The organism is Ruegeria sp. AB6, from assembly GCF_056542685.1.
Window position 1 is genome coordinate 1 of sequence record NZ_JBQGAD010000002.1, and the last position, 57,671, is coordinate 57,671.

Here is a 57,671-nt window from a genome sequence, read left to right on the forward strand (position 1 = left end):
AACGACCTCTGAGGGCCCACCCTCGGCACCCGTAGCACCCGAAACCACTGGGGCATAAACGGGGGCATTTCTCGGAGGGTTCAAGCCCAAGCGCCTGCTGTCGTTCCATGTTCTGATGAACTGGCTGGGGTGGTAGGATTCGAACCTACGATACACGGTACCAAAAACCGCTGCCTTACCACTTGGCTACACCCCAACGGTGAGGCGCTATCTACGATTGTTGTTTGGGGGGTTCAAGCCCTTTCCCGCAAAAATATGAACGCAGTCAGAAAAAAGTTTGCCAAGATATGTAACCGTTGGAAACATAGCTTTGAGTTGCTTTTCCGTGCTGGTCATTTCGCGTTTTACCAAGAAAACGCCGGCGGCGCAGGTTGCTTGTTTCAAGTAGATGTCGTCGGTACGATTCTGCGGTAAGTTTCCCAGGGGGTATTGGCGCGCCGGGATCACGAAGACTGGCACTCGGCCAGGCCAGTGAAATTGCAAAAGGACAGACCGGACATGAAGTTTCTACGCACGCCGGACGAGCGGTTCCAATCTTTGGAAGGTTACGATTTCGAACCGCATTATTCGATGGTCGATGATACCGAAGGCGGAGAACTTCGGGTCCACCATGTGGACGAAGGTCCAGCGGACGCCAACCCTGTTCTGATGATGCATGGCGAACCAAGCTGGTCTTTCCTCTATCGTCACATGATCAAAGGCTTTGTCGCGCGCGGACATCGGGCGGTTGCGCCGGATTTGGTCGGGTTTGGTCGGTCTGACAAACCGACCGAGCGCTCGGATTACACCTATGCTCGCCACGTGTCGTGGATGGGGGACTGGCTGCGCGGGGTGGATCTGACGAATATCACTCTGGTCTGTCAGGATTGGGGCGGGTTGATCGGATTGCGCCTTTGGGCCGAGATGCCGGACCGCTTTGCCCGTATCGTGGTTGCCAACACGGCCCTGCCTACCGGCGATCAGCCGATGGGAGAGGCATTCGAAAACTGGCGTAAATTCAGCCAGGAGGTTCCCGTGTTCCCGGCGGGGGGGATCTTGAAAGGCGGTACGCAAAAGCCGATGTCAGACGACACGATTGCCGCCTATGACGCGCCATTCCCGGACGAAAGCTATAAGGCCGGGGCGCGGCAGTTCCCGATGTTGGTGCCAGCATCGCAGGACGATCCTGAGGCTGAGCCAAACAGAAAAGCCTGGGCTCTTATCCGCACTTTGCAGACCCCGGTGTTGACGGCTTTTGGGGCGGATGACAAGGTCATGGCTGGGATAGATACGGTGTTTCAGCGGCTCTGTCCGGGGGCCAAGGGGCAGCCCCACACAATCCTGCCGGACGCCGGTCATTTTCTGCAGGAAGATGTCGGGGCGGAACTGGTCGATCTGACCTGCGATTTCATCGCCCGAACGTCCTGACGCTATTCCCGAACTTCTTCGGGGTCGACGCCCCAGAGGTTGGATTTCAGCGTCCAGCCACGGTGCCCTCCGGCCGAGACATGGCACCAGTCCAATGTGCAGCTGCCCAGGCGCGCAACTACGCCGGATTCGAATTGCGCGCTGATCTGAGCGCTGGAACTGGGGTTGGCATAGACCGGCAACATATCCGTTTCGATCAGAACGGTGCGCACACCGGATAACAGGGCGTAGTGCACCCAGCCTCCAGCGCCGTCACGGTCCTGAACCCTGCGCCAGTTGCCATATTCGGCGGTGATTTGCAACGGCATGCCGCGCCGCTTGAACACCCAGTCGATTCGATGAGTCAGGGAGGGCCCGCGCCGCACATTGCCCTCGGCCGCCTTCATCGAGACATAGCGTGGCAGCGGCAGATTCGTGACCGGACCGCGCTTGTCCTGCGCGCTGGCGGCCAGACCTCCGGTCGAGATCAGAAAAACGCTCAACACCGACGCTAAACGGCGCTTTAGGGGTAGAAAACCTCTCACGGACTGCCTGCTCTTGTGCCTGTTGATCTTGTTGCGAAAAAAGCTTGGTTCAATGCCATGGGGTTCTTGTGCCCCGCCTTTTCCTGCGCCACGATGACATGGCGCGCGCAGGTTTGCAAAGCAGTGGGAGTGCACAGGTGCCAAGAGAACGTCTGAGTGTTGTCGTAACGCGACGGTTGCCCGAGGCGGTGGAAACGCGGTTGAGCGAATTGTTCGATGTAAAGCTGCGCGACGACGACGCCCCAATGACGCGGGATGAGCTGGTCGCAGCGGTCAAAACGGCGGATGTGCTGGTTCCCACCGTTACCGATACGATTGATGGCGGGGTGCTGGGGCAGGCGGGTGAAAACCTGCGGCTGATCGCGAACTATGGCGCTGGCGTCGATAATATTGATGTGGCCACCGCGCGTCAGCGGGGCATCCTTGTCTCCAACACGCCCGGTGTGCTGACCGATGACACGGCGGATATGACGATGGCGCTGATCCTCGCCGTGACCCGTCGTATCCCCGAAGGCCTGACAACCATGCAAAAGGGCGAGTGGGAAGGCTGGGCTCCGACCGCCTTACTGGGTGGCCGGATCGGCGGACGTCGGCTGGGTATTCTTGGCATGGGCCGGATCGGTCAGGCCGTGGCGCGTCGCGCCAGCGCTTTTGGAATGCAGGTGCATTATCACAATCGCCGCAGGCTGCGCGCTGAGACGGAACAGGCGCTTGAGGCGACCTATTGGGAAAGCCTGGACCAGATGGTTGCGCGTATGGACGTGATTTCGATCAACTGTCCGTCCACGCCCTCGACTTTTCACCTGATGAACGCGCGGCGGCTGAAGTTGATGAAACCCTCGGCCGTGATCGTGAATACCTCGCGGGGCGAGGTGATAGACGAAAACGCGCTGACCCGGCAGATCCGCGCTGGTGAGATCGCAGGGGCAGGTCTGGACGTCTACGAACACGGCACCGACGTGAACCCGCGATTGCGACAGTTGCCCAACGTGGTTCTGTTGCCCCATATGGGGTCCGCCACGCTGGAGGGTCGGATCGAGATGGGCGAAAAAGTTATCATTAATATCAAGACATTCGAAGATGGGCACCGCCCACCGGATCAGGTGGTTCCTGCAATGCTTTAATCGGCACGGCCGACTGGCCGGGTATCAATTTTTCAGGAGGATACTATGAAACGACGTCTGATTTCCGGCTTGTTCCTGTCGGCTTTGGCCTTTGCGTCACCGGTTTTCGCGCAGGAGGCTGCCGACGCGGTTTCGCCCGAAGGCGGGTCCGTAGGCCAGGTTCAAGGCCTGACCGCCGAGGTCATTGCCGCGCTTGAGGCGAAGATGGAGGGCAAGCCGGTCACTGCGCAGAACTGGATGGTTGCAGCGGCCAACCCGTTGGCGGTTGAGGCCGGGGCCAAGGTGCTGCGGGCAGGGGGGTCGGCTGCGGATGCGATGGTCGCGGTTCAGGTGGTGCTAGGCTTGGTCGAGCCGCAATCCTCTGGTCTGGGCGGTGGCGCGTTTCTGGTCTGGTATGATGCCGCGACTGGCAAGATGACCACGCTGGACGGGCGCGAGACAGCCCCGCTTGAGGCCACTCACCGGCTGTTCCACGACGAAAATGGCGAACCCCTGAAATTCTTCGATGCTGTAGTCGGGGGACTGTCCGTTGGAACACCGGGAACGCCAGCCCTGTTAGAAGAGGCGCATCGCCGCTGGGGTCGAAGCCCGTGGCCCAGCCTGTTTGCGGATGGGATTGCGCTGGCCGAGGACGGATTTCTGGTTTCTCCACGACTGGCGGGGCTGGTCGAAAAGGACGCCGAACGGTTGTCACGCTTCCCTGTGACGGCGGAATATTTCCTGCCTGATGGCAAGCCGTTAGAGCAGGGTCAGCGCCTGATGAACCCCGACTATGCGGAAACACTGCGCACTTTGGCCAGCGAAGGCGCGGCAGGGTTCTACGGTGGCGAGATCGCAGCGGGGATCGTCAGCACGGTGCGTGGGGCGGAAGGAAACCCCGGTGTGCTATCGGGCATTGACCTGGCCCTGTATCAGGTGATCGAGCGCGAGCCGGTCTGTGCCGCCTATCGTGTCTACGAGATCTGCGGCATGGGGCCGCCCTCTTCGGGCGCGCTGACAGTTGGGCAGATTTTGGGCATGCTGGATGGTTATGATCTGGCGGCCATGGGACCGGAAGATGTTCAAAGCTGGCGGCTGATCGGCGATGCCTCGCGCTTGGCTTTTGCCGACCGGGGGCGGTACATGGCTGATCACGACTTTGTCCCGATGCCGACCAACGGGCTTGTTGACCCGTCTTATCTGTCCGAGCGTGGCGGTCTGTTGAATGAGAGCGAAGCCTTGATCGACGTGGCGCCGGGCAACCCGGCCTTCGATCATGCATCAAACTGGGCGGATGATGAATCTCTGGAATTGCCGTCGACCTCGCATATCTCGATTGTCGATCAATATGGCAACGTCCTGTCCATGACGACCACGATCGAGAACGGCTTTGGCTCTCGATTGATGTCCAACGGGTTTCTGCTGAACAACGAATTGACCGATTTCTCATTCAAGACGCATCGCGATGGCGTACCAATTGCCAACCGGTTGGAACCCGGCAAGCGCCCGCGTTCGTCGATGAGCCCGACAATCGTGATGCAGGACGGCGCGCCTGTTCTGGCTATTGGCTCTCCGGGCGGCAGCCGGATCATTGGCTATGTGGCCAAGTCGATCATCGCGTGGGCGGATTGGGATATGGACGTGCAGCAGGCCCTGTCCCTGCCTCATCTGGTCAACCGGTTCGGGACTTATGATGTTGAGCTGGGAACAGCGGCCGAAGGGTATGCAGATCAGTTGACTGCGCTTGGGTATGAGGTCAATCCACGGGATCTGACCTCGGGGCTGCACGCGATTGAGATCGGGGATGTCCTGATCGGCGGCGCAGATCCACGTCGCGAAGGAATTGCGCTGGGCGAATAGCCCGGCGATCAGGGGGGAGGAACAGTATGGTGCAGGCAGTCGCTTTGCCTCGGAACGAGGCTGGGATCGAAACGGTCATAGGCGTTCTAAAGCAGAAATTCGGCGACCGCCTGCAAACCGGCCAGGCCATTCGGGAACAGCATGGGCACACGACGACCTGGATTGAAAACCAGTCCCCGGATGCTGTGGTGTTTCCTCAGTCCACTGCAGAAGTGTCCGAGATTGTCAAAACCTGCGCCACGCATAAAGTGCCGGTTATCGCTTTTGGCACCGGCACCTCGCTCGAGGGGCATGTCAATGCGCCGGCCGGAGGTATCTCGGTCGACCTGACCCAGATGAGCAAGGTTCTGACCGTGAATGCCAGTGATCTGGACTGTGTCGTGCAGCCCGGCGTCACGCGTGAAGATCTGAACAAGCATCTTCGCGATCAGGGGTTGTTCTTCCCCATCGACCCCGGCGCCAATGCCTCATTGGGGGGGATGGCGTCAACGCGGGCTTCAGGGACGAATGCAGTGCGCTATGGCACGATGAAGGACAATGTCCTCAGCCTCGAGGCGGTGATGCCGGACGGGCAGATCATTCGCACCGGGCAACGTGCCAAGAAATCCTCGGCCGGATATGACCTGACGCGGTTGCTGATTGGTGCCGAGGGAACGCTGGGGATCATCACGGAAATCACCCTACGCCTGCAAGGCATCCCCGAGGCGATTTCCTCGGCGCGCTGTTCCTTTCCAACTGTGGATGCGGCCTGTCAGGCGGTGATGATGACCATCCAATACGGTGTTCCAGTGGCCCGGATCGAGTTGCTGGACGAAATGTCGGTTAAGGCGGCCAATGCCTATTCCAATCTGACATTGCCGGAAACGCCTCTGCTGTTGCTCGAATTCCATGGCTCGGAAAACGGCGCGGTCGAGCATGCGGACACCTTCGGTCAGATTGCCGAAGAATTCGGTGGTACCGATTTTGCGGCCACTTCAACCACCGAGGAGCGCAGTAAGCTGTGGCAGGCGCGGCACGACATCTATTGGGCTTGTCTGCAGCTGCGTCCGGGTGCACGCGGAATTTCAACCGATGTTTGCGTGCCCATTTCGCGTTTGGCCGAATGTGTCACCGCCACACAAAACAAGGCAGAGGAACTTGGGTTGATCGCGCCTATGGTCGGCCATGTCGGGGACGGGAATTTCCATACCTTGTTGCTGATCGATATGGAAAACGCCGACGAGGTGGCCAATGCCGATCAGTTTGTCGGCTGGTTGAATGAATTGGCCATTTCGATGGACGGCACCTGCACCGGCGAGCATGGAATAGGGCAGGGCAAACGCCCCTATCTGATCAAGGAGCTGGGGGACGCAACCCGCTATATGGCGGCGATCAAGGTGGCGCTCGACCCGGACAATATCATGAACCCCGGCAAGATCCTGTAGCGGCTTTCACTGTCATTTGAGCGATTGCTGACGCCAAAAGTCGGTTTTGCACTTTTTTGCGTCGGCTGGACTTGGCGCTTAGGCCTCGGGCTTGGGCATAAACCTTGCAAATTAGACTCAATCCGGAGAACGGGCGAATGAAAACCCAAGTCAAAGCACTGGTCGTTGGCGGTGGTGCCGTCGGGACCTCGATTGCATACCACCTTGCCAAGGCAGGCTGGGACGATGTGATGCTGATCGAACGTGACGAGCTGACCTCGGGCTCCACTTGGCACGCGGCTGGCCTGCTGCCACTGTTCAACATGTCCTACGCGACAACCCACATCCACAAATACTCGGTCGATTTCTACAAGACACTTGAGGAAGAGACTGGCTTAAATGCTGGCTTTGCCGTGGTTGGCAACCTGCGCATGGCGCAGACGCAAGAGCGTATGGACGAATACATGCTCTATGCCTCGACCGCCGAGACCTGCGATGTGGCCTATGAGTGGCTGACGCCCGAGCAGATCAAGGAACGCTGGCCGCTGATCGAAACCGGCGATCTGAAGGGCGCGATCTATCACACCGAAGATGGCTATATTAACCCCGCAGACGTGACACAGGCGATGGCCAAAGGTGCCCGCCAGCGCGGCGTGGATATCGTGCGCAAGATGCAGGCCGATGCCTTCCACTGGAACGGCACCCACTGGGAAGTCACCTGCACCAAGATGGTCGAAAAAGGCGGCAACCTCGTGCCGTCGGATGAGCAGGTCGTCATCACTGCCGAGCATGTCGTGACCGCATCGGGCAACCATGCGCAGCGCACCGCCAAGATGCTGGGAATCAAGATGCCTGCCATCCCGGTCGAGCACACCTTTATCGTCATGGACAAAGACCCCGAGCTGGTCAAATGGCGCGAAGCAGGCAACCCGGAACACCCCGTCGTCCGTGACGCCGATAATGAATCCTACGCGCGTGAAGAACGTGGCGGCTGGATTCTGGGCATCTACGAACATGGCGCGCCAGCGCAGTTCGAATATGGTGTGCCGGACAGCTTCCGCGCGGACCTGTTCCCACTGGATATCGACCGGATTGCCGACCAGTACATGGCGATGGCCGAACGTGTGCCTTCTTGCGCCGAATCCGGTCTGAAAGACGATTTCAACGGCCCGATCTGCTATACGCCGGACGGCAACCCGCTGGTTGGTCCGGCTCCGGGCCTGCGCAACATGTGGCTGGCCGAGGGCTTCAGCTTTGGCATCACCGCTGCCGGTGGCACCGGCTACTATCTGGCGCAGATGATGGTCGATGGCGAAGCCGAGATCGACATGGCCTCGCTGGACCCCAAGCGGTACTCGTCCAACTGGATGACCACCGAATTTGCAGCGCGCAAGAATGAAGAGTGCTATGAGCACGTCTACATCCTGCACCACCCAGATGAAGAGCGTGAAGCCTGCCGTCCGCTGCGTACTGTTCCGGCCTATGACCGCCAGAAAGCGCGTGGCGCGCAATTCGGCTGGGTGAACGGTTGGGAACGTCCGAACTATTTCGGCCCCGTCGATGCTCCGGATAACTTCGACAAGGAAAGCCGCAGCTTCCGTCGCGGTGGCTGGTGGAAACACGCCGTGGAAGAAGCCAAAGCGATCCGCGAAGGCGTGGGCCTGATCGACGCGTCGGCCTTCACCAAGCATGTCGTCAAAGGCCCCGGTGCGACCCAGTTTCTGGATTGGTTCACCTGTAACAAGCTGCCCAAGGTCGGTCGCATCAACCTGACCTACGCGCTGACCTCGCATGGGACCACCCGCACTGAATACACCATCGTCCGCAATGGCGAGAACCACTACTACATCGTCTCCGCAGGTGCCTGGACCGAGTATGACGCGGACTATCTGCGAAAAGCGGCCGAGGACAAGATGGAGGAGTTTGGGTATATCGAGATACAGGATGTGACCACTCAGTGGGGTGTCTTCGCCATCGCCGGACCCAAGTCGCGTGATGTCCTGAAAGCGGTCATCAAAGACGCCGATCCGGAAACCGCACTGTCCAACAAGCGCTTCCCATGGCTGTCGGCCCGTCAGATCGAACTGGGCATGTGCCCCGTGAACGCCATCCGTGTGGCCTATACCGGTGAGCTGGGTTGGGAACTGCACCACCCGATCGAAATGCAGAACTATTTGTTCGATCTGTTGGAAAAGGCTGGTGAGAAACACGGTATGAAGCTGGTTGGTGCCCGCGCGCAGAACTGGCTGCGTCAGGAGAAATCCTATCGCGCCTTCGGCACCGAACTGGGCCGCGACGCGACCCCCCTCGAGGCCGATCTGCCGCGCTTTGTTGACCTGTCGAAAGACTTCTACGGCAAAACCAAGCTGGAAGAGACCGGTGTGCGCGTAAAGTGCTGCACACTGCTGATCGACGGACCAGACGATGCTGACCCGTGGGGTCGCGAAGCGCTCTATACGCCCGAAGGCGCGCGCGTGGGTCGCTTGACCTCGGGCGGGTATTCGGTGGCCTTCGAGAAATCGATCGGCATGGGCTATGTGCCCCCCGAGCTGGCAGTTGAAGGCACCAAGCTACAAGTCAAAATTCAGGACAAGCTGTGGGATGCGGTTGTGACTTGTGACAGCCCCTATGATCCTAAGAACGAAACGATCCGTAAAGACGGTTGATTCTGAGCTTAGCTGTAGGCGGGGCTCCAAAATGGGCCGCCTAAGGCGGCCCATGCCTCCGGCGGAGGTATTTTCAAACAGAAGAAGCGGGGGCTGGTGACATGATCCAGCCCCCCTGCTTTTGGCTAGGGGGGCCTTCTCCTGTTACGGCCAACGGCGCCTCCGCCTGTACCGCAAAATCACTATTGCTCATCAGAGTTAACGACCCGTTACTTCTTCTGTTCAAAAATACCTCCGCCGGAGGCAAACCTGCTTAAGCAGGTTTTCGTGGCGCATCTCTGGGGAGAAATATTACGTGGTTTCCGAAGATGGATTGGATAGGGCCGATTCTTGGCAGAGAACTTATTCTCATCAAGTGCCCGAGTTTTCCGCAATGAAAGCGATATTGTTTGCGGGCATCTCTGATATTTTGAGAATCGTTAGACCTCTGGCCTGCATATACGCGGCAATTTCGGAGTCATTCTTATAGCCGATCTCGGGGTCTTGTTGGACCAGGGCCTGGTGAAACCGTTGATCACCATCGCTGGTCAATTTGCCCGCGCGCATGAAAGGACCGTATAGGATAAATCGCCCTTTAGGCTCCAGCGCCTTTGAAACCTCAGCTAGAATCGTGCAGGTTTCAACCCAGCTGATAAGATGGGTCAGATTAATCAGGACGATAAGATCCTTGCCGCCAAAATCTCGATGCCATCCCTCCGCCGTGGCGTCCAGAGTGGCGGCGACTTTGATGTTCTCTTGCTCGATCGTGTATGTATTGATGCTGGCGCGGCGGTCGGGGTCGATCTCAGTCGGGTGCCAGGTCAGGCCGGGCAGGCGCTGGGCAAAGGCGCTCACATGCTGGCCTGTCCCGCTGGCAATTTCCAATGCGTTCCCGCTGTCAGGGGCCCATTGCGCCAGCAGATCGCAGAGCACATCTGCATTGCGGGTCGCAGCAGGCGCGACCATTCGGGCGCCCTCGACCTGAGTTGCAACGCTGGCGTTAGGAGGAAGGGTTCGTTTGCTCATTGTCGCAGCCTGTCGGGTTTAAGGGCGTTCACAATTTCCGCGTCCAGTTCGGGCGGTGCGCCGATTGCCAAGTCGGCAACTAATTTAGACGCGGCCGCCGCCGTTTGAAACCCGTAGCCACCCTGGCCAGCCGACCAGATAAAATTGGGTTCGATCGGGTCCGGTCCCAGAACCAGCGTCCCATCAGGCGCAAAACTGCGTAGCCCCGCCCAGTTTGTCTCGACCCGCGTGACGGCTTCGGTCACCATTTCTTCATAGCGCGCAAGCCCTTCCGCCAAGACCAAGTCGTCGGCATAAGCGTCTTGCGGTGGTACCGGGTCAGCCTCGGATGGCGAGACGATCAATTTCCCAGCATCGGGCTTTGCGTACCAGCTTTCCCCAGCACCCAGCAGCATTGGCCAATCTCGCAAATCATGACCGCCCGGCGCGGGAAGACGCGCCATCGATCGACGTAGTGGAGATATCCCGATCGGTTCGATCCCTGCCAATGCCGCGACCTGGTCCACCCACGGCCCGGCTGCGTTGACAATTACGCGAGCTTCAAAGCTGCCGCTGGCCTCGACAATCCAGTTTCGATCCCGGCGCAGCGCGGTGACGCGGGATTTCGTCAGAATGTCTCCGCCATTGCGTCGGATCGCTTGTGCAAAGCTCTGCATAAGACGGTCGGTATCGATGTCGAACGCGGCGTCGCTGATCGCTGCAAAGCGAACGGCGTCAGCGTTGAGGATTGGGATTCGATTCACAGCTTCGGCAATTGATATGGGATGCATGTTCAAGGATGCGGTATCATTGGACATTTGCAGGGCTTGATCTGCTCGACCCACCAGCATCAGGCCACGCGGTGTCAGAAAACCACCCTTGTCGGTCTTCAGAAAGCTGGCGCTGGCCCGGTTCAAGGCAACGACAGACTCTGGGCCGTAATTCTCTTCAAATAGTGCGGCTGAACGCCCCGACGCGTGATAGCCCAGGGCGTCTTCGGCCTCCAAAACCACAACCCGTCCATGGGCTGACAGGCGCGCGCCAGCGCTGAGCCCGGCGATACCGCCACCGATGACTAGGAAATCTATCATATCCCTCTCTTCGCAGAGTGCGGGGCGAAGTACACAAGGTTTGCTGTCGATCTACAAGCAGGGTTGAAATTGCACCTCAACCCATACAAAGAATGCCCCATTGATATAGGAGGATAGGGTGACTGGCGATAACTTACACCCGATGGCCACGGGACATATACCGTCCTACGTGACCCAGGCCGATGGCAGCGACTTTCTTTTAACGTTTATGTTCATTTTTACGGTTGGAGTGATCATTTTGATTGGGGTGGGATATTTCACCCTGCATTCGATCCCAGAAAAAATCGCACATGAATCCAACCACCCCCAGTTCCAACTGGTTGGTATTCTAGCGCTTCTTGCGCTGTTTACTCATAATGGTCTGTTTTGGATTGCTGCCATTCTGGTTGCCGGATTCCAGTTCCCTGACATTGGTGCCCCTTTGCGGGCCATCGCAGATGCGATCCGATCGTTGGGTCCGCAAGCGCAAGACCCAGCCACGCCTCCTCGGGCGGAACATCAGGAGCAATAAGGCATGCTTGAAACACTGATGTGTGCACTGATCACGGTGCTGCCTGATTTTCTGTTCCGTCGTTACGTGCAGGCAAACGGATAGGCCATGAAATTACGCTGTTCACCATGTGGTACGAGTTGCGCTGGGGGCTGACGACCTGTGCCATTCTGGCACTGACGGTGATCACGACGCTGTTTTACTTTCACCCGGCCAGCCGGACGGCAGCGTCCTATTTCCGCACCGTGACGATCCTGCCGCAACTGGGAGGGCGCGTGTCCGAGGTCTATGTGTCCAACAACCAGCAGGTGGTCGCAGGTCAGCCGATCTTCCGAATGGAGGATTTTACCCAAACGGCGATGGTCGAGGCTGCTCATGCGCAGATCGCGCAGGTTCAGGCCTCGTTGAAAGTGGCCGAGACAGACCTGGCCGAAGCAACCGCCGGGATTGCGGGTGCCAAAGCCTCATTGGATCAGGCGATTGAAGACCTTGAGCGCAACACCACGCTGCGCGACGAGGGATCCAGCGCCGTGCGTCTGGCCGAGATCGACCGGCTGGAAAACATCGTCGCCGAACGCGAAGCCAAGCTGGTAGCGGCCGAGGCGCAACGGGCTGCGGTTGTGCAACAGATCGAAGAGCTGATCCCGGCGCAGCTGGTCAGTGCAAATGCGCAACTGGACGCCGCCCTGACCGAGCTGGACAAGACAGTGGTTGCCGCGGGCGTGACGGGCCGGATCGAACAATTCGGCCTGCAAGTTGGCGATTTTGTCAGCCCTTTGCTGCGGCCTGCGGGAATTCTGGTGCCGTCGCATTCGGGTCATGACCGGTTTCAGGCGGCGTTCAACCAGATGGCGGCCCAGGTAATCAAGCCGGGCATGGTGGGCGAACTGGGCTGAATGACCAAGCCTTTTACGGTCATTCCTATGGTTGTGGTCGATGTGCAGGACGTGATCCCATCAGGGCAACTCCGCCCGTCGGATGAACTGCGCGATGTGCAGACCAATACAAATCCGGGGTCCATTCTGGTCTATATGGAGCCGTTGTATAAAGGGATGGCTGGCGACATTCCTCCGGGCAGCAACTGTTTGGCGAATGTCTATACCAGCAATCATGAACGGCTGGAACATGAGGATCTCGGCTTCTGGCACGCGGCGTTCTTGCACGTGGTTGATACAATTGGAGTGGTTCATGCGGCGGGCTTGCGCCTGCGGTTGATCCTGATGCCGGTGAATACGTTGGTGCTGAGCGGGCACTGATTTCAACTTGGTCTGGCCGGATGCACGTTATACGGCCAGACCGTTGCGGTGCAGCCCCGCAAAAACCTTGTCGTTACGGGCGTCGTCATAGGGCCGCCAGTCCCGCATCCGGTCGACATAGCCCTCGGACAGGCCTTCGCAGGCGGCCAGAGCCTCCTGCGCTTCATCCACGCGGTCCAAGGCGGCAAGGCAGATGGCGCGGCGATACAGCATGTTTGGATCGCGGGGGCGCACATTGACGGCACGATCTGCCCAGTCCAACGCTTCGATATTTTCACCCGCAACCAGATACATCCGGGCAATTGCCCAGAAATAGAACCCCCGGTCCGGTTCCCGCGGAGACAAGGCCAGAGCCTTGCGTATTTCCTCGGCTGCCTGTGGGCCGATACTGGCATCGGAAAGTTCGGACCGGTTGAAATAGGCCAGTTTCGCGCGTGTGAAAAAGGGATTCAGGCGGATCGCGTATTCCAATTCCTTCAGGCTTAACGCCTTCTCTCCTTGCCAGACATAGGCTGTCGACATCACATAATGCGCAAACGGAGATTTATTGGCCAGTTCCAACCCTTTTTGCGCAGCGGCCACTCCCTTGGCCAACACGTCCTTTGAACGCTCGGACGCACCAAACCCATATTCCTTGAGATAGGCCCATCCCAGCCCCGCCCAGGCATCACCATAGTCTTCATCCAGTGCCACAGCGGCCTGAAACTCAACCTGTGCCGCTTGCAAATCTTCCAGCCCAGGCTTTCTAAGTCCCGACATCCCCCGCAGGTACCTTTCCCACGCCCCCAGATGGTCGGGGCGTTTACGGCGAATGCGGTCGATCTCTCCCTCGACCAGCTCGGTGTCCAATGCGGTGACGACACGCAAGGTGATGTCGTCCTGAATCTCGAACACGTCTTCGAACGGCCGGTCGTATTTTTCGGACCAGAGGGCAAGACCAGTTGTTCCCTCGATATATTCCACCGTCACCCGCACCCGCTGGCCTGACCGGCGCAATGTTCCGGTCACAAGATACTGCGCCCCCAAGACCCGCGCAGCGTCCTCGACGCTCAGTTCCGGGTTCAGCGACAGGCTGGACGCGCCCGAGACAACCGGCACCCGGCCCATCTGTTGCAACCCCGAGATGATGTCTTCGGCCAACCCTTCGGCGAAAAAGGCATGTTCGGGATCGGGGGAGTGGTTCTGGAAAGGCAATACCGCAAGGGTCGGTGGACCTGTTCGGATCACGGGTCGGGACGGCGCGGGCGACGTCCCCGCAGCCTGCCAGCGAAACACGGTCAGAGGGCGCGAAATGTTTTTGAGCTGATGTTGGCCATCATGTGTCAGGTCTTTTGTTTTGCCCTGCGGCAGCGCATCGACGAATGCCTGCGAGGCGGCCAGCCCTCCGGCGTCGCAAAGGCCTTCCAATCGGGCGGCAATATTGACGCCGTCCCCCAGAATGTCCTGATCGTCAACGAACACATCCCCAAGATGAGCCCCAATGCGCAGCAGGATGCGCGCGTCTGGCGGCTGCTGCCGAGCCTGCGCTGCGGCCTCGGTCTGAATCCGCATCGCAGCGGTCAGCGCGGTGTCAGGCTCCGGGAATTCGGCCAGAAATCCGTCGCCCATCGTTTTGACCAATCGTCCCTGATTTTGTTCCAGCGCGGGCGAGATGATTGCGTTCCGCAGATGGCGTACAGCGCGCAGGGTTCCGACCTCATCGGTTTCAGTCAGATGGGCGTAGCCCAGCACATCCATGGCCAGAATGGCGGCACGTCGTTTGCCGTCCAGAAAATCGTCCATCGGCGGTCCCTCGCAAGCCGTGCCTTGGGCAATCTTACGCGGTTTGCGCCATGAATGCATGACAAGAAAAAAGCCCGCCAAACGAGGCGGGCTTTGTCTAATGCTATTTACGCGTGACTTATTGCGGGATCTCGCCGTCCAAGCCTTCGACGTAGAAGTTCATGCCTGCCAGCGTACCGTCATCAGCGGTTTCGCCATCCGCCAGCCAGTCGCTGCCGTCCTGCTTCTTCAGCGGGCCGGAGAAGGGGTGGTATTCGCCTGCGGCCATCGCGGCTTTCAAGGCCAGCGCCTCTTCCTTGACGTCGGCAGGTACGGCGTCGGAAATCTCACCGATCTCAACCATGCCTTCTTTGATGCCGTCCCAGGTGCTTACGGTCTCCCACGAGCCATCCATGACAGCCTGCGTGCGGGCGATATAGTAAGGTGCCCAGTTGTCGATGATCGACGAAACACGCGGGAAGGGGGCGTATTCGCTCATGTCCGAGGCTTGGCCAAAAGTGACAACATTACCTGCCTCTTGCGCGGCCGCCTGCGGCGCGGTCGAGTCGGTGTGTTGCAGGATCACGTCGGCACCCTGTTCGATCAGAACGGTGGCGGCATCAGCCTCTTTCGCCGGGTCGAACCAAGTGTAGGCCCAGACGATCTTGAATTCGACATCCGGGTTCACCTTCTTGGCGTGGATATAGGCCGAGTTGATGCCACGGATCACTTCGGGGATTGGGTAGGACCCGATATAGCCGATGATGTTCGACTTGGTCATTTTGCCCGCGATGTGACCCTGCACCGCGCGGCCCTCATAGAAACGTGCCGAATATGCCGAGACGTTAGGAGCGGTCTTATATCCGGTCGCGTGTTCGAACTTCACGTTCGGGAATTTCTTGGCCACGTTGATGGTGGGGTCCATGTAGCCGAACGAGGTGGTAAAGATCAGATCTGCGCCTTCCAGCGCCATCTGGGTCATCACACGTTCAGCATCCGGGCCTTCGGGGACGGATTCAACGAACACGGTCTCGACCTTGTCGCCAAAGTGCTTTTCGACCGCCTGACGGCCCTTGTCATGCTCATATGTCCAGCCGCCATCGCCGACGGGGCCGACATAGACAAAGCCGACCTTGGTCTTGTCTTCGGCCATGGCACCCGTGGCCAGACCCAGCGCCACGGCGGCGCTTGTCAGTAGAGTGGTGAATTTCATGTGTTACTCTCCAAGTTGGTTTTAGTTGGCCCCTAGTGCGAGGCATGGAAGGTTCGGCCCAATGCGGCAGGTGCGCTGCTCTTGTCGGCCGAAAGGATCACAAGCACAAGGATCGTGATGATGTAGGGCGACATTGCCAGATACTCGACCGGAATGGCAACGCCCGCTGCCTGCAAATTCAGCTGCAACACGGTGATACCGCCAAACAAATAGGCACCCAGCAAGGCGCGCCATGGCTTCCAACTGGCGAAGACCACCAGCGCAAGCGCAATCCAGCCGACACCGGCAGTCATGCCCTCGGTCCATTGCGGCACGCGGATCAGGCTGATGTAGGCTCCGCCCAGCCCGGCACAGGCCCCGCCGAACAGGATCGCCATAATGCGGATCTTGATGACTTTGTAGCCAAGCGCATGCGCCGCATCGTGGTTCTCGCCCACGGCGCGCAGAATTAGGCCGACGCGCGTGTATTTCAGCGTGGCCCAGACGGCGGCCGTGAGTGCGATGCCTATATAAAGGATCGGGTCATGCTGGAACAGGATCGGGCCGATCACCGGAATATCGCTGATCACCGGGATATGAATGTCGCCCATGCTGGGGGGCTTGATCCCCACATAGCTTTGTCCCAACAGGGCGCTGAAGCCCAGACCAAACAGCGTCAGAGCCAAGCCGCTGGCCACCTGATTGGCCAGTGCTACCTGCGTCAGCAGAACGAATAGCAGCGACAGCACCGCGCCGCCGATAGCGGATGCGATGAACCCCAGCCATGGTGAGCCGGTCTCGACCGAGATCGCAAAGCCGCTGATCGCGCCGACGATCATCATGCCCTCGACGCCAAGGTTCAGAACACCTGCTTTTTCAACGACCAGTTCTCCGATCGCGGCCAGCAGCAGGGGGGTTGCGGCCACCATTAGCGAGGCGACCAGAAGGACGGGATTGATTTCACCAAGGTCCATATCACGCTACCTCGCTACGGGCCGCACGGATGCGGAAGTTTGTCAGAAGATCAAAGGCCAGCAGGAAGAACAAAAGCATCCCCTGAAACACCTGGATGGCAGCGGCAGGCAAGCCCAGTTGGGATTGCGCGATTTCCCCACCGATATAGGTCAACGCCATCAGGAAGCCGGCCAGCAGAATGCCCACCGGATGCAGGCGGCCAAGGAAGGCCACGATGATGGCGGTAAAGCCATAGCCCACGTTAAAGTCGATGCTGACCTGACCCGCAGGGCCGGACACCTCGAACATACCTGCCAACCCGGCCAACATGCCCGACAGCCCCAGGCAGAACAGGATCAGCCGTGCCGGATTGACGCCTGCGAATTTGGCTGCACGCGGGGCCTCGCCCGTCAGACGGATATGGAAGCCCAGCATGTGCCGGTTCAACAGAACATAGGCAAAGATCACCGCAATCAGCGCCGTCACCACACCCCAATGCATCCCCGATCCAGCAATTAGCTCGGCATTGTGGGCGCTGTCATAGGACTGCAGGTTGCGCGAGCCGGGAAAGCCGAACCCTTCAGGGTTCTTCAACAATCCCAGCGAGACCGAGGCCAGCATCTGCTCGGCCACGTAGACCAGCATCAGCGACACAAGGATTTCATTGGTGCCAAAACGTACCTTCAGAAAGGCCGGGATCATCGCCCACAGCCAGCCCCCGAACGCGCCCGCTATCACCATGATTGGAAAGATGTAGAACGCCTCCAAAGGATAAAAGGCCAGCCCCGCACCGGCGCCAAAGATGGCCCCCATGATGTACTGCCCCTCGGCCCCAATGTTCCAGATCCCTGCGCGAAACCCCAGCGACAGGCCGATGGCGATCAACACCAAAGGCGCGCCCTTCACCAGCAATTGCGGGCGGTAGTAGAATGCGAACTCTCCGAACAGAGGCTCCCAGAATATGGTGCCGATGGCCTCGACCGGGTTCTTGCCCAGCAGGGCGAACAGCAAACCGCCAAACACCATCGTTGCCACCACCGCGACCAGAGGGGTCGCATATGACCACGCTTTCGAGGGCTGAGGCCGTTTCTCCAACACAATCATCTGCTCAAACCCCCAAGTCTTCTTCTCGTTCCAAATACGGCCGCCGGAGACGGTTCCACGGCTTACACATGCGCCACCTCCATGCCATGAGCACCGCCCATCATCAGGCCGATCTCATCGACCGTCAGACCGGTGGTTTCTCGCGGCGCACTCAGGCGGCCTTCGTTCAGTGCCGCAAAGCTGTCGGAGATCTCCATCAACTCGTCCAGATCCTGCGAGATGCAGATCACCGCTGTCCCCTTTGCTGCCAAATCCAGAATGGCCTGCCGGATGGAGGCTGCGGCGGCGGCATCCACGCCCCATGTGGGCTGGTTCACCACCAGCACATCGGGGTTTTGCAACACCTCGCGCCCAATTACGAATTTCTGCAGGTTCCCACCCGACAAAGACCGCGCCGCGTTCTCGGGGCCAGGCGTGCGGACGTCAAAGGCGCTGATGATTTTCTCGGCAAAGCTTTTGGTCTCGGCCCATTTCAGGAAGCCATTATTTTCCAACCCTTCGCGGACGGATCCTGTCAGCAAGGCGTTTTCCGTCAGGCTCATATCAGGCGCTGCGGCGTGGCCCAGCCGCTCCTCGGGCGCGGTCAGCACACCGAGCTTGCGCCGCGCGGTGGGGCCCAGCTTGCCAATCGGCTGGCCGTTGAACTTGATCGCATCGGCCGCAGTCGGGATTTCGCCCGACAGCACCCCCAGCAATTCATCCTGCCCGTTGCCCGCGACGCCGCCGATGCCCAGAACCTCGCCCTTGCGGACGGTCATGTGAACATTGCGCAGCGCGGTACCGAATTCCGACGGAGACGGTACCGACAGCCCGCTGACATCCAGAGCAACTTCGCCAAAATCCCGCCCTGACCGTTCCGGTGTTTGCAGGGTCGAACCCACCATCATCTCGGCCATGTCCCGCGCTGAGGTCTCAGAGGGAACACACTCGCCAACGTTCTTGCCCAGACGCAGGATTGTCGCGTGGTCGCACAGCGTGCGGATCTCTTCCAGCTTATGCGAGATATACAGGATCGAGGTACCCTCAGTGCGTAATTTGTTCAGTGTTTCAAACAAGATATCGACCTCTTGTGGGGTCAAAACCGATGTTGGCTCGTCCATGATCAGCAGTTTGGGGTCCTGCAGCAGGCAACGGATGATCTCGACCCGCTGGCGTTCGCCTGCGGACAGGTCGCCCACCGTGCGATACGGGTCCAGCGGCAGGCCATAGGTTTCGGACACTTCGCGGATACGTGCGGCCAGATCGCCCATGGGCGGCGGGTTCTCCATTCCCAACGCGATATTCTCGGCCACGTTCAACGCGTCAAACAACGAGAAATGCTGGAACACCATCGCGATCCCATCGGCGCGGGCCGCGCGCGGTTCGGGCGGGGCGAACGGCTGGCCGCGCAGCAGCATCGTGCCGCTATCGGGTTTCACCAGCCCATAGATCATTTTTACCAGTGTGGACTTGCCTGCGCCGTTTTCGCCCAGCAGGGCGTGTACTTCGCCTTCGCCGATATCGAAGGACACCTGATCATTGGCCACGACGCCAGGATAAGCCTTGGTCAGCCCTTGCAGACTTAATAGTGGAGTGGTCACGCGCTCAGGTCCTTCTTCAACTCGGTTTGTCGGGCAGGGCGCAGAAGCTGCGCGGCGACGCCGACGGCGATCATCTGCGGGTGTTTGCCCAAGGCGGGGTCGCCGATTGGGCAAGTGATCCGACTGATCCGTTCGGGGGAATGCCCGAGGGCCGCCAGCCGCGACCGGAATCGCGCCCATTTCGTAGCGGAGCCAATCAAGCCAGCAAACCCAAAACCACGCGTCAACAGTCGATTGCACAGCTCAAGGTCCAGATTGTGCGAATATGTCAGCACAAGATGTTCAGCGTCCTGCGGGGCGTGGCGGACAAGCTCGGCAGGTTTGGCTGCTGGAACTGGTGTGACGCTCGCAGGAATATTGTCGGGAAATCGCTCAGGCCCCGTATCGACCCATGTGATCGCCAGATCGGGCAGTGGGGCCAAAACGTCAACCAGCGCCCGACCGACATGACCCGCACCCCAAATCCAGAAGTTGCGGGTTGGTTGATGAACCGGCTCGACCATCCAGCCGTCCAGCAGTTGTGGCTCGGGCGCAATGCCCTGACCGCGCGCCTCGGCCAGCAGCCGTTTGACCGACAACGGCATGTCGCCGCCGGTCGGAGATCGCGCGATGACGGTATCGTCCAGCGCATTCACCGCTTTGTGATCATAGACTTCACTGAGCAGCGAAACCGCGCCGCCACAGCATTGACCCATGTCAGGACCCAGCGCGTGATGGGTCAGCCGCGCCGGCGCGGCCTGCGACCTTGCCGCCTGCGCAGCCTGATATTCCAACGTGCCGCCACCGATTGTGCCGCTTTGTCCGCCTTCCCAGACCAGCATGGCGGCACCGACCTCACGCGGGGACGAGCCCTTGATCACGGTGATGACCACGCGGACCACGCGTCCGTGGGTATTTACCGCCTCCCTCAAAGCCTCAAGATCAAATCCCATTAGATGCCCCCTTTCATCCGCTGGACGCCGTGCCAGACCTCTTCGGCAGTGGCGGGCGCATCCAAAGCGGGGTAAGCGTCACCGCAGGCTGCCACCGCATTCGACAGGGCCAGCCAAGCCGAGATACCCAGCATGAAGGGCGGCTCTCCCACCGCTTTCGAGCGATAGATCGTGTCCTCGCGGTTCTCGCCATCCCACAGCGCCACGTTGAAGATATCGGGCCGGTCGGAACAGGCCGGGATTTTATAGGTCGAGGGCGCGTGGGTGCGCAGGTTGCCCTTGCCGTCCCAGACCAGTTCCTCGGTCGTCAGCCAGCCTGCGCCCTGCACATAGCCGCCTTCGACCTGCCCGATATCCAGCGCCGGGTTCAGCGAGGCGCCTGCATCGTGCAGGATATCGGTACGCAGGATGCGGTTTTCACCGGTCAGCGTGTCCACCGCCACCTCGGTGACGGACGCGCCATAGGCGAAGTAGAAAAACGGTCGGCCCCGGCCTGCGATCCGGTCCCATTCGATCTTGGGGGTTTTGTAGAACCCCGTGGCGGACAGGCTGATACGGCCCTGATAGGCCAGCGCGGCGGCTTCGGCGAAGGTATAGCGTTCTGCGCCGACCGAGACGTGCCCATCCGCGAACGTGACAGCCGATGGATCAGCCTGATGCCGTTCGGCCAGATAGTCCGCCATCCGGTCGCGGATCGTGTCGCAGGCGGCTTTGACAGCCATCCCGTTCAGGTCACTGCCCGAAGACGCCGCCGTAGCCGAGGTGTTCGGCACCTTGGCGGTGTCGGTGGCGGTGATCTTGACCAACTCCAGCGGAATGCCGAACCGCGATGCGGCCACTTGCGCGACCTTTTGGAACAGGCCCTGTCCCATCTCGGTCCCGCCATGGTTCAGGTGGACCGAGCCATCCTGATACACATGCACCAGTGCGCCCGCCTGATTGAGGTGGGTCAGCGTAAAGGAAATCCCGAATTTGACCGGCGAGAAGGCGATACCCTTCTTTATCACCCGGTTCTTTGCGTTCCATTCAGCAATGGCGGTCTTGCGGACGGCATAATCGCTGGATGTCAGAAGTGCATCGGTCATGCCGTGCAGTTCGAAATCGCTGACCTCCATACCGTAAGGCGTGGTGTTCCCGCCGGCAGGTAGGGGACGAAGGGGGGCGTTCCCGGTTTCCACCGCGCCGCGACTGGTCAGGTCTTCATGCGGGTCGGGGTGGCCCAGCGGTGTTTTATGCAGCGGTTGATCGGCCACGTTATGCGCGGGCTCATAGTAATTGCGGCGACGCAGCTCGACCGGGTCCAGCCCAAGCACGTGCGCGGCGTGATCCATCACGCGTTCGATCCCGACCATGCCCTGAGGGCCGCCGAACCCGCGATAGGCTGTGGCGGATTGGGTGTTGGTTTTCAGTCGATGGCTTTCAATCCGGGCATTCGGCAGCAGATAGGCATTGTCGGAATGCAGCATCGCGCGGTCAGCGACGGGCAGCGACAGGTCCTGCGCCCAGCCACAGATGACGTAATGGTGGAAGGAGACACCCTGAACATGGCCGTTCTCATCAAACCCAGCCTTGTAGGCAATGCGGAAGGCGTGGCGCTTGCCGGTGATGATCATGTCATCATCGCGGTCATAACGCATCTTGCAGGCCTTGCCGGTGGCGCGGGCGGCAATGGCGCAGGCGACGGCCAGAGCGTTGCCCTGACTTTCCTTGCCGCCGAACCCTCCGCCCATGCGGCGAGTTTCAACCCGCACGGCGTGCATGGGCACACCCAAGGCATCGGCTACTTTATGCTGAATCTCGCTCGGGTGTTGGGTCGAGCTGTGGACCAGCATGTCCGCGCCCTCATTCGGCAAGGCCAGAGCGGCCTGGCCTTCCAAATAAAAATGTTCCTGCCCGCCGAGTTCAAAGGAACCTTCGATCACGTGGGGGGCCGACGCGATCGCCACGTCCGCATCGCCCTTGGCATAGATGCGGGGGCCGTCCTCGAACCGGCTGTCAGCGGCCAGAGCCTGTTCGATGGTCAGGATCGGGGTGTCTTCGGCATAGTCAATCTTGCCCAGCCGTGCAGCCTTGCGAGCGGCCAGATGGCTGGTCGCCACCACCAGAAACACGGGCTGGCCGATATAATGAACCGTGCCGTCCGACAGCAGCGGCTCATCATGGATCGAGGGCGAGACATCATTGGCAAAAGGCAGATCATCCGCCGTCATCACTTGCACCACACCCTTGGCGGCTTTTACTGCCGACAGGTCCATCGTGGTGATCGTGCCCTTGGCAATCGGGCTGAGGCCAAAGGCCAGATGCAGCGTGCCCTTGGGCGTTGGGATGTCATCCACATAGCGCGCGGCACCTGCGACATGCAGCGGGGCTGCGTCATGGGGGAGGGGTTTGGTCACGCTCATGCCGTCACCTTGAGTACGTCGGTCACTTCGCCCTGATCTTCAAGGAAATACCGCTCCAGCATCGCTTTGGCGGTTTCCAGACGATAGGTGGCCGAGGCGCGCATATCCGTGAGTGGTTGGTAATCGTCAGCAAAGGCGGGCAGCGCGGCCTGAATGGTCGCAGCGGTCCAGGGTTTGCCGATCAATGCGGCCTCGACATGGGTGGCCCGCTTTGGAGTGCCCGCCATGCCGCCAAACGCGATCCGCGCATGGGTGACGGTGTCGTCCGCGACGGTGATGTTGAAACAGCCGCAGACGGCTGAAATGTCCTGATCGAACCGTTTGCTGAGTTTGTAGGTTTTCAGCCGGTCCGGTTGGCGGGGGAAGCTGACGGCTTCGACGAATTCTCCGGGCGCGCGGTCTTGTTTGCCGTAGTCGATGAAGAAATCTTCCAACGGGATCTGACGGCGAGTGTCGCCTTTGCGCAGATGCAGGGTTGCACCCAATGCGATCAGGGCGGGCGGGTTGTCTCCGATCGGTGAGCCATTGGCGATATTGCCGCCCACGGTTGCGGCGTGGCGGACCTGAACGCTGGCATAACGCCGGATCATCTCGGCGTAGGAGGGATGGAGGTCTGTCAACGTGTCGCACATGCGGTTCATGTCGACCATGGCGCCGATGTGGATTTCGTCATTGGTGATGGTGATGTTTTTCAGGTCGTTGCAGCGGCTCAGGAAGATGACCGGATCCAGGTCGCGCAGTTGTTTTGTGACCCAGAGGCCCACATCGGTTGCGCCCGCGATTAGCGTGGCGTTGGGATTTTGTGCATAGATCGCGGCCAGTTCGTCGGATGAGGTGGGGAGCAAGGGGGGCTCCGCCCCCCGGCCTGCGGCCTCCTCCCGAGGTATTTTTGAACAAGAGAAGGATTGGTCGTCTTTAACCCATGCTGGGACTGGCTGGGATTCGGCGGCTTGGGCCGCGCGGATGATGGGGGCGTAGCCAGTGCAACGGCAGAGATTACCCGCAAGCTGGGTGTCGTGGTCGGTGACGCCATTGGTGTGGCCCGCGACCATCGACATAACAAAGCCGGGGGTGCAAAAGCCACATTGTGAACCGTGTAGGTCGATCATGGCCTGTTGCACGGGGTGAGCCTGCTGGTCGGGGCCGTTTGCGCCCTCGATGGTGCGGATGGCTTTGCCGTGTAGTTGTGGCAGGAATAGGATGCAGGCATTCAGTGCTTTGCTGGAACCTTCATCCGTGACCATGACGGTGCAGGCCCCGCAGTCACCTTCGTTGCAGCCTTCCTTAGTGCCGGTCAGGCCGCGACCCTCGCGCAGCCAGTCCAGCAGAGTTGCCGTCGGATTGACGTCCGCCAGCTCCACTGTCTCTCCGTTCAGAAGAAACGTGATGTTCATTCGAGAAACCCGTCGCCTTACCCGGTTGCGCCCTTCGGTGCCCTTCTTCGATGCGACGTAGAAAAAGGGGCGGGCAGAGTGCTTGCCGTCAGATGTTAGAAACAGCGCGCCTTATCTGGCAAGAAAAACTGATTATGTGATGCACCATTGGACCTGAACGATCTGCGATTTTCGCCGTTGTCTAGACATCAGTTGTCTGTAAATAAAGCGCTTTTTGCAGATCGGGTCCAATTGCGGCCGAAGCACCTTCTGAAAAATCCGAATAATAGGTGTTGATTTTTTTAGGCATCTCAAAGCGGCGGTTCCTGCTTTTGCCGCGTCGCTGGCTGGGATAGCGTAGCGGGTATGAGCAGTATTCCTCGATTCATTCACCTACGTGTTCACACCGAATATTCTCTGCTGGAAGGCGCTGTGCGGCTGAAGAAGCTGCCCGCTTTGTGCGAGAATATGGACATGCCCGCTGTTGCGGTGACGGACACCAATTCTATGTTCTCGGCTTTGGAGTTTTCCGTGACTGCCAGCGGCGCTGGGGTGCAGCCGATCATGGGGTGTCAGGTTGATCTGACTTATGTGCAGCCGCAGCCAGGCGAGAAGCCCAAAGCTCCTGCGCCGCTGGTGCTGCTGGCGCAGTCCGAGGCGGGGTATGAGAACCTGATGAAGCTGAGTTCCTGCCTCTATGTGGACAAGGGCGGACAGTTGCCGCAGGTCACGTTGGACGAATTGGCCGAGCGCTCGGACGGGTTGATCTGTCTGACCGGCGGGCCGGATGGGCCCGTGGGGATGCTGTTGCAGCAAGGCCAGCGTCCGTCGGCGGAGGCTCTGGTGGATCGCCTGGCTGGGATGTTCCCGGACCGCCTGTATATCGAATTGCAGCGCCATCCGGGCGAAGGGGGCCAGCCCGAGGCAGAGCGTCTAACCGAACGTGGGCATGTCGAGATGGCCTATGCCAAGAATCTGCCTCTGGTCGCCACCAATGATGTCTATTTCCCGACCACCGACATGTATGAGGCGCATGATGCGCTGATCTGTATCGCCGAGGGCGCGTATGTCGACCAACAGGACGGTCGCCGCCGCCTGACCGCGCAGCATTATTTCAAGTCGCAGCAGGAAATGGTGACGCTGTTTGCCGACTTGCCTGAAGCGATTGAGAATACCGTCGAGATCGCGCGCCGGTGCGCTTTCATGGCGTATCGCCGAGATCCGATCCTGCCGAAATTTGCCGATGATGAGGTCGCCGAGCTGCGGCGTATCGCCAATGAGGGCTTGCAGAAACGTCTGACGGTGATCCCGCATGCGGTGACGCCCGAGGAATACCAGGAACGGCTGGATTTCGAACTCGGCATCATCGAGGGCATGGGCTTTCCCGGCTATTTCCTGATCGTTGCCGACTTTATCCAATGGGCCAAGGATCACGACATTCCGGTGGGGCCGGGGCGGGGGTCTGGTGCGGGCTCGCTCGTGGCCTATGCGCTGACGATCACCGACCTTGACCCGCTGCGCTATTCGCTGCTGTTTGAGCGGTTCCTGAACCCCGAGCGGGTCTCGATGCCGGACTTTGATATCGACTTCTGCATGGATCGTCGGGAAGAGGTGATCCGTTACGTTCAGCAGAAATACGGGCGCGACAAGGTGGGGCAGATCATCACCTTTGGTGCTCTGTTGTCGAAGGCCGCCGTGCGCGATATTGGGCGGGTGTTGCAGATGCCCTATGGGCAGGTGGACCGCCTGTCCAAGATGATCCCGGTGGAGGGGGTCAAGCCTGTCTCCATCGAAAAGGCCCTGAAAGACGAACCCCGCCTTCGCGAAGAGGCACGCAGCGAAGAGGTTGTGGACCGGCTTCTGACCTATGGCCAGCAGGTTGAGGGGCTGTTGCGGAATGCCTCGACCCACGCGGCGGGGGTGGTGATCGGGGATCGACCTCTGGATGCGCTGGTGCCGATCTATCAGGACCCTCGGTCCGATATGCCCGCGACTCAGTTCAACATGAAATGGGTGGAACAGGCCGGGCTGGTCAAGTTCGACTTTCTAGGTCTGAAGACTTTGACTGTGATCCAGAACGCGATGGATTTGATCTTCAAATCCGGGCGCGACCTTCATATCGCACCCGATGGCACCGAGTTGTATGAACCCGCCGAAGGCGCGGTGAATGAGATCAACGCCATCCCGCTGGATGATGAGGCGACGTACAAGCTTTATTCGGCGGCCAAAACGGTTGCGGTGTTTCAGGTGGAATCCTCGGGCATGATGGATGCGCTCAAGCGCATGAAGCCGGACTGTATCGAGGATATTATTGCCCTTGTGGCGCTATACCGTCCGGGTCCGATGGAGAACATTCCCAAGTTCTGCGAGGTTAAGAACGGGCTCAGTAAGCGGGACAAGCTGCACCCGTCCATCGACCACATCCTGGACGAGACGCAGGGCATCATCGTCTATCAGGAACAGGTGATGCAGATCGCGCAGGAAATGGCCGGTTACAGCCTTGGCGGTGCGGATCTGTTGCGCCGCGCGATGGGTAAGAAAATCCAAGAGGCGATGGACGCCGAGCGGCCCAAATTCCTCAAAGGCGCTGCCGAGAATGACGTTGATGAGGCGAAGGCGACCGAGGTCTGGAACCTGCTAGACAAGTTTGCCAACTACGGCTTCAACAAATCCCACGCTGCGGCTTATGCGGTGGTCAGCTACCAGACCGGCTGGCTGAAGGCGAACCACCCGGTAGAGTTCATGGCGGGTGTCATGAATTGCGATATCCACCTGACCGACAAACTAGCCGTTTACTTCGAAGAGGTCCGCAAAGGGCTTGAGTTGCCCTATGTGCCCCCTTGCGTGAACCGATCTCAAGCTACCTTCGATGTGGTGAACGGAGAGCTTGTCTATGCGCTGGGCGCCTTGAAAAACGTGGGCGTTGAGGCGATGAACCTGGTGGTCGATGGTCGCGCGGAAAAGCCCTTTGTGAACCTGTTCGATTTAGCCCGCCGGGTTGATCTGAAGAAGGTCGGTAAACGCCCGCTGGAGATGATGGCGCGGGCGGGTGCGTTTGATCAGTTGGATAAGAACCGCCGCCGCGTGTTCGAAAGCCTTGATCCGCTTGTGCAGTATTCGGCGGCTATCCACGAACAAAAGAACTCGAACCAGGTGTCGCTCTTTGGTGAGGCGGGGGATGATCTGCCTGAACCGCGCCTGTCGCCCACGCCCGATTGGTTGCCCGCCGAACGGCTGAGCGAGGAATTCAAGGCCATCGGGTTCTACCTCTCGGGCCATCCGCTGGACGACTATATGCCCGCGCTGAAACGTAAACAGGTGATGACGCTGGATGAGGTGACGGAAAAGGCGCGCTCGGGTCCGTTCATCGCCAAGATGGCCGGCGTTGTTGCCGGTCGGCAGGAACGGAAATCGGCGCGCGGCAACCGGTTTGCCTTTGCGCAGCTTTCAGACCCCAGCGGCGCGTATGAGGTCACGCTGTTTTCGGAAACGCTGGAGAAATCGCGCGAGTATCTGGAAACCGGCGCGCAGGTGGTTCTGACCGCCGAGGCAACGATGGAGGCCGACCAGTTGAAGCTGCTGGGCCGCTCGGTCGGTCCGGTAGATACAGTCGTGGCCGAAGCGGGTGCTACCGGCCTGCGCATCTTTGTGGATGAGGAACAAGCCTTGCCTACAGTCGCCAAAGTTCTGGAAGATGCTGCAGGTGCTGCCAAGAACGCCGCACGCGGGCCGATTCAATTACTGCTGGTGGCCCCCGGATTGCCGGGCGAGGTCGAGATGGACCTGGGTCAGAGTTTCCCGATCAACCCGCAGATCAAGGGTGCGATCAAATCGCTGGAAGGCGTGATGTCGGTCGAGGAGTTTTGAGCCCAACCCGATGTTGCCACACAGTTGTGTTGAACGCGCTGGGCTTCATGCGAATAGAAAGCTTTATACGACCATGTCCGCTCTTGGACATGCATGGGCCGTGATCTCGGGGGAGACAATAGTGGCATCAGTTGCTGCCAAACTGCTGACAAAGTTGCGACGCGGGCGTAGCGGGTGTTGCTGTGAAACGTGCGCTTGGTTTCAGCCCTCAATAATGCGGCGGGCGTTCGTCTCCGAACACGACCCCACCTGATCCTTCCTGCGCCCGTTCAGCCTCGCGCTGCACCAGCATCTCGACGCGCCGGGTCAGGCGATCGATCTCGCTCTGTTGGGTTGTGACAACGGTGTTCAGCTCTTCGACCGTGCGGGTCAGGTGGGCGATCTGCTCTTCCAGATGCTGCATGGGGCTCTCCTTTGGGCGTCGTCATAGCGGCGCTTTGGCCTCAACACCAGTGAAAGCGCGCCTTGCCCCGATGCGGGCCATGGGATAGACCGCGCGCGGAACACGAACCGCAAGGACGCCCCACATGGCCAAGCCCAAGAAACAGCCCCGCCCCAAGGCCGTCACGCCGAAAGGGTTCCGCGACTATTTCGGCCAGGAAGTCTCGCAGCGCACCGAGATGCTGCGGACGATTGCGGATGTCTATCATCGGTATGGGTTTGATGCGCTGGAAAGCAGCGCTGTGGAAACCGTCGAGGCGCTGGGCAAGTTTCTGCCCGACGTGGATCGCCCGAATGAGGGCGTATTTGCGTGGCAGGAGTTTGACGAGGCCGGCAACGGTGACTGGATGGCCCTGCGCTATGACCTGACCGCGCCGCTGGCCCGTGTTTATGCGCAGCACCGCAACGACCTGCCAACGCCCTATCGCCGCTATGCGATGGGTCCGGTCTGGCGCAATGAAAAGCCGGGGCCAGGGCGGTATCGCCAGTTTTATCAATGCGATGCGGATACGGTGGGCACGGCCTCGATGGCCGCCGACGCCGAGATTTGTGCGATGCTGTCGGATACGCTGGAAACCGTCGGCATTCCGCGCGGTGATTATTTGGTGCGGGTGAATAATAGAAAGCTCTTGAATGGAGTGATGGAAGTAGCGGGTGTGTTGGACCCAGAAAATCCCGAAAAGTACTCGTTTGAGCGAGGAATTGTTCTCAGGGCCATTGACAAAGTCGACCGTTTGGGCCCGGTCGGAGTTCGAGAGCTCTTGGGCGAAGGTCGTCGCGATGACAGTGGTGATTTCACTCAAGGTGCGGGTCTCACTGAGATTCAAAAATCACTTGTTATGGCATTTGTTGCTAACGATACGAAAGGTTCGCCGAGCTTAAGCGTTATTTCGGACATTGTTCGCGGTGGTGGCACGGACAAGTTTTCTCAAACGGGAATGGATGGGGTTCGGGAACTCGAAGAAATATCCGAATTGCTTGAGGCGCAGGGCTATGGCCCTGACCGCATTGTCATCGACCCCTCGGTCGTGCGGGGCCTCGGGTACTATACCGGCCCGGTTTATGAGGCCGAGCTGACCTTTGAGATTTTCGACGAGAAAGGCCGCAAGCGGCAGTTTGGGTCGGTCTCGGGCGGCGGTCGCTATGACGATCTGGTCAAGCGCTTCACCGGGCAGGAAGTGCCTGCCACCGGCGTGTCCATTGGCGTTGACCGGCTGCTGGCCGCCCTGCGCGAGAAGGGCCGGATTGCGGCGCAAGCCACCGGTCCCGTCGTTGTGACCGTGATGGACCGCGACCGTATGGCCGATTATCAGGCGATGGTGGCCGAGCTGCGCAATGCAGGCATCCGGGCCGAGGTCTATCTGGGCAATCCCAAGAACTTTGGCAATCAGCTGAAATATGCGGACAAGCGGAACTCGCCCATCGCGGTGATCGAAGGCGGCGATGAAAAGGCCAATGGCATCGTGCAGATCAAGGACCTGATCCTTGGCGCCAAGATCGCCGAAAGCGCCACGCTGGAGGAATGGAAAGAGCGCCCCAGCCAGTTCGAAGTGCCGCGCGGCGAGCTGGTCGCCAAGGTGCGTGAAATTCTGGACAGTCAGGACTGACGCATGCCGAACCGTTCCCAGATACAAGCCCGCGCTGCCATGATGCGCGTGAGGTTCGAGGCCGCAGGCGCGCAGATCGTGGACCCTCCGCTGCTGCAACCGGCCGACACGCTGCTGGACCTTTATGGCGAGGATATCCGCGCGCGCGCCTACGTGACCTCGGACGCGCTGCGGGGCGAGCAGATGCTGCGCCCGGATTTTACCCTGCCCGTGGTGCAGATGCATATGTCCGACGGGGCGGAACCCGCGCGTTATACCTATTCTGGCGAGGTGTTCCGCCGTCAGGAGCATGATCCGGACCGCTCGAATGAATACATCCAGGTCGGGTACGAGGTGTTCGACCGCAATGATCCCGCAGGCGCGGATGCTGAGGTGTTTTCGCTGTTCGCGTTGCAATTACGGGGGCTGCCCTTGCGAGCCGCGACCGGGGACATCGGGATTTTGACTGCCGCTGTCGAGGGGCTAAAGACCACTGACCGGCGCAAGGCGGCGCTGATGCGGCACTTGTGGCGGCCTCGTCGATTCCGGGTGCTGCTGGACCGTTTTGCCGGTCGCAAACCGGGACCTGAAGGGCGCGACAGCCTGTTGGATGCGGAAAATCCGCTGGATCCGGACATCCCAATGATCGGCAAGCGCCGTGCCTCCGAGATCGAAGCGCGGATCGCTGCCTTGCGCGAAGATCGCGACACACCGCCTATCTCCGACAACGAACTGGTTGGGCTGGAAACCCTGCTGAACGTGCGTGAGACCATGCCTTTTGCGCTGGAACAGCTGCGCGACGTGGCGGTGGATCTGCCGCAGATCACTCCGGCGCTGGACCGGCTTGAGGCGCGGATCGCCTCGCTGCAAGCCCGTGGCGTGGATGTGGAACGTCTGGATTTCGAGGCCGCTTATGGCCGCACCTCGATGGAATATTATGACGGGTTTGTCTTTGGCTTCTACGCTGAGGGTCGCCCCGATCTACCCCCCATCGCCACTGGCGGGCGCTATGACGCGCTGACGCGGCAGTTGGGGAACGGGGCCGAAATTCCGGCGGTGGGCGGTGTCATCCGCCCCGACCTGATGCTGGAGATCGAGGAGGACACGCGATGAGCCTGAAACTGGGCGTGCCCTCGAAGGGCCGGTTGATGGACAAGACCTTTGGTTGGTTCGAAAAGCGCGGCATCACCCTGTCGCGCAGCGGATCGGACCGGGAATATGCGGGCAAGGTCGAGGGCATCGACGGGGTCTCTCTGATCCTGCTGTCGGCGGGGGAAATCCCGCGCGAACTGGCCGCCGGGCGCATTCATCTGGGTGTCACCGGCATTGATCTGGTGCATGAAAAGCTACCCCGCTGGGAACAGCAGGTTGAGGAGATTTCGCAGCTTGGGTTCGGCAAGGCGGACCTGATCATCGCCACACCTGCCTGCTGGGTCGATGTGGATACGTTGGATGATCTGGATGCGGCTGCAGCGGCGTTTCGCAAGACCCACGGGCATCGGCTACGGATTGCCACCAAATACCACCGGTTGGTGCGCGAGTTCCTGACCGATGCGGGAGTTGCCGATTACACTCTGGTCGATAGCCAGGGCGCGACCGAGGGCACGGTGATGAATGAGACAGCCGAGGCGATTGCCGATATCACATCTACCGGCGAGACGCTGCGGGCGAACCACCTGAAAATCCTGACCGACGGGATGATCCTGCAATCGCAGGCGACCCTGTGGCGCAGTCGGGTCGCGAAATGTGACCCCGAGACAAAGGCCACACTGAACGCATTGCTGGATCGCCTGCGTTAAAGCACGCCGATCTCGGCAAGCGCGCGATTCAGATCGTCGGGCAAGGCATCGTCCTGTTCTCGCCCTTCCGGCAGGTCGGCGGGGGTGTCCTCGGGTTTGAGATAGCGCCAGCCTTGGAATGGGCGTTTGAGCGCGGTCTGGGTGCGATGGACCTGTGGGTCCAGAACGATGGCGCAGCGGCGAATGCCGTCTTCGCCGCGCACCTCATCCAGACGCAGGATGCGCTGACGGCATTGGATTACGCCCTTGATCACCCAATAGATTGATCCGCCATTCAGAATCTCGGACTCGCGCTTGGGCCACATGCGGGTGACATGGCGCGGGCAGCCGTCCTCGTAAAGCGGTCTGCGACTGTCCTGCCACGCCATCAGCGTATCAACGCTTTCCGATCCGACGGACAGTTTGATGAGGTTTACGTACTTATCCACAGCTTTCCCACAGAGTCGTCCCAAGGCCCACCTTTATATTGTAGCTCGCAATGCGACGTCATCAAGGTGTTGTGGTTTGGATGTGAATTGGAGTAGTCTGGATACCTCTTTCAGAACAGGGAATCACCAATGAGCCGCTTTGCCGCCCCCATCGCCGAGCAGATCTGGGACATGAAATACCGCTTTAAAGAAGCGGATGGCACGCCCATCGACCAGACGGTCGAGGACAGTTGGCGGCGCATCGCCCGTGATCTGGCGCGGGTCGAGGATGACGCGGCCCATTGGGAAGATAAGTTCTATGAGGCGTTGGAAGATTTCAAATATCTGCCCGCTGGTCGCATCACTGCGGGTGCAGGTACGGCGCGTCAGGTGACCCTGTTCAACTGTTTCGTCATGGGCACCGTGCCCGACAGCATGGGCGGTATCTTCGACATGCTGAAAGAAGCCGCGCTGACCATGCAGCAGGGTGGCGGGATCGGGTATGATTTCTCGACCATCCGTCCACGTGGGGCCGATGTGAAAGGCGTGGCTGCGGATGCTTCTGGCCCGCTTTCCTTCATGGATGTGTGGGACGCGATGTGCCGAACGATCATGTCTGCGGGCTCGCGCCGTGGGGCGATGATGGCGACCATGCGCTGCGATCACCCTGATATCGAACAGTTCATCACCGCGAAATCTGACCCGGCCCGCCTGCGCATGTTCAACATGTCGGTCCTGGTGACGGATCCGTTCATGGAGGCCGTCAAGGCCGATGGTCCGTGGGAGTTGCAGTTCGACGGCAAGGTCTATCATACCGTTCAGGCGCGTGATCTGTGGAACAAGATCATGCAGGCCACATATGATTACGCCGAGCCTGGAGTAATCTTCATTGACCGCATCAATGAGGCCAACAACCTCAGCTATGTGGAAACCATCGCCGCGACCAACCCCTGCGGCGAGCAACCCTTGCCACCCTATGGTGCGTGCCTTTTGGGCTCGATCAACTTGGCGCGGTTGGTGACAGATCCGTTCGAGGACGCGGCGCGTCTGGATGAGGCCGCTTTGCAAGAATTGGTCGCGACCGCTGTGCGCATGATGGACAACGTAGTAGACGCGTCGAAATTCCCGCTGGCGGAGCAGGAAGCCGAAGCACAAGACAAGCGCCGGATTGGGCTGGGCGTGACCGGGTTGGCCGATGCGCTTTTGATGTTGGGTTTGCGCTATGGGTCCGACGAAGCGGCGCGTCAAACCGAACGCTGGTTGCACGCGATCGCCCGCGCCGCCTATCTGGCCTCGGTCGATTTGGCGAAGGAGAAGGGCGCTTTCCCATTGTTTGACGCCGAGAAATACCTGGCCAGCGGCAACATGCAGCAAATGGATGATGACGTGCGTGACGCGATCCGCGAACATGGTATCCGCAACGCCCTGCTGACCTCGATCGCGCCGACTGGGACGATTTCGCTCTATGCAGGGAACGTGTCGTCGGGGATCGAGCCGGTCTTTGCCTACGCCTACACGCGCAAAGTGCTGCAGAAGGATGGCTCGCGCACCGAGGAAGAAGTCGTGGACTATGCCGTGCAGATGTGGCGCGACAAGTTCGGCGATGTTGCCTTGCCCGACTATTTCGTGAACGCGCAGACGCTTTCCCCGTCTGATCACGTCAAGATGCAGGCCGCCGCGCAGAAATGGATCGACAGTTCGATTTCCAAGACGATCAACTGTCCCGAAGATATCAGCTTTGACGCCTTCAAGGACGTTTACATGCAGGCCTGGGATCAGGGCTGCAAAGGCTGCACGACCTATCGCCCGAATGACGTGACCGGCTCGGTCCTGACAGTGTCCGAAAGCGCCGACAAAGCCCCCGGCGAAAGCGCGGATGCCCCGCATCAGGTGGATGGCGGCGAGGTTGTCTATATGTCCGAACCGCTGGACCGTCCGCAATCGCTGGAGGGGTCGACCTACAAGTTGAAATGGCCCGACAGCGAACACGCGATTTATCTGACCATCAACGATATCGTCATTGGTGGCCGCCGTCGTCCGTTCGAGGTGTTCATCAATTCAAAGAACATGGAGCACTACGCCTGGACGCTGGCGCTGACCCGCATGATTTCTGCCGTATTTCGACGGGGCGGGGATGTGTCCTTTGTCGTTGAAGAACTAAAGGCCGTGTTCGATCCGCGTGGCGGGGCCTGGGTGCAGGGGAAATACATCCCATCGATCCTGGCCGCGATTGGCGGCGTGATCGAGCAGCATATGGTCAATATCGGCTTTCTTGAAGGCGAAGGAATGGGTCTGAAATCCGACCCGCAGGCGCAGGTGGTCAATATTGACGCGCCCCGCGGCAAAGCCTGCCCATCCTGTGGTCAGTTCGATATGGCGATGATCGAGGGCTGCATGACCTGCCGAAGCTGCGGTCATTCTAAGTGCGGCTGACGCAGATCGCAGACAATTGCTGTGGCGCTGGCGGGATCGTTTCCCGCCAGAAGCCAGAAGCTGAATCTCTTTAGCAACATTTTTATGAACGTTATGTTAACGTCTCTTTTCTGCCAGAATTTGCCCTGATAAGAACGCCAGCGTAAGCAGTGATACGTTGAAAGGTGCGGGCGGGTATAATGAGAGCCGGGCAAAACGGTCGTATAGCCATTTTATGGAAACAGACGGAACTGGATGGGCTTGAGGCGGCGCCTCTGTCCTTTTTGAATGTTGGGGCTGCGTGGTCCTGGCGCGGGCATGTCGCCTTTGTAGAAGGTTCTTTGCCGCACGGCCGAGAGGTACCGCTGAATGTTCTGCATCATTTCATCTCGGAAGACGAATTGGGCAACGGGGCGCAGGGTGTTGTTATCCTGACCAACGGGGCACAGCAATTCTCGGCCCTGTTATATGTTTCAGCGACGCAGGCTGAACCTCTTTTGGTATTCGAAGAAGGATGTCCTGCACGCGAACAGGACTTTTGGGTCGATGAGTTTGTCGAAATCCGTCAGGCTGGCGGCGAATCGGCCAGCCACGCGAATACGGTGGTCTCGTTCCCGACTCGTCCACGCATGGACCCCAATCTTCACGCAGTGCCGCGCCTGCCTGCGGCGAATGCGGGACCGTTGGTGGATTGATCCGATTCAACGGACCGGATTTTTTCAGGACCTGTTGACTCTGACGGAACTGCAGATATAAGCGCGGCTTCATTGGTGTTGGTGGCCCTCGCAAGGGGATGCCTGTCATGGGGGAAACCCCAAGAGGACAACGCCCTTCATAGTAGGCGCCTACTCTTGTAGCAGAGCAGCGCCTTCGAACATAAAGAAGGAGATCAGCCGTGACGAAACGCACGTCTGCCAAGTACAAAATCGACCGCCGGATGGGCGAAAACATCTGGGGTCGTCCGAAATCCCCGATCAACCGTCGTGAATACGGCCCCGGCCAGCACGGTCAACGCCGCAAGGGCAAACTGTCGGACTTTGGTCTGCAGCTGCGCGCCAAGCAGAAGCTGAAAGGCTACTATGGCGACCTGACCGAGAAGCAGTTCCGCCGCATCTACGCTGAAGCCGAGCGTGTTAAAGGCGACACCGGTGAAAACCTGATCGGTCTCCTGGAGCGTCGTCTGGACGCTGTTGTTTACCGCGCCAAGTTCGTGCCAACCGTGTTTGCCGCACGTCAGTTCGTGAACCACGGCCACGTCAAAGTGAACGGCAAGCGGGTGAACATCCCCAGCTACCGCGTCAAAGAAGGCGACGTGATCGAAGTACGCGACAAGTCCAAGCAACTGGCCGTTGTTCTGGAAGCAGTTGCGCTGGCCGAGCGTGATGTGCCTGACTATATCGACGCCGACCACTCGAAAATGACCGCAACCTTCGTGCGCGCACCGGGCCTGAGCGATGTGCCTTACCCGGTCATGATGGAGCCGAACCTGGTCGTCGAATTCTACGCGAAGAACTAATCTTCGCCGATCTGGAAAGTTTCGAAAACCGCGCCATCCGGCGCGGTTTTTTCGTTTACACAGTTCTGTTGCCATTGCGCTGAAATTCCAACACTTTGGTCCGTGACCAAGCGCATATGAGACAACACAGTGAATTTGAGACCGCTATGACAGCACGTTTTCAGAAAATCCTGACCGCAGCAGGGCTGGCCGTTCTACTTGTCGGTTGCTCCGACTCCACCAGACCTCTGACATCAAGTGGGCTGCGGTCCGAGGACCCGCTTTTGACCGGTATCCTGCAAAGTTTTCAACATGGATGTATCGAGACCGCCCCGACATTCGAAGAATCGCGGGTTCGTGCCGGGTTCAATGCCAATGAGCCGAGACTTGAGCGGGGGATGGAATTCCTTGGGGGCAGTACCAGAGATCGGTCCTGTGAGGTTATCGTGCGTGGATATGGCACGACCCGGCCGGTGCCGACGGTTGGCGATATCAACCGGTTGGCGCGTGCCTTCGCGTCGAACACGCGGTTGGCCTATACCCCCGCGATCCCGGGTGAATCGACGCGGGCTTGGGTTTCGTCCGGAAATCGCAATTTCTTCGTGACCGGTTTTGTGACCGGAGACGGGGATTTGCAGCTGATTGTTGGTGAGTGATCCAGTCAGATCGGCAGCGGTCGCCCCTCGGCGATCGCTTCCATAGCGAAATAGGACGTGACGCTGTCCAGTTCGACCTTTTCGATCAGGCGTTGGTACACCTTGTCATAGGATGCCATGTCCTGCGTCACGACCTTGAGCAGATAGTCATAATCGCCCCCGATCCGGTGAAAATCCACAACCTCGGGGATGGTCAGTACATGGCGGCGAAACGCCTGCAGCCACTCGGCCGAGTGATGCCGGGTTCGTAGCATCACAAATACCACAAGGCTGAGGCCCAGTTTCTCGCGCGCGATCTTGGCGGTCGACCCGGTGACGACGCCGCTTTCGTTCAGCGCCTTCAGCCTACGCCAGCACGCGTTCTGAGACAGGCCGACCCGATCCGCCAGTTCTCGCTGTGACAGGGTCGCGTCTTTTTGCAGTTCGCGCAGTATGCCTTGATCAATCTGATCTATTTTCTCGGTCATGTCAGATCATATGACACAAAAAATGGAAAAACTACTCAAAGAAATGTGAAGTTTATCCAAAAAATACCAATCATATTGTCAGGGTAATACGGAGCCTGAGCCATGACCCTGAACCAATTCCGCGCGTCCATCCAATCCGCCGATTGCATAACCCCCTTTCGTGATGGGCTGATCGGAGAAGGCGTCATGATTCCGGGTCTGCGCGGGGACGTGCCGCTTGTATATGCGGATTACGTTGCCTCGGGCCGCGCGTTGCGGCAGGTCGAGGATTTTGTGACTGCGCATGTGTTGCCGTTTTATGCCAACAGCCACACCGAGGCTTCGTATTGCGGCGCGTATATGACGCGCTTGCGCGGAGAGGCCCGCGCAGAGATTGCCCGCATCGTTGGCGCCCAGGAAGAGGATGCCGTGATCTTCACCGGCTCTGGCGCCACTGCGGGTCTCAACCGGCTGGTCAGCCTGATGGGTGTCAACGAGGCGGACCGGCCGGTTGTTTTGTTGGGGCCATATGAGCATCACTCGAACATTTTGCCCTGGCGCGAAAGCAAGGCGCGGGTGATCGAAATCCCCGAAGCATCGGACGGGGGTGTCGATCTGCAAGTGCTTGAACGTATGTTGGTCGATCATTCTGCGTCCGATCTGATCATCGGGTCGTTTTCAGCGGCCTCGAACGTGACCGGCATCATCACCGACCCCGATCCGGTGACACGCTTGCTGAAAGCGCATGGTGCGCTGGCAGTTTGGGATTATGCCGGGGGTGGGCCTTACCTGCCGATGGATATAGGGGAAGGCGATACACGTAAGGACGCAATAGTTGTCTCTCCGCATAAATTTCCAGGCGGTCCGGGGGCTTCGGGTGTATTGGTTGTTAACACGGAGGCCGTGCGTCGGACCTGTCCCAGTTGGCCCGGTGGCGGGACGGTCAGCTTTGTTTCGCCATGGCGGCATGACTACAGCGCTAACCTTTCCGCGCGCGAAGAAGCCGGAACACCCAACGTTATCGGCGATATCCGCGCGGCGCTGGCTTTTGTCGTCAAGGATGTAGTTGGCGTAAAAGAGATCACCAAACGCGAGGTACAGTATAACCAAATGGCGTTGCAGGGATGGCGTGACAACCCGAACCTCACGCTGCTGGGCGTGGACAATCAACATCGCCTGCCGATCTTCTCCTTCCTCGTTCGCGACAACGCGGGGCACCCGGTGCATCAGCAACTGTTCACCCGTATGCTCAGCGATATCTACGGCATTCAGGCGCGGGGCGGCTGTGCCTGTGCTGGGCCCTATGCGCATCGCCTGTTGGACATAGACCGGGACACGTCCGAGGCGTTGCACGCCGCGCTGTCTGCCGGAGAAGAGATGAAGAAGCCCGGTTGGGTGCGGTTGAACTTCTCATATTTGATGAGCGAACAGACGGTGCAGTTCGTGATCGACAGCGTCAATGACTTGTCGCGCCGCACCTCTGAATTCGCACCATTCTACACGGCCGACCCGGCGACCGCCCGCTTCAAAGCGGCGTGACGGAATTGCCGCTTTTCTCAACGCCTTGAGACAGGTATGAGAGGCTCCAATCAACGGAGCCTCTTATGACCAAGATCACCCCGCAACCCGGCATAATGGACATCGCGCTGTATCAGGGTGGCCAGTCGCATGTGGCCGGGGTCTCGCATGTGATCAAGCTGAGTTCCAACGAAAACCCCTTTGGTCCCAGCCCTAAGGCGATCGAAGCCGTGCGCGACAGTGCCGCCAACCTGCATCGCTATCCCAGCACCGACCACGCGCCCCTGCGCGACGCAATCGGCGCGCGCCACGGGTTGGATCCGGCGCGGATCATCTGTGGTGTCGGCAGTGACGAGGTGCTGCAATTCGTGGCGCAAGCCTATGCCGGACCGGGGGACGAGGTCATCTATACCGAGCACGGCTTTTCCATGTACCCGATCATCGCGCGGATGGCGGGGGCAACGCCGGTGATGGTGCCTGAAAAGGACCGCCGCGTGGATGTTGACAACATCCTTGCCGCTGTGACTGATCAGACGCGGATCGTGTTTGTGACCAATCCGGGTAACCCGACCTCGACCATGATCCCTGAAAGTGAGCTTGTGCGCCTAGCCGAGGCTCTGCCCGACAGTTGCCTGATGGTGATCGACGGGGCCTATGCCGAGTTCGTCGATGATTTTGATGGTGGGGCATCCATCGTGGGTCGGTTCGACAACGTGATCATGACCCGGACGTTCTCGAAAGTGTACGGCCTGGGTGGGATGCGCGTGGGCTGGGGCTATTCCGTGCAGTCGATCATTGATGTGCTCAACCGAGTGCGTCAGCCGTTTAACTTATCACTGACCGCTTTGGCGGCAGCCGAAGCTGCGGTTAAGGACGAAGAGTTCTTGTCTCATTGTCAGGCCGAAAACACGCGCCTGCGGGTGTGGTTGTCCGACGAACTGGCCAAGATCGGGGTGCCTTCGGATGCGTCCTGTACCAATTTCATTCTCGCCCGGTTCACCGATCAGGCCGAGGCTGAGGCTTGCGACGACTATTTGAAAACCCAAGGTTTGATCGTGCGGCGTGTGGCGGGATACAACTTGCCAAATGCGCTGCGCATCACCGTGGGCGATGAAGACGCCTGCCGCCGGGTCGTTGCGGCAATCTCCGCATTCAAAGAGGGCGCAGCATGAGCCAGATCTACGACCGTGTTGCACTGATCGGGCTGGGGCTGATTGCCTCGTCCATGTTCTGGGCCATCAAACGCGCCGGGCTAGCGGGTGAAGTGACGGGATACGCGCGGTCCAAGGCGACGCGCGACACCGCGCGCAAGATCGGTCTTTGCGACCGGGTGTGCGACACCGCGCAAGAGGCGGTCGAGGGCGCCGATCTTATCGTTCTCTGTGTCCCGGTCGGCGCGATGGGTGCGGTGGCTGCAGATATCGCACCAATGCTGAAACCGGGCGCAACAGTGTCTGACGTGGGCTCGGTCAAACGACATGTGATCGAGGCGGTGTCGCCACATATCCCCGAGGGCGTGCATTTCATCCCCGCACACCCGCTGGCCGGGACGGAACACTCGGGCCCAGAATCCGGGTTTGCCGAATTGTTCGACAATCGTTGGAGCCTGTTGGTGCCGGTTGAAGGCACCGACCCTGCCGCCGTCGCGCGCTTGCGTGCGCTGTGGGAGGGGATGGGATCGAACGTTGATGAGATGGACGCGGACCACCACGATCTGGTGCTAGCCGTTACGTCCCATGCGCCGCACTTGATCGCTTATACGATGGTCGGTGTGGCCGATGACCTGCGCCGGGTGACGGATAGCGAGGTTATCAAATATTCGGCTGCCGGTTTCCGGGATTTCACGCGAATCGCGGCCTCGGACCCGACCATGTGGCGCGATGTGTTTCTGACCAACAAGGACGCGACGCTGGAAATTCTTGGCCGGTTCACCGAGGAACTGTTCGCCTTACAGCGGGCCATCCGAACCGGCGATGGTGAACAGCTATTCGACTATTTCACCCGCACCCGCGCGATCCGGCGTGGGATCATCGACGCAGGCCAGGATACGGATGCGCCGGATTTCGGCCGGGGGAAATCTTCGCCATGAGGGTGATCCGGCGGACCATTGCTTTTGCGCTTGTTGGGGCCTTGGCTTCAACAGCACAGGCAGCGCCGGAACAGTCATTGATTCCCGTGGCGCGGCCATCGGTCGAGCAGGTTGTTGGCCCAACAAAGCTTCGCCCCGTGTTGCGTCCTGTTTCAGCACAGGTTCTGGCCGTCGCTGCGCGCCCGACAGCGCTGCCGTTCCTGGGGCCGGACACATCCCTGATGCCCTATCTGCGCCCGAAAGCTCTGGAACAGGAGGCGCTGTTCAAGAAACGCAAGCTGCGCAAGGGTTCGGTCTGCGGGGATATCGACATTCAAGGCAAACCGGTGGGGCAGGTGCCGGGCAAGATCAAGGCCTGCGGGATCAAGGACGCGGTGCAGATTACTTCGGTCGCCGGTGTCAAACTCAGCCGCCCGTCTACGATGGATTGCGGAACTGCCATTGCGCTGAACAAATGGGTCGATAAATCGGTCAAGCCAACCTTCAAACGCCGCGGTCCGGTGGTCGAACTACAAGTCGCCGCCCACTATGCCTGCAGAACACGAAACAATCAGAAAGGCGCGCGGATATCCGAGCATGGCAAGGGGCGCGCGATTGATATCTCGGGTTTTCGAATGGCGGACGGAGAGCTGGTGACGGTTCTAAACGGCTGGCGCAAGAACCCGTCGAAGAAACAACTGACCAAAATCTGGCGCGGCGCGTGCGGGCCGTTTGGTACGGTGTTGGGGCCGAACTCGGACCGCTATCACCGTGATCATTTCCATCTGGATACGGCACGCCACAGACGGGGTCCGTATTGCCGTTAACGTAGAATTAGCCGCGGGGCTGGGCCAAGGGGCAGGGGGCCGACCGCAACGAAGCCGTCTCGGAAATTCAACTGCAAATCCAACGCATTGGGGTTTCCGCCTAGTCCGGCCATGAAGTTCAGCGCGCGCGTCACCGGGTCGACGGCCTGATCAGGCAATGCGCCTGCCGCGTTAGCCATGGCGATCATATCGCGCCAGTTCTCGGCTTTGATGGCGATCTCTCCGGTGGGGATGCCTTGCGCGTCCACGTCTAGTTCTCCGGCCGCAAAAAGACGAAGGGCCCCCCATTTCATCTCGGCCAGCCGCAGATCAATTCTGGTGGGTTGCGGGCGACCCTGTTCCAGCGCGGACCGGTCCCATGGCTTGTCGAACACGGTCGTCATGTCCAGTTCGAGCGTCTCAAAGGATTGCGGTAGAGTGGTGGCCGAGCGCATGAGCTCGCGCAAGTCGTCACCGGGGGTGAAACCGTCAATCCGGGCGCTGATGGCATAGGTCTCAGGGCTTGCTGTCTGCGCCATGAACAGCTGCAGCGTCTCGCCCGCCGCTTGCGCTTCTCCGTCGTCAGCGATTGACCACGACCCGGAAGTCAGCGCCATCTTCTCAAGCACCAGCGCAATACCGGGTTGCAGTTGCAACTCTGCCACCAAATCCGCCGCCGTGATGGTCGAGGTTTGGTCGAAATACGATAACCGCTGCGGCGTGTCGGCAAATCGCAGCATTTGCTGGCCGGGCCAGATGGCGGGGCTTTGGAATTCGATCCAATCCGCGCTCCAGGCGGTGCCGTTGACCGGATCGGCCAGCGCGGGATTATCCAGCCGGGTGACATGGTTGAACGGATACCCTGCGGTGGCGACCTGCGAATACTCAGCCTGCCAGCCCCTGTCCTGTTGTCCGTCGAACCATGTGGTTATGGCATTGCGCAGGCCAAATCCGGCGACAAACCAATATGCGCTCCAGATCACAGTTATGACAATGACTAGCCGTATCAGCCCGCGCATGGCAGTTCGCCCTTTTTCCCGTACCTGAATTGATGTTTATAGGCGCAAACGGGCAAGGACCAGTGCTATGACAATGTGGGTATTCGGATATGGATCGCTGTTGTGGAATCCGGGGTTTCCCGTTGCCCGCAGCGCGCGTGCGACGTTGCACGGATATGCCCGATCCTTCTGCATGAGCTCGATCCACCATCGCGGGACCGAGGATCACCCCGGGCTTGTGCTGGCTTTGGACGAACAGGACAGCGCCCAATGCAAGGGTCTGGCCCTGTCGGTCGAGCCCGGTCACGAGGACCGCACCCTGCACGAGCTGCGCGAGCGTGAGCTGATCTCGTCAGCCTATGTTGAGAAGATGCTGGACGTGCATCTGGAAAGCGGCGAAACGGTCGAGGCCGTCACCTATGTGATCGAAAAAGACCACGTGCAATATTGCGGTGGAATGCCTCTTGAGGAACAGGCTCAGATCATCGCCCACGCCGTGGGCGGGCGCGGGCCGAACACCGAATACCTCTATAACACCGCCGAACATCTGGCCGAGATTGGCCTGCGCGACCCTGATCTTGAGTGGTTGGCGCAACGGGTGCGTAGCATTACCGCATAAACCCTTGGCGTCACCGGCGGATTTTCGCTAGATTCACTGTCAGAGCAGGTAAGAACCGGGAACCACGCGCATGGCGCAGGCACATCAGGGCGCGAGACCGCATTTCTCGCAACCCATTCGTCAGATCGTAACGATGCTGATCGCTATAGGTCTGGCGGGGGCGGGCGTGTTTATGGCGCTGCCCTATGTCTTGCCGGTCTTCTATGCCAACCCGTACCTCAATGGGTTTATCCTGCTGGTCTTTGCGATCGGTGTTCTGGCCTGTTTTCTTCAGGTAACACAGTTAATCGGCTCGGTCCGCTGGATCGAAGCTTTTGTCGGTGGCGTCGTCCGCGAAGATGCGCGCACCCCGCAATTGCTGGCGCCGCTGGCCTCGTTGCTGCGTGAACGTGGCGCGCGGTCTCAGATCAGTTCCAGTTCAACCAGGTCCATTCTGGACTCGGTGGCCGAGCGGATCGAGGAAGAGCGTGAGATCACGCGATATATCACCAACGTCCTGATTTACTTAGGCCTTCTGGGTACATTCTTCGGCCTCGCCACCACGGTCCCGGCCATTGTCGACACGATCCGCAGCCTCAACCCGCAAGAGGGCGAAGAGGGGCTGGCCGTGTTCAATCGCTTGATGGTTGGGCTTGAGGCGCAGTTGCAGGGCATGGGCGTGGCCTTTGGGTCCTCGTTGCTGGGTCTGGCCGGGTCGTTGATAGTCGGCTTGCTGGAGCTGTTTGCGGGCCATGGTCAGAACCGGTTCTACCGCGAGATGGAGGAATGGCTGTCCTCGATCACACGGGTCGGCTTTGCGCTGGGTGATGAAGGCAGCAGCGCAGAACTGGCCGTACTGTCCCCGGTGTTGGATACGATGTCAGAACAGATGGACGCCTTGCAGGACCTGTTCTCGGCACAGGAGGGGGATCGGGCCGAGCTGTCCGCCAAGCTGGGTCAGTTGGTGGACGTGATCACCGATATGAACCTGCGCCAATCCGACAACGAAGGCGTCACCGCCGCGCTGGAACGCGTGGCGCTGGGACAGGATGCCCTGCTGGATCACATGCGCGAACAGGGCACCGGCGACGGGATCGACGCCGAAAGCCGGATGCGCCTGCGGTCGATGGATGTGCAATTGTTGCGCATCCTCGAAGAAATCTCGGCCGGTCGCCAGGAAAGCATGAGCGAGATGCGCAAGGATATCGAGCTGCTGGTCAAGGCCCTGACATTGCCGCGCGGTGCTGTACGCACGACGCCGGGCGGAGAATAAAAGATGGCCCTGTCCCGTCGCACAGGTCAACGGTTTCAGGGCTCGGTCTGGCCCGGCTTCGTGGATGCGATCACCGGGCTTTTGATGGTTTTGACCTTCGTTCTGACGATCTTCATGGTGGTTCAGTTCGTCCTGCGGGAAACGATTTCGGGGCAGGAAGACGAGCTGACAGCGCTGTCTGACGAAGTTGCCGCGTTGGCCGGCGCGCTGGGGTTGGAAGAACGCGAAAACAGCCGACTTGAAGCGCGGCTTGGGGCGCTGAACGCGACCTTGTCTGAAACCGAAGACGAGTTGGCTCAGGCCGAAGATAGCCTTTCGCAGGCGCAATCGCGGATAACGGGGTTTGAGGCGCAGGTTGCGGCATTGCTGGCCGATCAGGATCGCGCACAAGATGTCATAGCCTCGCTTGAGGCGGAACGGCAGGGGTTACAGAACCAACAGGAACAGTTGCTATCGGAACAGGATGCGTTGAACCTTGCGCTGGCCCAAAGTCGCGCCGAGATTGACGCACAGGCCGAGGCCGCCCGGTTGGCTGCGGCCCGCCGCGAAGCGCTGGAAGCTCTGGTTGCCGATCTGGAGCAGAGCGAAACCGCTCAGGCGGCGCTGATCACGGAACTTGAAGATCAACTTAGCGCTGAAGAGGCCGCGCGACTGGCTGAGGCGGCGGCGGCTGAAAACCTGCGCGACCGATTGCAGAACGCCGATGCCGAACTGACTGCGATGACACTGGCGTTGGAAGCGCAGCGCAAAGAGGCCGAGGAAACGCTGACCCTGCTGGCCGCCGCCCAAGCCGCGCGTGCCGAGCTTGAGCGTCAATTCGGTGAATTGAACACCGAAGAGCTTGAGGCGCAGTTGCAGGCTGCCCTTGCCGCACAAACTCAGGCGCAGACGGATGCACAGGAACAACGCACATTGGCCGAGGAGCGCGCTGCCCTGCTGGCCGTGGCCCGCGAAGCGATTTCGACTGAAAAAGAAGTATCTGAGCAGGCGCAGCGTCAAACCGCCTTGTTGAATCAGCAACTCGCTGCGCTGCGTCAACAATTAGGTGGGTTGCAGGCGTTGCTGGACGATTATGAAGAACGCAACGCCGCCGCCGATATCCGCATCCAAACGCTGGGGCAGGATCTGAACGCCGCTTTGGCCCGCGCGGCCTCGGAAGAACGTCGCCGCCGCCTGCTGGAAGAGGCCGAACGCGCCCGTCTGGAGGCTGAAGCCGAAGCTCTGTCAGGCCAGAATGAGGAACTGGCCGCGCAGGCCGAGGATTTGCAGCGCTATCGTTCTGAATTCTTCGGCAGATTGCGCGATGTTCTGGGGGATCAAGACGGGGTGCGGATCGAAGGGGATCGGTTCGTCTTTTCGTCCGAGGTTCTGTTTGACACCGGCTCGGCCGTGCTGTCGCCCGAAGGCCAACTCGAGGTCGCCAAAGTGGCCAACATCCTACGCACCGTGGCCGCTGAAATCCCCGAAGGGCTGAACTGGGTCATTCGTGTCGACGGCCACACGGACAATGTCCCCCTCGCCGGGACGGGGCGCTATCGCGACAACTGGGAACTGAGTCAGGGCCGCGCCCTGTCGGTGGTTCTGTATATGGTCGAGGCGCTGGGTATTCCGCCCAGCCGGCTTGCGGCAAACGGCTTTGGAGAGTTCCAGCCCGTCAATCCGGCCGACACACCCGAAGCACGGGCCCAGAACCGGCGCATCGAGCTGAAGCTGACGGAACGTTAACCAGCGCTTTGCCTTGTGCTCAGCGACGCCCAAAGCGAAAGCTGCCGTCTGGCGTACCAGTGAAACACCGTGGGATGACCGGGTAGTTTTCAGTTAGGAAATAGGCGTATGTTCCAGACGGATATTCGGGTGAGACCGTGAAGCCTCCGTTGCATTCGTCCAGATTTCCGGTTCCAGCGCGGTAAACATAGTCCTCATTGAAGGTGCCATCAAACTTTCCGTCTGGCGCGCTGCCTCCGCGTCGATTGCCGTTCTTCAGTTGGCAGGATGAGGTCATTTGCGTCACGTTCCCATCCTCAATACCAGTCATCGCATAGATCGGGAAACCATCTGCGGCATATCCGACCAGAGGCGAATGTCGGGTCGGCGTGTATTTCAATAGTTCGATCAAGCCGGTCGGGATACCGTGATAGTGGTACTTTCCGCCGGGCTGAACATGGGCGTGGTTTTCGTCAAGTCCCAGCGAAATTGCGCCGCCAAGCGCGTTGTATGACCAACCCGATCTTGGATCTCCATTCCAGTATTCTACCGCCAGCGGATCAAACACCACACCGTCTATCGACACGCCGAAATTCCAACCCAGCTCCAGAGGCTTAGGCGTGCGACTTGGTTTTGGATGCGCGGGTACGCTGAGATTGACTCGTTGCTCGGAAAGGCCGTGCGGGTTGCCTCCGTTTGGAAAGCGACCGACCAGATGGTCCGGTATCCCATTTGCGGAAACGCTTACGCGATTTTTGGCTTCGGTGAGATCAACGTAACTGACCCCCGGATCAATCGTGGCCGGTTGCAGAATTAGTGGCCGCGTTGTCGTTTCATCATGATAGCGAAACCTGTGTTGTGCGGTCGTTATTGTGGCGATCACGGCAAAGGTTAAGGAAGAGCCCCAAAGGACGGCGGGTTTAAGCATTCGACTCTCCAATTCGCTTCAACGGTGATTGTGAAACGTGCGCGAGAAGTCGTTCCGTCGAAAAACGCGCCAACGGGCGCGCAATCGTCTGGCGTTGATGCAAAATCGCCCGGATGCAGGTGCAACCGGGCGATCAATGTTTCTAAACGCTTGTGCAATCAGTCTGCTGTTAGCAGCGGCGGCTTGTCGCCCGGAATGCGGGGCTGATCGGGGCCCAGAATTTCCAGGTTCAGATCGCCTTTCTTAACCGAAACGCGAACCACACCACCCTTGGCCAACTTACCGAACAATAGCTCTTCAGCCAGAGGCTTCTTGATGTGTTCCTGGATCACACGGCCCAGAGGGCGTGCACCCATCTTGTCGTCATACCCCTTGTCCGCCAGCCATTCGGCGGCCTTGGGTGTCAGGTCAAAGGTCACATTGCGGTCCATCAACTGTGCTTCCAGTTGCAGGACGAATTTCTCGACCACTTGCAGGATGACCTCTTTCGGCAGCGGTGCGAAGGAAATCACCGCGTCCAGACGGTTGCGGAATTCCGGCGTGAAGGTGCGTTCAATTGCAGCCGTATCTTCGCCTTCGCGGCGATCACGACCAAAGCCGATTGCAGCCTTCGCCTGTTCCTGCGCACCCGCGTTCGAAGTCATGATCAGCACCACGTTACGGAAATTCACAGTGCGGCCGTTGTGATCGGTCAGCTCACCATGGTCCATCACCTGCAACAGGATGTTGAACACATCCGGGTGCGCCTTCTCGATCTCGTCCAGCAGCAGCACGCAATGCGGATGCTGGTCAACGCCGTCGGTCAACAGGCCACCCTGATCGAACCCAACATAGCCCGGAGGTGCACCGATCAAGCGCGAAACCGCGTGCTTCTCCATGTATTCCGACATGTCAAAGCGCAGCAGTTCAACACCCAGCGTGTCGGCCAACTGTTTCGCCACTTCGGTTTTGCCCACACCGGTCGGACCTGCGAACAGGTAATTGCCGATGGGCTTTTCAGGTTCACGAAGGCCCGCGCGCGCCAGTTTGATCGCGCTCGACAGTGCCACAATGGCGTCATCCTGTCCGAAAACCACTCGTTTCAACGAGGTCTCAAGGTCTTTCAGAACCTCGGCATCGTCCTTGGTGACGTTCTTGGGCGGGATACGCGCGATCTTGGCGACCACGGCCTCGATCTCTTTCACGCCGATGGTTTTACGGCGCTTGCTTTCCGCGACCAGATGCTGTGCGGCCCCGGCCTCATCAATCACGTCGATGGCCTTGTCAGGCAGCTTGCGGTCATTGATGTAGCGCGCAGACAGTTCCACCGCGGTCTTGATCGCGTCCGCAGTATATTTGATCGCGTGATGCTCTTCAAAATACGGTTTGAGGCCGCGCAGGATTTTCACGCTGTCTTCCACAGAAGGCTCATTCACATCAATCTTCTGGAACCTGCGGCTGAGCGCGCGGTCCTTTTCAAAATGTTGACGGAACTCCTTGTACGTGGTCGAACCCATGGTGCGCAGCTTGCCACCCTGCAGTGCAGGTTTCAGCAAGTTCGACGCATCCATCGCGCCTCCCGATGTGGCGCCTGCGCCGATGACCGTGTGAATTTCGTCAATGAACAGCACCGCGTCGGGATGCTCTTCCAACTCGGTCACGACCGCCTTCAGCCGTTCCTCGAAATCACCGCGATAGCGCGTACCGGCCAGCAGCGCGCCCATATCCAGCGAATAAATCGTTGTCTCGGACAGCACATCGGGGGCTTCGCCCGCGACGATTTTGTGCGCAAGACCTTCGGCAATAGCCGTTTTGCCCACGCCCGGATCGCCAACCAGCAACGGATTGTTCTTGCGGCGGCGGCAAAGCACCTGGATACAGCGTTCAACCTCGTCCGAGCGCCCAATCAGCGGATCAACGTCACCCGCGCGGGATTTGGTGTTCAGATCGACACAGTACTTTCCAAGAGCGCTTTCTTTTTGCTCGCCTTCGCCCGTGCCAGACTGCGGTTCCTCTTCAACCTGATCCGCGCCCGAAACTGAGCGGTTTTCGCCGTAAGCAGGGTCTTTAGCGACGCCGTGAGCGATGAAATTCACCGCGTCATAGCGTGTCATGTCCTGTTCCTGCAGGAAATAGGCTGCGTTGCTTTCACGTTCCGCGAAGATGGCGACCAGAACATTGGCGCCCGTCACCTCAGTCCGGCCCGAGCTTTGCACGTGGATCGCGGCGCGCTGGATCACGCGCTGGAAAGCGGCTGTTGGCACGGCCTCTGACCCGTCAATGTCGGTGACGAGGTTGGATAAATCTTCGTCAATGAATTCGACCAGAGTGCTACGCAAGTCCTCAAGATCAACGCTGCAGGCTTTCATGACGCGGATCGCATCCGGTTCTTCCAGCAGCGCCAGAAGCAGATGCTCCAGCGTAGCGAATTCGTGTCGCCGTTCGTTCGCTGCCGCAAGGGCCGCGTGAATGGCTTGTTCTAAAGTGCTCGAGAATGAAGGCACGCGGGTGCTCCTCTGTCTTGGGTCGGAAGGGGCGCGGGCTTTCGGCCGGATCCCCATCCCAACCATGTCCTCATACTATTAGAGTTTGGTTGATCATGGCCCGGCTTCAAGGGTTTTCTTTCACTTGACAGTCACATTTATTGTGACCGTGGCTGTGAAGTTGGGGAAATAGGCATCAAAAGCGGTCTTTTCTAGCCCGGATTTCCGCAAATACAGCCGCCGGATCCGCGCCCGCCATGCCCAGATGCGCTTGAATCGCCGGATCTGTTGCGCGCAGGAAAGGATTTGTCGCCTTTTCCAAAGCCAATGTCGAGGGCACCGTTGGTTCATTCGCCGCCCGGGCGCGGTCGATATCAGCAGCGCGATCCTGCAACGCCGCATTGTCCGGATCCACCGTCAGGGCAAACTTGGCGTTCGATTGTGTATATTCGTGACCTGAACACACCACAGTATCGTCGGGCAGGGCGGCCAATTTCGACAGGGAGGCCCACATTTGAGGCGCTGTGCCTTCGAACAGACGCCCGCAGCCGAGGGCCATCAGGCTGTCTGCGGTAAAAACGGCAGCACTTTGGGGCATGTAAAACGCGATATGTCCGACCGTATGGCCTGAGACATCCAACACCTGAACTTGCTCTCCGCCCAGTTCAAACGTATCGCCATCGCTGACTTGTTGATCCAATGGTGGCAAGCGGTGCGCGTCGGCAGCGGCCCCGATCACTTTGGCGGTGTGCTTTTCCAGAATGGCCGGCAGGCCGTCCACATGGTCATAGTGGTGATGAGTCAACAACACGTGGCTGAGCGTCCAGCCGCGCCGGTCCAGCTCGGCCAGAATGGGTCCTGCTTCGGGCGCGTCGATCAAAGCGGTGTTGCCGCTTGCGGCGTCATGCGCCAGAAAAGCGTAGTTATCGCTGAGACATGGAATGGTGACGATCTCAAGAGGCATGGCCTTTTGCCCTTTCGTTGCTAGACTGCGCCGAAGCTAAGCCGATTGACCGGGTGTCCGCAATGCATCTTGATGTGCAGGATCTGAGGAATTTCTACTACCGCAGCACATTGGGGCGTGCGGCGCAGGCGGCGATCCGGGGCCGGTTGATCGAACAATGGCCCGAAGCCAAAGGCCAGACAGTCGCCGGGTTTGGCTTTGCCGTACCCTTGCTGCGCCCTTACCTGGCAGATGCCCGGCGGGTGATTGGGCTGATGCCTGGGCCGCAAGGCGTTATGCCGTGGCCTGCGGGGATGCCCAATGTCTCGGTCCTGACGGAAGAGACGATGTGGCCAATTGAGACCGGGCACGTGGACAAGCTGGTGGTGATGCATGGGCTTGAGACCTCGCAGCGGCCAAGCGAACTGTTAAATGAATGCTGGCGGGTTCTGGGCCCCGGTGGGCGCGCGTTCTTTATTGTGCCCAACCGCGCGGGATTGTGGTCACGGACGGATCGGACGCCGTTTGGCTTTGGACGTCCGTATTCAGCATCGCAGCTAGAAAACCAGCTTCGGGCGCATCATTTTGAACCGGAAAGCCATTGCTCAGCATTGTATTTGCCTCCCTCGTTCCGGCGGTTCTGGCTCAAGTCGGGCAATCTGATCGAAAAGACGGGCCAGCGGATACCCACCGTCATGGCTGGAGGTGTTCTGATGGTCGAAGCAACAAAGCATATTCGACCCCCAAGCGGCAGCGTCACCAAGGATCCTGTCCGCCGCCCAATCAAGGCACTGGACGGTCTGTTGAAGCCCGCCTAGCTCTTGCCTGCTTTTTACGCTACGTCAAAGAGCGAAAACGCGGCAAAAACGCCTCAGGAATCGCAAAAACCTACACTTTCGTAACATTTTTCGCCCCTTGCAGCCGGACAAAAGGGTCGCACCCCGTGTAACTGCTTGAAATAAAACACTTTGTGGATAAAGCCACCCCCGTGATAATATGTTGCTAGCTGGGTTCGGCTCTGCTACATCCCCGGTGATTTTGATCCCCGCCCTAAATGGACGGGGTTTCCTCACGCCCCAAGGTAGCGGCCGCTACCCGAAATCGGGGCCTCAAATATCGGAAGGGTGGACGTGTCCGAACCAGCTTCGATTTCCACAGGCATCGCCGAGCGCTATGCCACCGCGATCTTCGAGATCGCGAAAGAGAATAAAGACCTCGCAGGTCTGGAGACCGGAATTAACGATCTGGCAGCAGCATTGGGCGACAGCGCCGAACTGCGTAACCTGATCGCTTCGCCTCTGGTTTCGCGCGCCGAACAGGAAGGCGCCATTACCGCAATCGCCGACAAAATGGGCCTGAATGCCATCCTGCGCAACACGCTGGGCCTGATGGCACAAAAACGCCGCCTGTTTGTCGTACCGCAGCTGGTGCAGGTTCTGCGCGACATGCTGGCCGAAGAGCGTGGCGAAGTGACCGCCGATGTCGCCTCGGCCAAGGCGCTGACCAAGACACAGATGGAAAAACTGTCCAAGACGCTGTCCGAGCGTGTGGGCAAGACCGTGACAATCAATGCGACCGTTGATGAAAGCCTCATCGGCGGTCTTGTCGTTAAAGTGGGCTCGAAGATGATCGACAGTTCGATCCGTTCGAAGCTGAACTCCCTACAGAATGCAATGAAAGAGGTCGGATAAATGGGAATCCAAGCTGCAGAGATTTCTGCAATCCTGAAGGACCAGATCAAGAACTTTGGTCAGGAAGCAGAAGTGGCCGAGATAGGCCGCGTGCTGAGCGTCGGTGACGGGATTGCCCGTGTATACGGCCTGGACAACGTGCAAGCCGGTGAGATGGTCGAATTCCCCGGCGGCATCATGGGTATGGCCCTGAACCTGGAAAGCGACAACGTGGGTGTTGTTATCTTCGGGTCCGACCGTGACATCAAAGAAGGTGACACAGTTAAGCGCACCAACTCGATTGTGGACGTTCCGATCGGTGACGAACTGCTGGGCCGCGTTGTTGACGGTCTGGGCAACCCGCTGGACGGCAAAGGCCCGATCAATGCCTCCAAGCGTGGCGTTGCTGACGTCAAAGCCCCCGGCATCATCCCGCGTAAATCGGTGCACGAGCCGATGGCAACCGGCCTGAAATCGGTTGACGCGATGATCCCGATCGGCCGTGGCCAACGTGAGCTGATCATTGGCGACCGTCAGACCGGTAAAACCGCCGTTGCTCTGGACACCATCCTGAACCAGAAAGTCTACAACGACGCAGCAGGCGACGATGAGTCGAAGAAACTGTACTGCATCTACGTGGCGGTTGGTCAGAAGCGTTCGACCGTTGCACAGCTGGTGAAGAAACTGGAAGAATCCGGCGCGATTGAATACTCGATCGTTGTGGCCGCAACCGCGTCCGACCCGGCGCCGATGCAGTTCCTGGCGCCTTACTCGGCGACTGCGATGGCCGAATACTTCCGCGACAACGGCCGCCACGCGCTGATTATCTATGATGACCTGTCGAAACAGGCTGTGTCCTACCGTCAGATGTCCCTGCTGCTGCGTCGTCCGCCCGGACGTGAAGCCTATCCTGGCGACGTTTTCTACCTCCACTCGCGCCTGCTGGAGCGTTCGGCGAAGCTGAACGAAGATTTCGGTGCAGGCTCGCTGACCGCTCTGCCGGTTATTGAAACCCAAGGTGGTGACGTTTCGGCGTTTATTCCGACCAACGTGATTTCGATCACCGACGGTCAGATCTTCCTGGAAACCGAACTGTTCTATCAGGGCATCCGTCCTGCTGTGAACACCGGTCTGTCGGTTTCGCGCGTGGGCTCCTCGGCTCAGACTGACGCGATGAAATCGGTTGCCGGTCCGGTGAAACTGGAGCTGGCTCAGTACCGCGAAATGGCTGCGTTTGCGCAGTTCGGTTCCGACCTTGATGCCGCAACTCAGCAGCTGCTGAACCGTGGTGCGCGCCTGACCGAGCTGATGAAACAACCGCAGTACTCGCCGCTGACAAACGCGGAAATCGTTTGCGTCATCTTCGCTGGCACCAACGGCTACCTCGACAAGATCGACGTATCTGATGTTGGCCGCTACGAGGCCGGTCTGCTGTCGCACCTGCGCGGCAAGCATGCTGACCTGCTGAAGTGGATCACCGACGAAGATCCGAAGATCAAAGGTGACGCAGCAGACAAACTCAAGGCAGCGATCGACGAATACGCCGCGACCTTCGCTTGATAGGGGGTTCCGATGCCTAGTCTGAAGGACCTTAAAAACAGGATCGAGTCGGTCAAGTCGACCCGCAAGATCACCAAGGCCATGCAGATGGTCGCGGCCGCAAAACTGCGCCGCGCCCAGGAATCTGCCGAAGCCTCGCGCCCTTATGCCGAGCGGTTCAATGCCGTTATGGCGGGGCTGGCGGCTTCGGTCGGGGGCAGCGACAGCGCCCCCAAGCTGCTCCGTGGTACGGGCAGTGATGATGTGCATCTGCTGGTCGTGATGACAGCTGAACGCGGCCTGTGTGGCGGCTTCAACTCGAACATCGCCAAGCTGGCCCGCCAAAAGGCGGAAGAGCTGCGCGGCAAAGGCAAGACGGTCAAGGTTTTGACCGTCGGCAAAAAAGGCCGCGACGCGCTTAAGCGCGATTTGGGCGATCTGTTCGTTGGACATGTCGACCTGAGCGAGGTCAAGCGCATTGGCTACACCAACGCGCAAGACATCGCCAAGGACGTACTGTCACGCTTTGATGGGGCTGAGTTCGATGTTGCCACGATCTTCTACTCGAAGTTCGTCAACGTTGTGACCCAGATCCCGACGGCACAGCAAATCATCCCCGCCTCGTTCGAGGACGACGCGGCAGGTGACGACAGCGGTGCCATCTTCGACTACGAGCCCAGCGAAGAGGCTATCCTGGCCGACCTGCTGCCCAAGGGGGTTGCAACCGCGATCTTCTCGGCTCTGCTCGAAAACGGAGCGTCTGAACAGGGTGCACGGATGTCCGCGATGGACAACGCGACACGCAACGCGGGCGAGATGATCGACAAGCTGACGATCCAGTTCAACCGCTCGCGTCAGGCCGTGATCACCAACGAGCTGATTGAAATTATTTCCGGCGCCGAAGCGCTGTAGAGACATACCGGAGACGAAACATGGCGAATGCAAAAGGCAAAGTCACACAGATCATCGGGGCCGTCGTCGACGTGCAGTTCGATGACGCACTGCCTGAAATTCTGAACGCGCTGGAAACCACCAACAACGGCAAACGCCTGGTGTTGGAAGTTGCTCAGCACCTGGGTGAAAACACCGTCCGTACCATCGCGATGGATGCGACCGAAGGTCTGGTCCGTGGCGAAGTTGTGACCGACACCGGCGCACCGATCTCGGTTCCGGTTGGCAACGCCACCCTTGGCCGCATCCTGAACGTGGTCGGCGAGCCGATCGACGAAAAAGGCGACGTTGTTGCGTCGGCAACCCGCGCAATCCACCAGCCCGCACCTGAGTTCGCGGAACAGTCGACCGAGTCGGAAATCCTTGTGACCGGCATCAAGGTTGTTGACCTGCTGGCTCCTTACGCCAAAGGCGGTAAAATTGGCCTCTTCGGTGGCGCGGGCGTTGGTAAAACCGTTCTGATCATGGAACTGATCAACAACATCGCCAAAGTGCACTCGGGCTTCTCAGTGTTCGCGGGTGTTGGTGAACGGACCCGTGAAGGGAACGACCTGTACCACGAGATGATCGAATCGAACGTTATTAAGCCCGACAACCTGTCGGAATCGCAGGTTGCGCTGGTTTACGGTCAGATGAACGAACCTCCGGGAGCGCGTGCACGTGTTGCTCTGACCGGTCTGACCCTGGCCGAGCAGTTCCGCGACCAGTCCGGTACCGACGTTCTGTTCTTCGTCGACAACATCTTCCGCTTTACGCAAGCGGGTTCCGAGGTTTCGGCTCTGCTGGGTCGTATTCCTTCGGCGGTGGGCTACCAGCCGACGCTGGCCACCGACATGGGCGCCCTGCAGGAACGCATCACCTCGACCAAGTCGGGCTCGATCACCTCGGTGCAGGCGATCTACGTGCCTGCGGACGACCTTACCGACCCTGCGCCGGCAACCTCGTTTGCTCACTTGGATGCGACTACCGTTCTTAACCGCGCGATCTCGGAAAAGGGTATCTATCCGGCTGTTGACCCGCTCGACTCGTCGTCGCGTCTGCTGGACCCGGCGATCGTTGGTGAAGAGCACTACGGCGTTGCGACCGACGTTCAGCAGATCCTCCAGCGCTACAAGTCGCTGCAGGACATCATCGCCATCCTCGGCATGGACGAACTGTCGGAAGAAGACAAACTGACCGTTGCCCGTGCCCGTAAGATCGAGCGCTTCCTGTCGCAGCCGTTCGACGTGGCCGAGGTTTTCACCGGTTCGCCGGGCGTTCAGGTTCCTCTGGACGTGACCATCGCATCGTTCAAAGCCGTTGTGGCTGGCGAATATGATCACCTGCCCGAAGCGGCCTTCCTGATGGTTGGTGGCATCGACGAAGTGATCGCCAAAGCGGAAAAGATGGCCGCAGAAGCCGCCTAAGGAGTATCCCTGATGGCAAACACGATGCAATTCGACCTCGTCAGCCCAGAGCGGAGCCTTGCTTCGCTTGAGGCCACCGCGGTCCAGCTACCCGGCGCGGACGGGGACATGACGGCAATGCCCGATCATGCCCCCACCATCACCACGCTACGCCCCGGTCTGCTGAAGGTTGAGGCACCTGCCGGAGCCAGCGAATACCTGGTCACTGGCGGGTTTGCCCAGATCAACGGCGACGGCCTGTCGGTTCTGGCTGAAAAAGCCATACCGGTTGCCGAAGTGACCCGGTCGCATCTGGATGACCTGATCGCTGAAGCCCGCGCCTCGCACGAGGCCGCAAAGGCCGGGGACGATCAGTCCATCGTTGACGATGCAGCCAAACTGCTGGCCGACATGGAAGCGCTTGGGACGCATATGAGCCTGTAACGGCTTGTTGCAAATGGATCATTCGAAACGGCCTCGCAATGCGGGGCCGTTTTTTTGTCGTGATTTGCTTGAAGTCTCAGATTAAGTTTTCAGTGTAAATGGTTATAGACGATAAAGATGAAGACATTTCGCACCCACCCGATTGGTATCGACCAAGGCGAGACTGTACTGTTTTCCGAATTTTCCAATGGCGGGGACATGTGGACAGGCAATGGAACCCGAGAACGGCGCGCGGCTGTTACGTTCAGCCAGCCGTTCAGGACCACGCCAGTGGTTCAGGTTGGCATATCCCTATGGGATGTGGACACAACCACCGCCCTGCGCGCCGAGGTCAAGGCCGAGGATATCTCAGCCGAAGGCTTCAGCGCCGTTTTCCGCACTTGGTCAGACACCCGCATCGCGCGGATCAGGATGTCCTGGACAGCGATCGGAGAGGTGGCGCATGAGGATGACTGGGACATCTCCTAGCCATCCGACGTTTCAGGATTCGATCATGTCCACCCGTGTTGCGTGACGGCCGCCTTCGAAATCGGCTCCAAGGAAAGCATCCACGATATCCAGCGCCTGACCTTCACCTACGACGCGTGCACCGATGGACAGCATGTTGGCGTCGTTATGCTGGCGGATCATCCGGGCTGAGAACGCGTCGGAACACACACCGCAGCGAATGCCGGGGACCTTGTTCGCCGCCATCATGATGCCCTGTCCCGTGCCGCAAAGGATGATACCCAGTGCGCAATCACCCGAGGCAACGGCGTCAGCGGCGGCTTTGCCGTGGATCGGATAATGCGTGCTCTCAGGTGTTTGAGGGCCGATATCCATGACCTCCCATCCTTGGTCCGCGATATGTTTGGCAACCGCTTGGCGCAGCTCGATGGCGGCGTGGTCGCTGGAAAGAACGATGCGTTTGGGGGCTGTCACGGAAAGCTCCTGCCTTAGAAGGGTCACGAAAAAGGGCGGCTGCAAGGCCGCCCGTTCAGATCAGTCCATGTGGTACATGGATTCGTAGATCGGGGTCAGGGTCTTGTCCTCGAACAGCGACGAGACCGAGGTGCCGTTCCAAATGTTCAGGATCGCCTGCGTAAAGATGGGCGCTGTCGGAACAATGCGGATATTTTTGGCTTTGGCGACTTCTTTGGTGGGTTGGATTGTGTCGGTCAGAACCAGAGATTTCATCACCGAGTTTGTCACAC

At 59.4% G+C, this 57,671-nt stretch carries 48 protein-coding genes, 1 tRNA gene and 1 pseudogene (1 of these 50 running past the window's edge); 29 read left to right on the forward strand and 21 right to left on the reverse strand.

Features of this window, described 5'->3' with window-relative positions; translation table 11 throughout:
• Positions 1–121: 121 nt before the first annotated feature.
• Positions 122–196: transfer RNA gene (locus tag ACR0DB_RS04125), tRNA-Gln, on the reverse strand.
• A 302-nt stretch (positions 197–498) separates the two neighbouring features.
• Here ACR0DB_RS04125 and ACR0DB_RS04130 point away from each other — a divergent pair.
• Positions 499–1,407 carry a haloalkane dehalogenase gene (locus ACR0DB_RS04130; protein ID WP_480549115.1) on the forward strand — a complete coding sequence of 303 codons (909 nt, stop codon included), beginning with the start codon at positions 499–501 and terminating at the stop codon, positions 1,405–1,407.
• A 2-nt stretch (positions 1,408–1,409) separates the two neighbouring features.
• On the opposite strand, the gene ACR0DB_RS04135 is transcribed toward ACR0DB_RS04130, so the two are convergent.
• Positions 1,410–1,889: an SH3 domain-containing protein gene (locus ACR0DB_RS04135; protein WP_237215965.1), complete on the reverse strand. Its 480-nt coding sequence runs from the start codon at positions 1,887–1,889 to the stop codon at positions 1,410–1,412.
• Between the two features lie 179 nt (positions 1,890–2,068).
• Here ACR0DB_RS04135 and ACR0DB_RS04140 point away from each other — a divergent pair, with 179 nt between their 5' ends.
• The 4 genes from ACR0DB_RS04140 (at position 2,069) to ACR0DB_RS04155 (ending at position 8,963) form a co-directional block, all read left to right on the forward strand.
• A complete protein-coding gene (locus tag ACR0DB_RS04140) occupies positions 2,069–3,055 on the forward strand; it encodes a 2-hydroxyacid dehydrogenase (protein WP_170787414.1) in 987 nt (328 codons plus the stop codon).
• A 45-nt stretch (positions 3,056–3,100) separates the two neighbouring features.
• Positions 3,101–4,894: a gamma-glutamyltransferase gene (gene ggt / locus ACR0DB_RS04145; protein ID WP_480549117.1), complete on the forward strand. Its 1,794-nt coding sequence runs from the start codon at positions 3,101–3,103 to the stop codon at positions 4,892–4,894.
• A gap of 26 nt (positions 4,895–4,920) precedes the next feature.
• Complete coding sequence (locus ACR0DB_RS04150; protein WP_480549119.1) at positions 4,921–6,318, forward strand: FAD-binding oxidoreductase; 1,398 nt, start codon at positions 4,921–4,923, stop codon at positions 6,316–6,318.
• 137 nt (positions 6,319–6,455) lie between these two features.
• On the forward strand, positions 6,456–8,963 hold the full coding sequence (locus ACR0DB_RS04155) for a GcvT family protein (protein WP_170768963.1): 2,508 nt from the start codon (positions 6,456–6,458) through the stop codon (positions 8,961–8,963).
• A 351-nt stretch (positions 8,964–9,314) separates the two neighbouring features.
• Here the strand turns inward: ACR0DB_RS04155 and ACR0DB_RS04160 are convergent, their stop codons facing one another.
• Together ACR0DB_RS04160 and ACR0DB_RS04165 are read right to left on the reverse strand one after the other, a co-directional pair.
• On the reverse strand, positions 9,315–9,968 hold the full coding sequence (locus ACR0DB_RS04160) for a DUF938 domain-containing protein (protein WP_480549121.1): 654 nt from the start codon (positions 9,966–9,968) through the stop codon (positions 9,315–9,317).
• Positions 9,965–11,038, reverse strand: a complete 1,074-nt coding sequence (locus ACR0DB_RS04165; protein ID WP_480549123.1) for an NAD(P)/FAD-dependent oxidoreductase — start codon at positions 11,036–11,038, stop codon at positions 9,965–9,967. The genes ACR0DB_RS04160 and ACR0DB_RS04165 overlap by 4 nt, the downstream gene beginning before the upstream one ends.
• A 142-nt stretch (positions 11,039–11,180) precedes the next feature.
• Between ACR0DB_RS04165 and ACR0DB_RS04170 the strand changes: the two genes are divergently transcribed.
• Both ACR0DB_RS04170 and ACR0DB_RS04175 read left to right on the forward strand, forming a co-directional pair.
• Entirely contained in the window at positions 11,181–11,549 is a 369-nt protein-coding gene (locus ACR0DB_RS04170) for a hypothetical protein (protein WP_170769817.1), read from the forward strand.
• A 3-nt stretch (positions 11,550–11,552) separates the two neighbouring features.
• A pseudogene (locus ACR0DB_RS04175) lies at positions 11,553–12,784 on the forward strand (HlyD family secretion protein).
• A gap of 27 nt (positions 12,785–12,811) precedes the next feature.
• Here the strand turns inward: ACR0DB_RS04175 and ACR0DB_RS04180 are convergent.
• From ACR0DB_RS04180 to xdhA, 8 genes are all read right to left on the reverse strand, one after another.
• Positions 12,812–14,566: an adenylate/guanylate cyclase domain-containing protein gene (locus tag ACR0DB_RS04180; protein WP_480549125.1), complete on the reverse strand. Its 1,755-nt coding sequence runs from the start codon at positions 14,564–14,566 to the stop codon at positions 12,812–12,814.
• A 118-nt stretch (positions 14,567–14,684) separates the two neighbouring features.
• A complete protein-coding gene (locus tag ACR0DB_RS04185; protein ID WP_480549127.1) occupies positions 14,685–15,758 on the reverse strand; it encodes a BMP family ABC transporter substrate-binding protein in 1,074 nt (357 codons plus the stop codon).
• 32 nt (positions 15,759–15,790) lie between these two features.
• Positions 15,791–16,711, reverse strand: coding sequence for an ABC transporter permease (locus ACR0DB_RS04190; protein ID WP_480549129.1), 921 nt, complete (start codon positions 16,709–16,711; stop codon positions 15,791–15,793).
• A gap of 1 nt (position 16,712) precedes the next feature.
• Positions 16,713–17,795 (reverse strand): ABC transporter permease, encoded by a 1,083-nt coding sequence (locus ACR0DB_RS04195; protein ID WP_170768970.1) that lies wholly within the window; start codon positions 17,793–17,795, stop codon positions 16,713–16,715.
• A gap of 62 nt (positions 17,796–17,857) precedes the next feature.
• A complete protein-coding gene (locus ACR0DB_RS04200) occupies positions 17,858–19,375 on the reverse strand; it encodes an ABC transporter ATP-binding protein (RefSeq protein WP_480549131.1) in 1,518 nt (505 codons plus the stop codon).
• A complete protein-coding gene (gene xdhC / locus ACR0DB_RS04205) occupies positions 19,372–20,307 on the reverse strand; it encodes a xanthine dehydrogenase accessory protein XdhC (protein WP_480549133.1) in 936 nt (311 codons plus the stop codon). The genes ACR0DB_RS04200 and xdhC overlap by 4 nt, the downstream gene beginning before the upstream one ends.
• On the reverse strand, positions 20,307–22,709 hold the full coding sequence (xdhB, locus tag ACR0DB_RS04210) for a xanthine dehydrogenase molybdopterin binding subunit (protein ID WP_480549135.1): 2,403 nt from the start codon (positions 22,707–22,709) through the stop codon (positions 20,307–20,309). The genes xdhC and xdhB overlap by 1 nt, the downstream gene beginning before the upstream one ends.
• Complete coding sequence (gene xdhA / locus ACR0DB_RS04215; protein ID WP_480549137.1) at positions 22,706–24,103, reverse strand: xanthine dehydrogenase small subunit; 1,398 nt, start codon at positions 24,101–24,103, stop codon at positions 22,706–22,708. Before xdhA ends, xdhB begins: the two co-directional genes overlap by 4 nt.
• A 345-nt stretch (positions 24,104–24,448) precedes the next feature.
• Here xdhA and dnaE point away from each other — a divergent pair, with 345 nt between their 5' ends.
• On the forward strand, positions 24,449–27,949 hold the full coding sequence (gene dnaE, locus ACR0DB_RS04220) for a DNA polymerase III subunit alpha (protein ID WP_480549139.1): 3,501 nt from the start codon (positions 24,449–24,451) through the stop codon (positions 27,947–27,949).
• A gap of 208 nt (positions 27,950–28,157) precedes the next feature.
• On the opposite strand, the gene ACR0DB_RS04225 is transcribed toward dnaE, so the two are convergent.
• The gene (locus ACR0DB_RS04225; RefSeq protein ID WP_480549141.1) at positions 28,158–28,352 is read right to left on the reverse strand and encodes a SlyX family protein; all 195 of its coding nucleotides are present in this window, start codon (positions 28,350–28,352) and stop codon (positions 28,158–28,160) included.
• 124 nt (positions 28,353–28,476) lie between these two features.
• Between ACR0DB_RS04225 and hisS the strand changes: the two genes are divergently transcribed.
• The 3 genes from hisS to hisG are packed head-to-tail and all read left to right on the forward strand — an operon-like array spanning position 28,477 to position 31,775.
• Complete coding sequence (gene hisS, locus ACR0DB_RS04230) at positions 28,477–29,997, forward strand: histidine--tRNA ligase (protein WP_480549143.1); 1,521 nt, start codon at positions 28,477–28,479, stop codon at positions 29,995–29,997.
• Between the two features lie 3 nt (positions 29,998–30,000).
• Positions 30,001–31,089 carry an ATP phosphoribosyltransferase regulatory subunit gene (locus ACR0DB_RS04235; protein WP_480549145.1) on the forward strand — a complete coding sequence of 363 codons (1,089 nt, stop codon included), beginning with the start codon at positions 30,001–30,003 and terminating at the stop codon, positions 31,087–31,089.
• Positions 31,086–31,775, forward strand: coding sequence for an ATP phosphoribosyltransferase (gene hisG / locus ACR0DB_RS04240; RefSeq protein ID WP_170352277.1), 690 nt, complete (start codon positions 31,086–31,088; stop codon positions 31,773–31,775). The genes ACR0DB_RS04235 and hisG overlap by 4 nt, the downstream gene beginning before the upstream one ends.
• Here hisG and ACR0DB_RS04245 read toward each other — a convergent pair.
• Positions 31,772–32,203 (reverse strand): DUF1489 family protein, encoded by a 432-nt coding sequence (locus tag ACR0DB_RS04245; protein WP_170787389.1) that lies wholly within the window; start codon positions 32,201–32,203, stop codon positions 31,772–31,774. The two genes, hisG and ACR0DB_RS04245, sit on opposite strands and share 4 nt — an antisense overlap.
• A gap of 129 nt (positions 32,204–32,332) precedes the next feature.
• On the opposite strand from ACR0DB_RS04245, the gene ACR0DB_RS04250 reads away from it, so the two are divergent.
• The 4 genes from ACR0DB_RS04250 to ACR0DB_RS04265 all read left to right on the forward strand — a co-directional run bounded on the left by ACR0DB_RS04250 (position 32,333) and on the right by ACR0DB_RS04265 (position 36,745).
• Positions 32,333–34,615, forward strand: a complete 2,283-nt coding sequence (locus ACR0DB_RS04250; RefSeq protein ID WP_480549147.1) for an adenosylcobalamin-dependent ribonucleoside-diphosphate reductase — start codon at positions 32,333–32,335, stop codon at positions 34,613–34,615.
• A 179-nt stretch (positions 34,616–34,794) separates the two neighbouring features.
• Positions 34,795–35,289 (forward strand): hypothetical protein, encoded by a 495-nt coding sequence (locus tag ACR0DB_RS04255; protein ID WP_480549149.1) that lies wholly within the window; start codon positions 34,795–34,797, stop codon positions 35,287–35,289.
• A gap of 200 nt (positions 35,290–35,489) precedes the next feature.
• Complete coding sequence (gene rpsD / locus ACR0DB_RS04260; protein ID WP_170325974.1) at positions 35,490–36,110, forward strand: 30S ribosomal protein S4; 621 nt, start codon at positions 35,490–35,492, stop codon at positions 36,108–36,110.
• A gap of 146 nt (positions 36,111–36,256) precedes the next feature.
• The gene (locus ACR0DB_RS04265) at positions 36,257–36,745 is read left to right on the forward strand and encodes a hypothetical protein (RefSeq protein ID WP_480549150.1); all 489 of its coding nucleotides are present in this window, start codon (positions 36,257–36,259) and stop codon (positions 36,743–36,745) included.
• Positions 36,746–36,750: 5 nt separating this feature from the next.
• Here ACR0DB_RS04265 and ACR0DB_RS04270 read toward each other — a convergent pair whose 3' ends face one another.
• The gene (locus tag ACR0DB_RS04270; RefSeq protein WP_480549152.1) at positions 36,751–37,212 is read right to left on the reverse strand and encodes an Lrp/AsnC family transcriptional regulator; all 462 of its coding nucleotides are present in this window, start codon (positions 37,210–37,212) and stop codon (positions 36,751–36,753) included.
• A gap of 102 nt (positions 37,213–37,314) precedes the next feature.
• Between ACR0DB_RS04270 and ACR0DB_RS04275 the strand changes: the two genes are divergently transcribed.
• From ACR0DB_RS04275 to ACR0DB_RS04290, 4 genes are all read left to right on the forward strand, one after another.
• On the forward strand, positions 37,315–38,730 hold the full coding sequence (locus ACR0DB_RS04275) for an aminotransferase class V-fold PLP-dependent enzyme (protein ID WP_480549154.1): 1,416 nt from the start codon (positions 37,315–37,317) through the stop codon (positions 38,728–38,730).
• Between the two features lie 65 nt (positions 38,731–38,795).
• A complete protein-coding gene (hisC, locus tag ACR0DB_RS04280) occupies positions 38,796–39,881 on the forward strand; it encodes a histidinol-phosphate transaminase (RefSeq protein WP_480549156.1) in 1,086 nt (361 codons plus the stop codon).
• Positions 39,878–40,798, forward strand: a complete 921-nt coding sequence (locus ACR0DB_RS04285; protein WP_480549158.1) for a prephenate/arogenate dehydrogenase family protein — start codon at positions 39,878–39,880, stop codon at positions 40,796–40,798. The genes hisC and ACR0DB_RS04285 overlap by 4 nt, the downstream gene beginning before the upstream one ends.
• Entirely contained in the window at positions 40,795–41,604 is an 810-nt protein-coding gene (locus ACR0DB_RS04290; protein ID WP_480549160.1) for an extensin-like domain-containing protein, read from the forward strand. Before ACR0DB_RS04285 ends, ACR0DB_RS04290 begins: the two co-directional genes overlap by 4 nt.
• Here the strand turns inward: ACR0DB_RS04290 and ACR0DB_RS04295 are convergent.
• Positions 41,601–42,602 (reverse strand): DUF2125 domain-containing protein, encoded by a 1,002-nt coding sequence (locus ACR0DB_RS04295; RefSeq protein ID WP_480549162.1) that lies wholly within the window; start codon positions 42,600–42,602, stop codon positions 41,601–41,603. The two genes, ACR0DB_RS04290 and ACR0DB_RS04295, sit on opposite strands and share 4 nt — an antisense overlap.
• 67 nt (positions 42,603–42,669) lie before the next feature.
• Here ACR0DB_RS04295 and ACR0DB_RS04300 point away from each other — a divergent pair, with 67 nt between their 5' ends.
• The 3 genes from ACR0DB_RS04300 (at position 42,670) to ACR0DB_RS04310 (ending at position 46,177) form a co-directional block, all read left to right on the forward strand.
• The gene (locus ACR0DB_RS04300) at positions 42,670–43,200 is read left to right on the forward strand and encodes a gamma-glutamylcyclotransferase (protein WP_170768989.1); all 531 of its coding nucleotides are present in this window, start codon (positions 42,670–42,672) and stop codon (positions 43,198–43,200) included.
• Positions 43,201–43,270: 70 nt separating this feature from the next.
• Positions 43,271–44,452, forward strand: coding sequence for a biopolymer transporter ExbB (locus tag ACR0DB_RS04305; protein ID WP_170768990.1), 1,182 nt, complete (start codon positions 43,271–43,273; stop codon positions 44,450–44,452).
• A gap of 3 nt (positions 44,453–44,455) precedes the next feature.
• Entirely contained in the window at positions 44,456–46,177 is a 1,722-nt protein-coding gene (locus ACR0DB_RS04310; RefSeq protein ID WP_480549164.1) for a peptidoglycan -binding protein, read from the forward strand.
• 19 nt (positions 46,178–46,196) lie between these two features.
• On the opposite strand, the gene ACR0DB_RS04315 is transcribed toward ACR0DB_RS04310, so the two are convergent.
• From ACR0DB_RS04315 to gloB, 3 genes are all read right to left on the reverse strand, one after another.
• On the reverse strand, positions 46,197–47,084 hold the full coding sequence (locus ACR0DB_RS04315) for a YHYH protein (RefSeq protein ID WP_480549166.1): 888 nt from the start codon (positions 47,082–47,084) through the stop codon (positions 46,197–46,199).
• A 158-nt stretch (positions 47,085–47,242) separates the two neighbouring features.
• Entirely contained in the window at positions 47,243–49,567 is a 2,325-nt protein-coding gene (gene clpA / locus ACR0DB_RS04320) for an ATP-dependent Clp protease ATP-binding subunit ClpA (RefSeq protein WP_170783775.1), read from the reverse strand.
• Positions 49,568–49,742: 175 nt separating this feature from the next.
• Complete coding sequence (gloB, locus tag ACR0DB_RS04325) at positions 49,743–50,510, reverse strand: hydroxyacylglutathione hydrolase (RefSeq protein ID WP_480549168.1); 768 nt, start codon at positions 50,508–50,510, stop codon at positions 49,743–49,745.
• Positions 50,511–50,572: 62 nt separating this feature from the next.
• Between gloB and ACR0DB_RS04330 the strand changes: the two genes are divergently transcribed.
• The 7 genes from ACR0DB_RS04330 to ACR0DB_RS04360 all read left to right on the forward strand — a co-directional run bounded on the left by ACR0DB_RS04330 (position 50,573) and on the right by ACR0DB_RS04360 (position 56,946).
• Positions 50,573–51,307, forward strand: coding sequence for a class I SAM-dependent methyltransferase (locus ACR0DB_RS04330; protein ID WP_170768995.1), 735 nt, complete (start codon positions 50,573–50,575; stop codon positions 51,305–51,307).
• 312 nt (positions 51,308–51,619) lie between these two features.
• The gene (locus ACR0DB_RS04335) at positions 51,620–52,180 is read left to right on the forward strand and encodes a F0F1 ATP synthase subunit delta (RefSeq protein WP_170352320.1); all 561 of its coding nucleotides are present in this window, start codon (positions 51,620–51,622) and stop codon (positions 52,178–52,180) included.
• On the forward strand, positions 52,181–53,719 hold the full coding sequence (atpA, locus tag ACR0DB_RS04340; RefSeq protein WP_170788158.1) for a F0F1 ATP synthase subunit alpha: 1,539 nt from the start codon (positions 52,181–52,183) through the stop codon (positions 53,717–53,719).
• Positions 53,720–53,731: 12 nt separating this feature from the next.
• Positions 53,732–54,610 (forward strand): F0F1 ATP synthase subunit gamma, encoded by an 879-nt coding sequence (locus ACR0DB_RS04345; protein ID WP_170788159.1) that lies wholly within the window; start codon positions 53,732–53,734, stop codon positions 54,608–54,610.
• A 20-nt stretch (positions 54,611–54,630) separates the two neighbouring features.
• Positions 54,631–56,055, forward strand: a complete 1,425-nt coding sequence (gene atpD / locus ACR0DB_RS04350; RefSeq protein WP_480549170.1) for a F0F1 ATP synthase subunit beta — start codon at positions 54,631–54,633, stop codon at positions 56,053–56,055.
• Positions 56,056–56,067: 12 nt separating this feature from the next.
• Complete coding sequence (locus ACR0DB_RS04355; RefSeq protein WP_170768998.1) at positions 56,068–56,478, forward strand: F0F1 ATP synthase subunit epsilon; 411 nt, start codon at positions 56,068–56,070, stop codon at positions 56,476–56,478.
• A gap of 117 nt (positions 56,479–56,595) precedes the next feature.
• Entirely contained in the window at positions 56,596–56,946 is a 351-nt protein-coding gene (locus ACR0DB_RS04360; RefSeq protein WP_170768999.1) for an H-type lectin domain-containing protein, read from the forward strand.
• Positions 56,947–56,958: 12 nt separating this feature from the next.
• Here the strand turns inward: ACR0DB_RS04360 and rpiB are convergent, their stop codons facing one another.
• Together rpiB and ACR0DB_RS04370 are read right to left on the reverse strand one after the other, a co-directional pair.
• On the reverse strand, positions 56,959–57,399 hold the full coding sequence (gene rpiB, locus ACR0DB_RS04365; RefSeq protein WP_170769000.1) for a ribose 5-phosphate isomerase B: 441 nt from the start codon (positions 57,397–57,399) through the stop codon (positions 56,959–56,961).
• Positions 57,400–57,459: 60 nt separating this feature from the next.
• Positions 57,460–57,671 carry the 3' end of a ribose-phosphate pyrophosphokinase gene (locus ACR0DB_RS04370; protein ID WP_170352327.1) on the reverse strand. It continues 808 nt past the right edge of the window, so the window shows 212 of its 1,020 coding nt (coding positions 809–1,020); the start codon falls outside the window, past its right edge; the stop codon is at positions 57,460–57,462.

Coding starts and splice junctions, on each gene's coding strand:
- ACR0DB_RS04130 (WP_480549115.1), top strand. CDS start 499: ATGAAGTTTCTACGCACGCCGGACGAGCGGTTCCAATCTTTGGAAGGT.
- ggt (WP_480549117.1), top strand. CDS start 3,101: ATGAAACGACGTCTGATTTCCGGCTTGTTCCTGTCGGCTTTGGCCTTT.
- ACR0DB_RS04150 (WP_480549119.1), top strand. CDS start 4,921: ATGGTGCAGGCAGTCGCTTTGCCTCGGAACGAGGCTGGGATCGAAACG.
- ACR0DB_RS04155 (WP_170768963.1), top strand. CDS start 6,456: ATGAAAACCCAAGTCAAAGCACTGGTCGTTGGCGGTGGTGCCGTCGGG.
- ACR0DB_RS04160 (WP_480549121.1), bottom strand. CDS start 9,968: ATGAGCAAACGAACCCTTCCTCCTAACGCCAGCGTTGCAACTCAGGTC.
- ACR0DB_RS04165 (WP_480549123.1), bottom strand. CDS start 11,038: ATGATAGATTTCCTAGTCATCGGTGGCGGTATCGCCGGGCTCAGCGCT.
- ACR0DB_RS04170 (WP_170769817.1), top strand. CDS start 11,181: ATGGCCACGGGACATATACCGTCCTACGTGACCCAGGCCGATGGCAGC.
- ACR0DB_RS04180 (WP_480549125.1), bottom strand. CDS start 14,566: ATGGACGATTTTCTGGACGGCAAACGACGTGCCGCCATTCTGGCCATG.
- ACR0DB_RS04185 (WP_480549127.1), bottom strand. CDS start 15,758: ATGAAATTCACCACTCTACTGACAAGCGCCGCCGTGGCGCTGGGTCTG.
- ACR0DB_RS04190 (WP_480549129.1), bottom strand. CDS start 16,711: ATGGACCTTGGTGAAATCAATCCCGTCCTTCTGGTCGCCTCGCTAATG.
- ACR0DB_RS04195 (WP_170768970.1), bottom strand. CDS start 17,795: ATGATTGTGTTGGAGAAACGGCCTCAGCCCTCGAAAGCGTGGTCATAT.
- xdhC (WP_480549133.1), bottom strand. CDS start 20,307: ATGGGATTTGATCTTGAGGCTTTGAGGGAGGCGGTAAATACCCACGGA.
- xdhB (WP_480549135.1), bottom strand. CDS start 22,709: ATGAGCGTGACCAAACCCCTCCCCCATGACGCAGCCCCGCTGCATGTC.
- xdhA (WP_480549137.1), bottom strand. CDS start 24,103: ATGAACATCACGTTTCTTCTGAACGGAGAGACAGTGGAGCTGGCGGAC.
- dnaE (WP_480549139.1), top strand. CDS start 24,449: ATGAGCAGTATTCCTCGATTCATTCACCTACGTGTTCACACCGAATAT.
- ACR0DB_RS04225 (WP_480549141.1), bottom strand. CDS start 28,352: ATGCAGCATCTGGAAGAGCAGATCGCCCACCTGACCCGCACGGTCGAA.
- hisS (WP_480549143.1), top strand. CDS start 28,477: ATGGCCAAGCCCAAGAAACAGCCCCGCCCCAAGGCCGTCACGCCGAAA.
- ACR0DB_RS04235 (WP_480549145.1), top strand. CDS start 30,001: ATGCCGAACCGTTCCCAGATACAAGCCCGCGCTGCCATGATGCGCGTG.
- hisG (WP_170352277.1), top strand. CDS start 31,086: ATGAGCCTGAAACTGGGCGTGCCCTCGAAGGGCCGGTTGATGGACAAG.
- ACR0DB_RS04250 (WP_480549147.1), top strand. CDS start 32,333: ATGAGCCGCTTTGCCGCCCCCATCGCCGAGCAGATCTGGGACATGAAA.
- ACR0DB_RS04255 (WP_480549149.1), top strand. CDS start 34,795: ATGAGAGCCGGGCAAAACGGTCGTATAGCCATTTTATGGAAACAGACG.
- ACR0DB_RS04265 (WP_480549150.1), top strand. CDS start 36,257: ATGACAGCACGTTTTCAGAAAATCCTGACCGCAGCAGGGCTGGCCGTT.
- ACR0DB_RS04270 (WP_480549152.1), bottom strand. CDS start 37,212: ATGACCGAGAAAATAGATCAGATTGATCAAGGCATACTGCGCGAACTG.
- ACR0DB_RS04275 (WP_480549154.1), top strand. CDS start 37,315: ATGACCCTGAACCAATTCCGCGCGTCCATCCAATCCGCCGATTGCATA.
- hisC (WP_480549156.1), top strand. CDS start 38,796: ATGACCAAGATCACCCCGCAACCCGGCATAATGGACATCGCGCTGTAT.
- ACR0DB_RS04285 (WP_480549158.1), top strand. CDS start 39,878: ATGAGCCAGATCTACGACCGTGTTGCACTGATCGGGCTGGGGCTGATT.
- ACR0DB_RS04290 (WP_480549160.1), top strand. CDS start 40,795: ATGAGGGTGATCCGGCGGACCATTGCTTTTGCGCTTGTTGGGGCCTTG.
- ACR0DB_RS04295 (WP_480549162.1), bottom strand. CDS start 42,602: ATGCGCGGGCTGATACGGCTAGTCATTGTCATAACTGTGATCTGGAGC.
- ACR0DB_RS04300 (WP_170768989.1), top strand. CDS start 42,670: ATGACAATGTGGGTATTCGGATATGGATCGCTGTTGTGGAATCCGGGG.
- ACR0DB_RS04305 (WP_170768990.1), top strand. CDS start 43,271: ATGGCGCAGGCACATCAGGGCGCGAGACCGCATTTCTCGCAACCCATT.
- ACR0DB_RS04310 (WP_480549164.1), top strand. CDS start 44,456: ATGGCCCTGTCCCGTCGCACAGGTCAACGGTTTCAGGGCTCGGTCTGG.
- ACR0DB_RS04315 (WP_480549166.1), bottom strand. CDS start 47,084: ATGCTTAAACCCGCCGTCCTTTGGGGCTCTTCCTTAACCTTTGCCGTG.
- gloB (WP_480549168.1), bottom strand. CDS start 50,510: ATGCCTCTTGAGATCGTCACCATTCCATGTCTCAGCGATAACTACGCT.
- ACR0DB_RS04330 (WP_170768995.1), top strand. CDS start 50,573: ATGCATCTTGATGTGCAGGATCTGAGGAATTTCTACTACCGCAGCACA.
- atpA (WP_170788158.1), top strand. CDS start 52,181: ATGGGAATCCAAGCTGCAGAGATTTCTGCAATCCTGAAGGACCAGATC.
- ACR0DB_RS04345 (WP_170788159.1), top strand. CDS start 53,732: ATGCCTAGTCTGAAGGACCTTAAAAACAGGATCGAGTCGGTCAAGTCG.
- atpD (WP_480549170.1), top strand. CDS start 54,631: ATGGCGAATGCAAAAGGCAAAGTCACACAGATCATCGGGGCCGTCGTC.
- ACR0DB_RS04355 (WP_170768998.1), top strand. CDS start 56,068: ATGGCAAACACGATGCAATTCGACCTCGTCAGCCCAGAGCGGAGCCTT.
- ACR0DB_RS04360 (WP_170768999.1), top strand. CDS start 56,596: ATGAAGACATTTCGCACCCACCCGATTGGTATCGACCAAGGCGAGACT.